The sequence below is a fragment of the Terriglobales bacterium genome, from assembly GCA_035651655.1.
GTDB lineage: Bacteria > Acidobacteriota > Terriglobia > Terriglobales > Acidobacteriaceae > DASRFG01.
The window spans coordinates 1-57,671 of the sequence record DASRFG010000005.1; the positions used below are offsets into that span (position 1 = coordinate 1).

Annotated in this window: 54 protein-coding genes (1 of these 54 running past the window's edge); 28 read left to right on the forward strand and 26 right to left on the reverse strand. The window is 57.0% G+C overall.

The genetic code is table 11. The annotated features are described in order from the left end of the window. Window positions 1-635 (forward strand): NAD-dependent epimerase/dehydratase family protein (locus tag VFA76_02660; GenBank protein HZR30741.1); only part of this gene is annotated, 635 nt, incomplete at its 5' end. 250 nt (window positions 636-885) lie between these two features. Then, window positions 886-4,410: a hypothetical protein gene (locus VFA76_02665; GenBank protein ID HZR30742.1), complete on the forward strand. Its 3,525-nt coding sequence runs from the start codon at window positions 886-888 to the stop codon at window positions 4,408-4,410. A 10-nt stretch (window positions 4,411-4,420) separates the two neighbouring features. Here the strand turns inward: VFA76_02665 and VFA76_02670 are convergent, their stop codons facing one another. After that, entirely contained in the window at window positions 4,421-5,014 is a 594-nt protein-coding gene (locus tag VFA76_02670) for a hypothetical protein (protein HZR30743.1), read from the reverse strand. A gap of 105 nt (window positions 5,015-5,119) precedes the next feature. On the opposite strand from VFA76_02670, the gene VFA76_02675 reads away from it, so the two are divergent. The 4 genes from VFA76_02675 (at window position 5,120) to VFA76_02690 (ending at window position 9,569) form a co-directional block, all read left to right on the forward strand. Then, the gene (locus VFA76_02675; GenBank protein ID HZR30744.1) at window positions 5,120-5,884 is read left to right on the forward strand and encodes an SDR family oxidoreductase; all 765 of its coding nucleotides are present in this window, start codon (window positions 5,120-5,122) and stop codon (window positions 5,882-5,884) included. Window positions 5,885-6,146: 262 nt separating this feature from the next. After that, window positions 6,147-6,899, forward strand: a complete 753-nt coding sequence (locus VFA76_02680; protein ID HZR30745.1) for a TlyA family RNA methyltransferase — start codon at window positions 6,147-6,149, stop codon at window positions 6,897-6,899. 124 nt (window positions 6,900-7,023) lie between these two features. Then, window positions 7,024-7,875 carry an NAD(+)/NADH kinase gene (locus tag VFA76_02685; protein ID HZR30746.1) on the forward strand — a complete coding sequence of 284 codons (852 nt, stop codon included), beginning with the start codon at window positions 7,024-7,026 and terminating at the stop codon, window positions 7,873-7,875. After that, window positions 7,872-9,569: an amidohydrolase gene (locus tag VFA76_02690; GenBank protein ID HZR30747.1), complete on the forward strand. Its 1,698-nt coding sequence runs from the start codon at window positions 7,872-7,874 to the stop codon at window positions 9,567-9,569. The genes VFA76_02685 and VFA76_02690 overlap by 4 nt, the downstream gene beginning before the upstream one ends. A gap of 287 nt (window positions 9,570-9,856) precedes the next feature. On the opposite strand, the gene lysA is transcribed toward VFA76_02690, so the two are convergent. The 4 genes from lysA to hpt form a co-directional block, all read right to left on the reverse strand. Then, window positions 9,857-11,077, reverse strand: a complete 1,221-nt coding sequence (gene lysA, locus VFA76_02695; GenBank protein ID HZR30748.1) for a diaminopimelate decarboxylase — start codon at window positions 11,075-11,077, stop codon at window positions 9,857-9,859. Window positions 11,078-11,211: 134 nt separating this feature from the next. After that, a complete protein-coding gene (locus tag VFA76_02700; GenBank protein HZR30749.1) occupies window positions 11,212-12,978 on the reverse strand; it encodes a SpoIIE family protein phosphatase in 1,767 nt (588 codons plus the stop codon). 90 nt (window positions 12,979-13,068) lie between these two features. After that, the gene (deoC, locus tag VFA76_02705; protein ID HZR30750.1) at window positions 13,069-13,782 is read right to left on the reverse strand and encodes a deoxyribose-phosphate aldolase; all 714 of its coding nucleotides are present in this window, start codon (window positions 13,780-13,782) and stop codon (window positions 13,069-13,071) included. A 38-nt stretch (window positions 13,783-13,820) separates the two neighbouring features. Beyond that, complete coding sequence (gene hpt, locus VFA76_02710) at window positions 13,821-14,399, reverse strand: hypoxanthine phosphoribosyltransferase (GenBank protein ID HZR30751.1); 579 nt, start codon at window positions 14,397-14,399, stop codon at window positions 13,821-13,823. A 48-nt stretch (window positions 14,400-14,447) separates the two neighbouring features. Here hpt and VFA76_02715 point away from each other — a divergent pair, with 48 nt between their 5' ends. Genes VFA76_02715 through VFA76_02725 form a run of 3 tightly spaced genes read left to right on the forward strand, consistent with a single transcriptional unit; the run spans window position 14,448 to window position 16,227 of the window. Next, window positions 14,448-14,816, forward strand: a complete 369-nt coding sequence (locus tag VFA76_02715) for a rhodanese-like domain-containing protein (protein HZR30752.1) — start codon at window positions 14,448-14,450, stop codon at window positions 14,814-14,816. Between the two features lie 23 nt (window positions 14,817-14,839). Continuing rightward, window positions 14,840-15,541 carry a metal-dependent hydrolase gene (locus VFA76_02720; protein HZR30753.1) on the forward strand — a complete coding sequence of 234 codons (702 nt, stop codon included), beginning with the start codon at window positions 14,840-14,842 and terminating at the stop codon, window positions 15,539-15,541. A 14-nt stretch (window positions 15,542-15,555) separates the two neighbouring features. Continuing rightward, a complete protein-coding gene (locus VFA76_02725; protein ID HZR30754.1) occupies window positions 15,556-16,227 on the forward strand; it encodes an O-methyltransferase in 672 nt (223 codons plus the stop codon). Between the two features lie 163 nt (window positions 16,228-16,390). Here the strand turns inward: VFA76_02725 and bshB1 are convergent, their stop codons facing one another. Then, window positions 16,391-17,110, reverse strand: coding sequence for a bacillithiol biosynthesis deacetylase BshB1 (gene bshB1 / locus VFA76_02730; GenBank protein ID HZR30755.1), 720 nt, complete (start codon window positions 17,108-17,110; stop codon window positions 16,391-16,393). Then, the gene (locus VFA76_02735; protein HZR30756.1) at window positions 17,107-18,003 is read right to left on the reverse strand and encodes a farnesyl diphosphate synthase; all 897 of its coding nucleotides are present in this window, start codon (window positions 18,001-18,003) and stop codon (window positions 17,107-17,109) included. The genes bshB1 and VFA76_02735 overlap by 4 nt, the downstream gene beginning before the upstream one ends. 212 nt (window positions 18,004-18,215) lie before the next feature. On the opposite strand from VFA76_02735, the gene VFA76_02740 reads away from it, so the two are divergent. Next, on the forward strand, window positions 18,216-19,379 hold the full coding sequence (locus tag VFA76_02740) for an ATP-dependent DNA ligase (GenBank protein HZR30757.1): 1,164 nt from the start codon (window positions 18,216-18,218) through the stop codon (window positions 19,377-19,379). Window positions 19,380-19,452: 73 nt separating this feature from the next. Here the strand turns inward: VFA76_02740 and VFA76_02745 are convergent, their stop codons facing one another. The 4 genes from VFA76_02745 to VFA76_02760 form a co-directional block, all read right to left on the reverse strand. Then, window positions 19,453-19,956, reverse strand: coding sequence for a prepilin-type N-terminal cleavage/methylation domain-containing protein (locus VFA76_02745; protein ID HZR30758.1), 504 nt, complete (start codon window positions 19,954-19,956; stop codon window positions 19,453-19,455). 223 nt (window positions 19,957-20,179) lie between these two features. Continuing rightward, complete coding sequence (locus tag VFA76_02750; GenBank protein ID HZR30759.1) at window positions 20,180-20,554, reverse strand: hypothetical protein; 375 nt, start codon at window positions 20,552-20,554, stop codon at window positions 20,180-20,182. A gap of 22 nt (window positions 20,555-20,576) precedes the next feature. Further along, complete coding sequence (locus VFA76_02755) at window positions 20,577-20,816, reverse strand: exodeoxyribonuclease VII small subunit (GenBank protein ID HZR30760.1); 240 nt, start codon at window positions 20,814-20,816, stop codon at window positions 20,577-20,579. Between the two features lie 114 nt (window positions 20,817-20,930). Beyond that, the gene (locus tag VFA76_02760; GenBank protein ID HZR30761.1) at window positions 20,931-22,796 is read right to left on the reverse strand and encodes a bifunctional homocysteine S-methyltransferase/methylenetetrahydrofolate reductase; all 1,866 of its coding nucleotides are present in this window, start codon (window positions 22,794-22,796) and stop codon (window positions 20,931-20,933) included. Between the two features lie 142 nt (window positions 22,797-22,938). On the opposite strand from VFA76_02760, the gene VFA76_02765 reads away from it, so the two are divergent. Further along, window positions 22,939-24,120, forward strand: a complete 1,182-nt coding sequence (locus VFA76_02765) for a hypothetical protein (protein ID HZR30762.1) — start codon at window positions 22,939-22,941, stop codon at window positions 24,118-24,120. Between the two features lie 106 nt (window positions 24,121-24,226). Here the strand turns inward: VFA76_02765 and VFA76_02770 are convergent, their stop codons facing one another. Continuing rightward, window positions 24,227-26,749, reverse strand: a complete 2,523-nt coding sequence (locus VFA76_02770) for a penicillin acylase family protein (GenBank protein HZR30763.1) — start codon at window positions 26,747-26,749, stop codon at window positions 24,227-24,229. A 217-nt stretch (window positions 26,750-26,966) separates the two neighbouring features. On the opposite strand from VFA76_02770, the gene VFA76_02775 reads away from it, so the two are divergent. The 6 genes from VFA76_02775 to VFA76_02800 all read left to right on the forward strand — a co-directional run bounded on the left by VFA76_02775 (window position 26,967) and on the right by VFA76_02800 (window position 32,400). Beyond that, on the forward strand, window positions 26,967-27,485 hold the full coding sequence (locus VFA76_02775) for a Fur family transcriptional regulator (GenBank protein HZR30764.1): 519 nt from the start codon (window positions 26,967-26,969) through the stop codon (window positions 27,483-27,485). 155 nt (window positions 27,486-27,640) lie between these two features. Further along, window positions 27,641-28,081: a DUF4870 domain-containing protein gene (locus tag VFA76_02780; GenBank protein HZR30765.1), complete on the forward strand. Its 441-nt coding sequence runs from the start codon at window positions 27,641-27,643 to the stop codon at window positions 28,079-28,081. A 162-nt stretch (window positions 28,082-28,243) separates the two neighbouring features. Next, window positions 28,244-29,239, forward strand: coding sequence for a phosphoesterase (locus VFA76_02785; GenBank protein HZR30766.1), 996 nt, complete (start codon window positions 28,244-28,246; stop codon window positions 29,237-29,239). 104 nt (window positions 29,240-29,343) lie between these two features. Further along, window positions 29,344-30,585 (forward strand): ABC transporter permease, encoded by a 1,242-nt coding sequence (locus VFA76_02790; GenBank protein ID HZR30767.1) that lies wholly within the window; start codon window positions 29,344-29,346, stop codon window positions 30,583-30,585. Window position 30,586: 1 nt separating this feature from the next. Further along, window positions 30,587-31,849, forward strand: a complete 1,263-nt coding sequence (locus VFA76_02795; GenBank protein HZR30768.1) for an ABC transporter permease — start codon at window positions 30,587-30,589, stop codon at window positions 31,847-31,849. A gap of 92 nt (window positions 31,850-31,941) precedes the next feature. Then, window positions 31,942-32,400, forward strand: a complete 459-nt coding sequence (locus VFA76_02800; GenBank protein ID HZR30769.1) for a RidA family protein — start codon at window positions 31,942-31,944, stop codon at window positions 32,398-32,400. A gap of 567 nt (window positions 32,401-32,967) precedes the next feature. Here the strand turns inward: VFA76_02800 and VFA76_02805 are convergent. Beyond that, window positions 32,968-33,243 (reverse strand): hypothetical protein, encoded by a 276-nt coding sequence (locus VFA76_02805; GenBank protein ID HZR30770.1) that lies wholly within the window; start codon window positions 33,241-33,243, stop codon window positions 32,968-32,970. Between the two features lie 466 nt (window positions 33,244-33,709). Here VFA76_02805 and VFA76_02810 point away from each other — a divergent pair, with 466 nt between their 5' ends. Next, complete coding sequence (locus VFA76_02810) at window positions 33,710-34,150, forward strand: response regulator (GenBank protein HZR30771.1); 441 nt, start codon at window positions 33,710-33,712, stop codon at window positions 34,148-34,150. A 27-nt stretch (window positions 34,151-34,177) separates the two neighbouring features. On the opposite strand, the gene VFA76_02815 is transcribed toward VFA76_02810, so the two are convergent. From VFA76_02815 to VFA76_02825, 3 genes are all read right to left on the reverse strand, one after another. Then, window positions 34,178-35,506 carry an alpha-L-fucosidase gene (locus tag VFA76_02815; GenBank protein HZR30772.1) on the reverse strand — a complete coding sequence of 443 codons (1,329 nt, stop codon included), beginning with the start codon at window positions 35,504-35,506 and terminating at the stop codon, window positions 34,178-34,180. Window positions 35,507-35,556: 50 nt separating this feature from the next. After that, window positions 35,557-36,051: a DinB family protein gene (locus VFA76_02820; GenBank protein HZR30773.1), complete on the reverse strand. Its 495-nt coding sequence runs from the start codon at window positions 36,049-36,051 to the stop codon at window positions 35,557-35,559. An 89-nt stretch (window positions 36,052-36,140) separates the two neighbouring features. Beyond that, window positions 36,141-37,238, reverse strand: a complete 1,098-nt coding sequence (locus VFA76_02825; protein ID HZR30774.1) for a hypothetical protein — start codon at window positions 37,236-37,238, stop codon at window positions 36,141-36,143. Window positions 37,239-37,538: 300 nt separating this feature from the next. Here VFA76_02825 and VFA76_02830 point away from each other — a divergent pair, with 300 nt between their 5' ends. Beyond that, window positions 37,539-37,916 carry a carboxypeptidase-like regulatory domain-containing protein gene (locus tag VFA76_02830; GenBank protein HZR30775.1) on the forward strand — a complete coding sequence of 126 codons (378 nt, stop codon included), beginning with the start codon at window positions 37,539-37,541 and terminating at the stop codon, window positions 37,914-37,916. Window positions 37,917-37,948: 32 nt separating this feature from the next. Here VFA76_02830 and metH read toward each other — a convergent pair whose 3' ends face one another. After that, a complete protein-coding gene (gene metH / locus VFA76_02835) occupies window positions 37,949-41,467 on the reverse strand; it encodes a methionine synthase (GenBank protein HZR30776.1) in 3,519 nt (1,172 codons plus the stop codon). Between the two features lie 128 nt (window positions 41,468-41,595). Next, entirely contained in the window at window positions 41,596-42,138 is a 543-nt protein-coding gene (nuoI, locus tag VFA76_02840; protein ID HZR30777.1) for an NADH-quinone oxidoreductase subunit NuoI, read from the reverse strand. Window positions 42,139-42,222: 84 nt separating this feature from the next. Here nuoI and VFA76_02845 point away from each other — a divergent pair, with 84 nt between their 5' ends. Next, window positions 42,223-42,456 (forward strand): type II toxin-antitoxin system Phd/YefM family antitoxin, encoded by a 234-nt coding sequence (locus VFA76_02845; protein HZR30778.1) that lies wholly within the window; start codon window positions 42,223-42,225, stop codon window positions 42,454-42,456. Further along, on the forward strand, window positions 42,453-42,848 hold the full coding sequence (locus VFA76_02850; GenBank protein ID HZR30779.1) for a type II toxin-antitoxin system VapC family toxin: 396 nt from the start codon (window positions 42,453-42,455) through the stop codon (window positions 42,846-42,848). Before VFA76_02845 ends, VFA76_02850 begins: the two co-directional genes overlap by 4 nt. Before the next feature lie 21 nt (window positions 42,849-42,869). Here VFA76_02850 and VFA76_02855 read toward each other — a convergent pair whose 3' ends face one another. Beyond that, window positions 42,870-44,444, reverse strand: a complete 1,575-nt coding sequence (locus VFA76_02855) for a UbiD family decarboxylase (protein ID HZR30780.1) — start codon at window positions 44,442-44,444, stop codon at window positions 42,870-42,872. Between the two features lie 86 nt (window positions 44,445-44,530). Here VFA76_02855 and VFA76_02860 point away from each other — a divergent pair, with 86 nt between their 5' ends. Further along, complete coding sequence (locus tag VFA76_02860; GenBank protein HZR30781.1) at window positions 44,531-45,625, forward strand: hypothetical protein; 1,095 nt, start codon at window positions 44,531-44,533, stop codon at window positions 45,623-45,625. A gap of 54 nt (window positions 45,626-45,679) precedes the next feature. Beyond that, entirely contained in the window at window positions 45,680-46,930 is a 1,251-nt protein-coding gene (locus VFA76_02865; protein HZR30782.1) for a beta-ketoacyl-[acyl-carrier-protein] synthase family protein, read from the forward strand. 74 nt (window positions 46,931-47,004) lie between these two features. Here VFA76_02865 and rdgB read toward each other — a convergent pair whose 3' ends face one another. Next, on the reverse strand, window positions 47,005-47,643 hold the full coding sequence (gene rdgB / locus VFA76_02870) for an RdgB/HAM1 family non-canonical purine NTP pyrophosphatase (GenBank protein ID HZR30783.1): 639 nt from the start codon (window positions 47,641-47,643) through the stop codon (window positions 47,005-47,007). 129 nt (window positions 47,644-47,772) lie between these two features. Between rdgB and VFA76_02875 the strand changes: the two genes are divergently transcribed. Beyond that, window positions 47,773-48,246: a hypothetical protein gene (locus VFA76_02875; GenBank protein HZR30784.1), complete on the forward strand. Its 474-nt coding sequence runs from the start codon at window positions 47,773-47,775 to the stop codon at window positions 48,244-48,246. A gap of 192 nt (window positions 48,247-48,438) precedes the next feature. Next, window positions 48,439-49,383, forward strand: a complete 945-nt coding sequence (locus VFA76_02880; protein HZR30785.1) for a hypothetical protein — start codon at window positions 48,439-48,441, stop codon at window positions 49,381-49,383. A 70-nt stretch (window positions 49,384-49,453) separates the two neighbouring features. Here VFA76_02880 and VFA76_02885 read toward each other — a convergent pair whose 3' ends face one another. From VFA76_02885 to VFA76_02910, 6 genes are all read right to left on the reverse strand, one after another. Further along, a complete protein-coding gene (locus tag VFA76_02885; GenBank protein HZR30786.1) occupies window positions 49,454-49,660 on the reverse strand; it encodes a DUF1059 domain-containing protein in 207 nt (68 codons plus the stop codon). A gap of 136 nt (window positions 49,661-49,796) precedes the next feature. Beyond that, window positions 49,797-51,248, reverse strand: a complete 1,452-nt coding sequence (gene glmU, locus VFA76_02890; protein ID HZR30787.1) for a bifunctional UDP-N-acetylglucosamine diphosphorylase/glucosamine-1-phosphate N-acetyltransferase GlmU — start codon at window positions 51,246-51,248, stop codon at window positions 49,797-49,799. A gap of 610 nt (window positions 51,249-51,858) precedes the next feature. Further along, window positions 51,859-52,908 carry a uridine diphosphate-N-acetylglucosamine-binding protein YvcK gene (gene yvcK / locus VFA76_02895; protein HZR30788.1) on the reverse strand — a complete coding sequence of 350 codons (1,050 nt, stop codon included), beginning with the start codon at window positions 52,906-52,908 and terminating at the stop codon, window positions 51,859-51,861. A gap of 12 nt (window positions 52,909-52,920) precedes the next feature. Beyond that, the gene (locus tag VFA76_02900) at window positions 52,921-53,574 is read right to left on the reverse strand and encodes a hypothetical protein (GenBank protein HZR30789.1); all 654 of its coding nucleotides are present in this window, start codon (window positions 53,572-53,574) and stop codon (window positions 52,921-52,923) included. Window positions 53,575-53,849: 275 nt separating this feature from the next. Further along, window positions 53,850-54,176, reverse strand: coding sequence for a hypothetical protein (locus tag VFA76_02905; GenBank protein ID HZR30790.1), 327 nt, complete (start codon window positions 54,174-54,176; stop codon window positions 53,850-53,852). A 36-nt stretch (window positions 54,177-54,212) separates the two neighbouring features. Continuing rightward, window positions 54,213-54,680, reverse strand: coding sequence for a hypothetical protein (locus tag VFA76_02910; GenBank protein ID HZR30791.1), 468 nt, complete (start codon window positions 54,678-54,680; stop codon window positions 54,213-54,215). A gap of 81 nt (window positions 54,681-54,761) precedes the next feature. Between VFA76_02910 and lepB the strand changes: the two genes are divergently transcribed. From lepB to carB, 3 genes are all read left to right on the forward strand, one after another. Further along, window positions 54,762-55,355 carry a signal peptidase I gene (gene lepB / locus VFA76_02915; GenBank protein HZR30792.1) on the forward strand — a complete coding sequence of 198 codons (594 nt, stop codon included), beginning with the start codon at window positions 54,762-54,764 and terminating at the stop codon, window positions 55,353-55,355. A 121-nt stretch (window positions 55,356-55,476) separates the two neighbouring features. After that, the gene (gene carA / locus VFA76_02920) at window positions 55,477-56,619 is read left to right on the forward strand and encodes a glutamine-hydrolyzing carbamoyl-phosphate synthase small subunit (protein ID HZR30793.1); all 1,143 of its coding nucleotides are present in this window, start codon (window positions 55,477-55,479) and stop codon (window positions 56,617-56,619) included. Between the two features lie 528 nt (window positions 56,620-57,147). Beyond that, on the forward strand, window positions 57,148-57,671 hold part of the coding region annotated (gene carB / locus VFA76_02925) for a carbamoyl-phosphate synthase large subunit (protein HZR30794.1) (this coding region is incomplete at its 3' end). The annotated region continues 2,479 nt past the right edge of the window; 524 of 3,003 annotated nt are visible.

A 57,671-nucleotide genomic window follows, 5' to 3' on the forward strand; every position in this document is an offset into this window, starting at 1 on the left:
GTGCCGGCTTGAAAGAAGAAGATGCTTATCCAGCCGCCCCGCAGGACGCGTACGGTTGGGAAAAGCTTCTTGCCGAAATCCGCTGCACTCATTATCGCGAAGAATATGGCCTTCAAACCCGCGTCGTTCGCTTCCACAACATTTTCGGACCCAAAGGTACCTGGCAGGGAGGACGTGAAAAAGTCCCTGCCGCTTTGTGCCGGAAAATCGCCACTGCCAAACTGTCGGGCTCGAACGAAATTGCAATTTGGGGGGACGGTGAGCAGACCAGATCCTTCTGCTACGTAGACGATTGCATCCTCGGACTCTACAAATTAATGCGCTCCGATTACCCGTATCCGCTTAACCTTGGGCAGGACCGCATGGTTTCCATCAATCAGCTGGCTGACCTCATCGCAGGCATTGCTGGAGTCGCAATAGAGAAGACGCACGTCTCAGGCCCGATAGGCGTGCGTGGCCGCAACTCTGATAACACTCGCGTTCAGCAGATATTAGGTTGGGAACCGAAGGTCTCGCTGGAGGAGGGGTTAGCCCGTACCTACCACTGGATCGAGGAGCAGGTCAGGACCAGTCTCGCTGTTTCACGGATAGGTGCAAACCCGGCACTCAACATAGGCGGTGCTGTCGCACGCTGACGAAGCTTCGGCGCAGCCCACCTGCGCTCCGCCGGCTCTTGAATTCCCGCTTACCAGTTACTTTGGTGCCCAAAGTGCGCCAATTCCTTCCGCTTTTCGCATCGAGTTACTTTAGTGACTTTCTCCCGTTTTCCTATTGAAAATACAATCCTCTTGCGGATGGCCATCCTCCCGACCATGCCACCAATTTGTCGAAAAGTAACCACATCCGCTAGGGAAGCAAAAAAACGGTTTGCCTGAATTCACCATAATGCGGCGTTCCACCCGGATCCGGTGGGAGATTCCTGTCCGCATTAGTACGGTAGATTCCGCCGCTTTTTCGGAAACCTGTGAGACCGTCTCCGTAAATGCCCACGGCTGTGGCCTCATCTCGACCACGCCTCTCGATCGCGGCACCCGCGTCAAGTTGACCGGACTCCCTGAAAACGGGGAAGCGCCGGCGCATGTGGCTGATGTCGTGCCCTTGGGCGAAGAACGCTCCTGGCTACTCGGCATTCAGCTGGAACGGCCGGCCAATATTTGGGGTGTAAAAGATCCGCCAGAAGATTGGAAAATTGCCATCGCCGACTTTCAAGTTTCGCCGGCTGGTAATGGTGCGAATCAATCAGCTCCTGCCGCATTCGCCGCCGCCGCCGCAGCAACCAGCCCGACTAATGCCAGTCGCACACCCGCCTTATCGGGTTCCTTGACCATCGTCGAACCTGAAGCTCCAGAACTGGCCATCGCCCCGGGTCTGGGCTTTTCTCAGGGCGCGCAGCGCCAAGCGGACGCCGCGTTTACCTCCGATCGCGAGGCCAATCCTGTTCTGACAGAATTCGAATTGAAGATGCGGCAGCGCGCCAGCTCCCTCTTGCAGGAGTTCGAGCAGGCTTGTCGCAAACTCGAAGGCGATAAGAAGTCCTCTGGCGAACCGGTTCGCCAACTACGCGGACGTGATTGGGAGGAGCTCCGGCAACAAGCCCAGGCGCAGCTCAAGGGGGTGATCGCTCAGCTCGAAGCTGAGATGGACGTCAAAGTCGAGAGCTGGCGTCAGGAAATGGCCGCTTCCGAGGCTAAGCTCAAAACCATCACTCAACTTCAACAGGACTTGCAGGCCAAACTGGATGACTTTGCGCAACAGGCGCAGAAACAGGCCGCCCATCCCGATGAGCCGCTGGCAGATCTTTTGGAACCTGATCAGCCAAGCGCGTCCTCAGCAGCCACCACACAGGCTTTGGCCGCTCAGGCAGAAGAAATCAAGCAATTGCAGCAATGGATGCACTCCTTGGTTGAGCTCGTCCCCAAGACGATGGAACAACAAGTCCGGGACTTCGGGATCGCCGCGGAAGAACGCCTGCGCAGCCACACCGACGAGCAGGTCGTTCGTATCGAGGACCAATTGCGGCGCTTCCAGGGGCAGTTGGAGGACGTTGCTTCTCAACAGAATCAGCCTAAAGCTCCCGAGCCTCTGCCAGGACTGCCTCAATTATCGCCCGAAGAGGTTACCAGGCTTAAGGAGCAGCAAGGCCTGGTTTCTGCCCAGCTCGAAGAACTGAAGCAAACCTGCGATTGGGTGCAGTCGGTGATGCAAACCCTCCCGCAAACTGTGCAGCAGCAGGTTGAGAAAGCAGCCGTTGCCGCCCAGGAAGCTCTCCACGGTCAGGCTGATCAAGAGGTCGCCCGCGTTCAACAGGCCCTTGTCCAGCTTGAGGAACTAAAGCAAACCCGCGAGTGGGTGCAGTCGGTGATGCAAACCCTTCCGCAAACTGTGCAGCAGCAGGTTGAGAAAGCAGCCGTTGCCGCCCAGGAAGCTCTCCACGGTCAGGCTGATCAAGAGGTCGCCCGCGTTCAACAGGCCCTTATCCAGCTTGAGGAACTGAAGCAAACCCGTGAGTGGATGCAGTCGGTGGTCCAATCCCTTCCCCAGACCGTGCAGCAGCAGGTTGAGAAGGCTGCCGTTGCCGCCCAGGAAGCCCTCCACAACCACGGAGATCAGGAGATCGCCCGCGTACAAAAGGAAATCGCTGAATTTCCCGAGCAACTCCAGGGAGTCTTGGCCCAACATGAAGAGCGCTGGACAGCAAATCTCGAGCAACGCAGCCAAAAAGTCTCCCAGATGGTTGAGAGCAAGCTGCAGGAGATTGGCAACCAGACCTTCGGATCAGTCCAGCAACAGCTGCAATCCACGGTTGAAGGCTACCAAAAGCAACTGGAAGCGGCACGCCAGACGCTCAATGCGGAGGTAACTCGTGTCGGACATTTGGCCGGCGACCTGACCACAAAACTAAATCAGTTGAAGCTGGCACGCGAAGGACTCGAGATGCTTATCAGCGCTCCCGAAGCGTTTGATAAGCGTATCGAGCAGGGATTGGCCGGCGCACTCGAGCGCTTGCACAAGAGTGCCGCTGCGGAAATCGCTATCGTGAAGCAAGCGGTCATCAACCTGCAAACGCGCGTTCAGGAATTGCAGGCCACCCAAAGTCAACAACCTGCCTTGGATGTTGAGCAAGCAACCGAGGATTTAAAACAGCGGGTGGATGTCATGCTCCGCGAGGCCGGGGAGAATGTTTCCAGCTCGCTCCGCGAGCAACTCCGTCTGCATTTCGAGAGCCAGCGCAGCGAACTGCTGAGCGCCAAGAATTCGGTGGAATCCCAAGTGGTCGAGTTGGAGCGGCGGGCAGCTGAATTGTCTGCCCAGGTGGCGGAAGTGAATCGCTCACGGGATTCAGTAGCTTCGCTCGTCGGGGCGCTCTCCCAGGCCGCCAATGAGCGTTTACAAGACGGCGCCACCGCCGCCCTGGATCGCATGCATAAGCGCTCCGAAGACGAGATCGGCCGTATCAGCGAAGCCAGCGATCGCTTCCAAAAGAATGTAGACGAGTCGCTGGCCCGCGGTCAGCGCCAGTTTGACGAGGCGGTCGTCCGCAGCCAGCAGCAATTCGACAGCAGCCTGCAGCACCGGTTCCAGGAGTTACAGCGCGCGTCCGAAGGCATTCTTCGGGAGGCTGGCGATCAGCTTTGCGACACCATACGCCGGAAGCTGCAATCCGACCTCGAGCAGCAGCGCCAAAAAGCCGAACGCGCCTCAGAAGAACTCTCAGCCCATGTTGACCGTTTCGAGGCCCACGGTCACGAGCTTACTGCTCGTTGGGAAAGCAAGCTCGAAGAATACATCGGAAAGGCCATCGTCGAAGTAACCGAGCGCGTCCACGAGCGTCTGGAGAGCGCTGCTGCCGCAGCTGTTAACTCCAAGATTGCTGAAATGAAGGCGCGCTTCGAGCGCTCGTTGACACCCTTGGTCGATCGCGCTGACGCGGCCACTGTTGGTCTGCAACAACTGCTGCTGAGTACTCAACAGCAAAAGCAACAGTTTGACGCTCGGGACGGCGCATTCCAAAAACAGGTGGAGGAAGCCAAAGCTTGGCTCAATGAGGAGACCGCCCGCTTCCGTCAGGCCGTACACGATTCCCTGATTGAGGCCAGCGGCGAAATCAAGGGGCGTATCCACATGGCCGTCGAACTTACCAAGGAACCCATTGAGCGCCGCGGTCGTGAGGCCCAATCCGAGATCGAGCAGCTTGCCGCCAGTAAAGGCAAGGAACTTGGCCAGCACTTCGCTGAATTGGAAAAAACCATCGACCCGCTATTAAAGGAGCGCTTGGCCCAGGCCCTGGAGAAGTTTCAGAAAGATACCGAGCAGACGGCCGAGACTGCCATTGAAAAATCCCAGGGCGAACTCGCCGAAAAGCTGGAGTCCATGCTCCACCTGCTGCGCAAACAAGCGAAGCATTCCTGAAGGTTCTACCCTATTCTGTCATCACCAACTCGCCTTGCTTCACCCGCAAATCCTTGACGAAAGTTGGGAGCTTTAGCTTTTCATGCTGGTCAGGATCAGCGAGCTTCTTTTGCAGAGCCGGATCAACCATCCCTACCGGCACACTCAGGTCACCGATCTTGAACGCAGTCGGCGCGAAGGTGACGTATCCATCCTTGCTGCCCAGGCGTCCGGCTATGGTGACATACACTTCTCGTCCGTAAACTACCGTCAGAAATTGTCCTTTGACTTGATCGCCGTCGAAGGTCACTTGCGCGCTCTTCACTGTGGCCGGTGCGTCGGCTGGTGCATTGGCCCCGGCCGGCGTGCCTGCTTCTTGCGCCGAATTGCCCGTCACTAATGCGGCGTTCACTTCCGGAGCAGTGAAGTGCACCTCGGTCCCGGTTGCACCGCTCTCTTGTGCGCTCTGCAGCTCACCGAGCTTTTCTTGGAACGAGTCCGCATTCAGCTTGGCCGTGGCGGGATCCACTTGTGGTGCAATGGGTGCCGGACTCTTAAGCATGAGAACGATAGAAATTATCAGCCCCGCCAACATCATCCAGCGCACGACGCGATAAATCTTCATTCCCATATTGCGAAAAGTAACTGAGTAACGGATCGCTTGAAAGTGATCAGTGGGATGACGACGGCGGCACCTCGAAGAATCAGGCCCAGAGTACAATCCCTGTTCATGGCCGTTTCCAAAGACAAGCGCGCCCCTGATGGGGATTTGCATGGCAAGGTGGCGCTGGTCACCGGAGCCGCGCGCCGCATTGGACGCGAAATTGCCCTCACCCTGGCTTCACGGGGCGCCGATGTTGCCATAACCTATCTCACCTCTTCCCGCGAGGCGCAAGACACTTTCGCCGAAATTCAACACCTCGGTGTGCGTTCTCTTGCTCTCTGCTGCGATGTCACCGACCCAAAGGACGTCCAAGCCACCATCAAACAGGTGGTGAAAGAGTTCGGCGGCCTGGATATTCTGGTCAACAACGCCGCGATCTACGAAACCGTAAATTTCGAAGACATCACGCCCCAGCAATGGGATGCGGTCTTCGCCACCAATGTGCGTGGCCCATTTCTGGTCTCCCAAGCCGCCTTGCCCGCGCTGCGCAAACGTAAAGGACGAATTATCAATCTCGGTTCGCTGGGCGGAATCCGTCCCTGGGCCACACATGCACACTATTGCTCATCGAAAGCAGCCCTTACGATGCTCACCCAGGTAATGGCCAAGGCGCTCGCGCCCGACATCGCGGTGAATTGCGTAGCGCCCGGCATGATTGACATGCACGAACCCAAGAGCGCAGCTTTCTTTCGAAAAACCGCCGCGCATACTCCCATGAAGCGCAACGGCACCGCGGCTGAGGTCGCCGCCGCCGTAGCCTTCTTTGCCACGGCTCCGCAATTCATTACCGGACAACTTTTGGTTGTGGATGGCGGACTTAGTCTGGACTGAGCATGCACATTCTTGTCTGCACGGTCGGCGACGCGTTGTTGGCGATGATCTCTATCCGGTTGCAATCTCGTGACCGGAGGCCCTTGGGACTTTTCAACACGCCTGTGGAAAATTATGTGGAAAACTGTGTAAGTACTCTGGTAACTCCATCAACTCATGTGACTTCTACTACTTGCACACACCCAAGTGCGGTTTAATGCAAACAATAATCACAGTTCTTCTTATCCAGTGAAAATTTAACCGCCTGCTCCATACTAGTGTGGTGAAACAACGGCTCGATAAGCTGCTCGTGGATCGCGGCCTCGCCGCCTCCCGTGAACGCGCCCAAGCCCTGGTGCTGGCCGGCCGCGTACTCGTCAACGGCCAAAAGGTGGAGAAGCCCGGCACTGCAATTCACGGAGCCGCCGAACTACGCCTCTTGGGCAGCGATTTGCGGTATGTGAGCCGGGGCGGACTCAAGCTCGAAAAGGCACTTGAGCATTGGAGAATCAAAGTTGAAGGCCTCTCCTGCCTCGATGTGGGCGCTTCCACGGGTGGCTTCACCGATTGCCTTCTGCAACACGGCGCAGCGAGAGTGATCGCGGTGGATACCGGTTACGGTCAGATCCACCTCAGTCTTCGTGAGGACCCTCGGGTGCGCCTGCTGGAGAAGACGAACGCCCGCTACCTCCGCGCGGAGGATGTCCTCGAGCCGATCTCTCTCGTGGTGATGGATGTCTCTTTCATTTCTGCGACCTTGGTCCTTCCCGCCGTGGTTCAGGCCGCTTTCTCGAGAACACACACCGAGGCAGCGCAGAACAAGCACATCATCGTTCTTGTGAAGCCGCAATTCGAAGTGGGTCGAACCCAGGTAGGGAAGAGAGGCATCGTGCGCGATCCTGCGGCACAGTTGGCCGCCGTCGAAAAAGTCAGGCAAAAAGTGGTCGAATTGGGTGCAACGAGCACCGACTTTATCGAGTCACCCATCCTCGGCGCAGAAGGCAACCGCGAATTCTTGCTTTACGCAATTTTCTGAATCGCTCAATCACTGCCTTCTCTCGTCGCCAGCATGACGCTCCCAAATACCGTTGCAGACAGTAGTGACACTCACCTTGCAGGCTGTACAATCACGCTTCCGGTATGCTGGACAGTGTTCTCCAATGAAGTCAGTCGCGATTTTTTCGAAACCCGCCAAGCCAGAAGTGGCACGCATTCTGCCGGACCTGCTTGCCTGGTTGCGGGCTCACGACTACCAGGTCGTTGTGGACCCCGTGACCGCCGGCTACGCTCCCGGCGAGGAGACTCTCGAGCGCTCGGAGGTCGCCAGCCGAAAACCAAACTTTGTAATCGTACTTGGGGGTGACGGCACATTGCTGGCAGCGGCGCGCTCTGTGGCCAAAGCCGGAATCCCCGTGCTCGGGGTCAACCTTGGCTCGTTGGGATTTCTCACTGAAGTCCCGCTCCCCGAGCTCTATGCCACGCTCGAGGCTATTGAGAAGAAGTGTTGTCACACTGAAACTCGCACCTTGTTACATTGCCAGCTCCTGCGCAACCAAAAATACATCGCTGATTACGTAGCTCTCAATGACGTGGTCGTCAACAAGACCGCCATTGCCCGCCTTGGAAGTTTTGATGTCTACGTTGACCAGGTATTTGTTTCCAACTACAAGGCTGACGGGCTGATTGTGGCTACGCCCACCGGCTCCACCGCTTATTCCCTTGCCGCGGGTGGTCCCGTGCTTGCTCCCTCGGTGGAAGCGTTCGTGGTCACCCCGGTGTCGCCGCATGCTCTCACTCACCGCCCTTTAGTAGTGCGCGACACCTCTGAAATTTTAATTCTGGTTACCGACGAAGAGGACGCCTACCTCAGTGTTGATGGGCAAGAGGGCATGCCGCTAAAAGATGGCGACCGCGTCAGCTGCCGAAAATCCGAACACAAGGTGCAATTGCTGCGCATGGAAAAGTCCTTCTTCGACGTGCTGCGCGCCAAACTGAAATGGGGACAACGGTGAAGGTTTCTGGCGCAATCTTCTTTTTTTTGATTTTTGCCTCAGGTGCGGTATTCGCCCAAAATCGTCCCGCCGCCGACCTCATCATCACCAACGCCAATATTTACACCGTAGACAAAGAGCGCACCTCCGCCGAAGCCGTCGCCGTGCTCAACGGCCGCATCGTCGCCGTCGGCGCCAGCTCTGAGATTGACGCCTGGCGCGGCTCGTCAACCAACGTGATTGACGCGGGCGGTAAGTTGGTCCTGCCCGGTTTCAACGACGCCCACGTTCATTTCGTTTCTGCCGGTCAAGCCTTGGCGAGTGTGCATTTGAAGGATGCCTCCTCTCCGCAGGAGCTTGTGCAGCGCCTCGCGACCTTTGCGCGCTCTCGGCCCAAAGGTGAATGGATCACCGGCGGCACCTGGGATGAACAAAATTGGAATCCCGCGACCCTGCCCACCAAAGACTTAATTGACCCGAGTACACCGGACAATCCTGTCGCAATAAACCGTTATGACGGCCACATGTACCTGGCGAATTCTCTTGCCTTGAAACTTGCTGGCATCACTGCCGGAACCCCCGACCCGCCAGGCGGCGCCATCGGACGCGACGCGCATGGAAATCCCAACGGCATTCTGAAAGATGCGGCCCTGCAGTTGCTCGACCGGGCAATTCCGCCCCTGACCCACGATCAGCGCATGCGCGCGGCACAGCGCGCTCTGGAACACGCCCGTAGTTTGGGCGTCACCAGCCTCCAGGAAATGGGCTATCCCGGAGATGACCTCGCCGCTAACATTCGCGTCTATAAAAAACTCGAAGAAGAGGGCGGCCTCACCTCACGTCTGTACGTCGCTCCGCTGATCGAAACTTGGCAAAGCCAGGCGAAAATTGGAGCGCGTCACGGCTTCGGGTCTCCGCTGCTGCGCATCGGGGCGGTGAAGGGATATGCCGACGGTTCTCTCGGTTCAACCACTGCCTACTTTTTCCAACCCTACAGCGACGCACCCAATACACGTGGTCTGCTGACCGACGAAATGCAGCCGGTCTCTAAAATGCGAGACCGCATGATCGGTGCCGATAAATCCGGCTTGCAGCTCTGCATTCACGCTATCGGCGATCAAGGCATTTCCCTGATTCTGGATCTTTTCGAAAAAGTCGTCAAAGCCAACGGCCCAAGTGACCGCCGAATGCGTATCGAGCACGCCCAGCATATGTCCCCGAAGGATTTCGATCGTTTTGCGCGCCTCGACGTCATCGCTTCGGTGCAGCCTTACCACGCGATTGATGATGGCCGCTGGGCAGAAAAACGCATTGGTCCGGAGCGCATCAAGACTACGTACGCGTTCCGGACTTTCCTCGACCACAGAGTCCGCCTTGCCCTCGGCACTGACTGGAACGTCGCTCCCCTAAACCCGCTGCTCACCATCTACGCAGCCGTGACCCGCGCCACCCTCGATGGTAAAAATCCCAACGGCTGGATTCCGGAGCAAAAGCTGACCGTGGCTGAAGCGGTTGAGGCCTACACCATGGGTTCGGCCTATGCCGAATTTCAGGAGAGAGAAAAAGGCTCAATCACTCCCGGAAAGCTCGCTGACATGGTTATCCTCAGCGACGATATTTTCACCATTGAGCCCAAAACCATTCGCGACGTGCAGGTCGATACCACAATTCTCGGCGGCAAAGTGGTATGGCAAAAAGAGAAGACAGCTCCCTGATGTATTAATCGAACACTGGATCTCTGCCACCGCCTCGCCTTCCGGGCATACTTCGCCGATCAAGTCGGCACACCCACGTGGGCACAGGCGCCCTCGCCTGTGTGTGTTCTTTGTCTCGGCTTTCGGGTAAGGTTCGCCGATCAAGTCGGCACACCCACGTGGGCACAGGCGCCCTCGCCTGTGTGTGTTCTTTGTCTCGGCTTCCGGGTAAGGTTCGCCGATCAAGTCGGCACACCCACGTGGGCACAGGCGCCCTCGCCTGTGCAGATCCGACTCAAATAACCCCCCTATTTCTCCCCCCGCATCAATTCCGCCACTGTCTCACGCTTGCGGATCATCCGCGCCTTACTTCCTTCCACTAATATCTCTGCCGGACGTGGCCGCGTGTTGTAATTCGACGCTAACACCATTCCATATGCTCCCACATCCAGGATTGCCAATAATTCGCCCTCTTTCACGGCTGGTAAATTGCGGTCTCGCGCCAGGAAGTCTCCCGTCTCGCACACCGGCCCCACCACATCCACCAATTCCTGCTTCGCCGCTCTGCTCTGTATTGGCACAATTTCGTGAAATGCGCTGTACAGCGCTGGCCGCAGCAAATCGTTCATCGCCGCGTCTACTACTACGAAAGACTTGCTGGCGTTACTTTTCCTGTACAAAACACGGGTTAGCAGTACACCTGCCGGTCCAACAATCGCGCGCCCAGGTTCAAGTAACACATGAACTTTCAACCCGCGTAGCGGCTGGCTTACGGCTTCCGCATATTGGCTGGCGTATTCCGAGAAGCTGTTGGGCTGCGGCTTTTCATACGCGATTCCCAGACCTCCGCCTGCATCCACGTACTGGATCGTGTGCCCATCATTCCGCAATTGACGAACCAGCTCTGCCACCCTCTCCATCGCTGCCGCAAACGGGTCTATCGAGGTGATCTGCGAACCGATGTGCACGCTGACGCCAGCAACCTCCAGGAAGAGACTGTCGGCAGCGCGCGCATAGAGGCGGCGCGCTTCACCAATCGGAATTCCAAATTTATGCTGCTGCAGTCCGGTTGAAATATAGGGATGCGTTTCTGCCGGCACGTCCGGGTTCACTCGCAGCGCCACCCGGGCAAGCTTTTTTAAGCGTTCGGCGCGTGCCGCGAGCAGCTCGAGTTCCGCCTCGCTTTCCACATTGAAGAGCAGGATGTCGGCTCGCAGGGCGCGGTCCAGTTCGTCAACCTGCTTGCCCACTCCAGAGAAAACGACGTTTCGCGCCGCTTTACGGCTCACTTTCAATACCCGCTCCAGTTCGCCGCCTGAGATCACATCGAAGCCGCAGCCCAGCGAAGACAGCAGCCGCAGGATCCCCAGGTTGGAGTTCGCCTTTACTGAATAGCAGACGGTATGCGGAGTCTTAAACACCCGATCAAAAGTGCGGTACCGCTCGCGAATCATGCTGCCGGAATAAACGTAAAGAGGAGTGCCGAACTTGTCCGCCAGCCGGGACAGCGATACAGCCTCGCAGTGCAAAACTGCACGGTGCGGTTCTGCGCTGGATGGTTGAGAGGACCTTTCAGGTTTATAGCAGAATGCTGGTGGCCGGACGCATTCGGCGTCCGCACGCTGGCGAGCCGAGCTCCCCTTAGCAGCGTCCTTTCGCCGGCTCACTTTGTTTTTGCCGTTTTGCTTTTAACTTTGAGCGCCACAACGGTAGCGTCATCGAAGGCTTCAACCCCAGCTGCGTGTTCTCCCATCGCCGAAAAGATTGCGTCCACAACTTCCTGCGCGGATCCGCTAGCCACTTTGGAGACAACTTTTTCCAGGCGCTCCCGGCCAAAAAGCTCGCCGTCACGGTTGCGAGCATCGAGTATCCCATCGCTAAATAGCACGAACAGATCGCCCGGACGCGGATTGAAGCTCAGCTCCTCGAAATCCGCCTCCGCAAAGAGTCCCAGCGGCAGCCCCGTAGCCTCCACTCGCTCCAGTTTCCCGTCGTGGCAGTAAATGGGACGCGGCAATCCAGAACTTGCGATTTGCAGGTTGCGTTGCACATCGTCCCACAAGGCATAAATGATGGAAACGAACTGCGCCTCTATCGGCCGCTCACCCAAGGACAGGTTTACCGCGGAAAGCATCTCGGCCGGCGAAGGTTCCGCCGCACAATGTGACCGCAAAATCCCGCTGACTAGTGCGGCATAGATGGCAGCCGGGGCTCCTTTGCCGCTCACGTCGCCTACCACAATCGCGGTGCGTGAAAGTGAATATGAAAGAAAATCGTACAGATCGCCGCCGATCGCCCGTGCTGGCACAAACCGCGCCGCCACTTCCAAATTGTTCAGCCTCGGCAACGTCTGTGGAAGCAGCCTCAGTTGCAGCGCGTGCGCCAGTGCAAGGTCGCGTTCCAGCCGTCTTTCCTGCCGCGCAATCTCCTCATACAGCCGTGCATTTTCAATCGCAATCGCCACCTGCGCCGCCAGCGTTGTCAGCGTACGCATATGGTCTTCGGTGAAGTAGCCCACGCGGGTGTGTTCGAGATCAAGCACACCAATCACTTTGTCCTTATAGATCAACGGAACACAAAGCTCCGACCTGGTCTCCGGATTCAGTTCGATATATCGAGGATCTTTCTTGACGTCCGGAACCAGCACCCCGGTACGATGGCGCGCCGCGTACCCCACCAGTCCCCGATCGAGAGGGATGTCCTGCTTCAGATGCACATTCGTCTTAAACCTCAGTGAGAACCGGTGTTGCAGGATGCTCTCGGTGGAGTCCAGCAGCAAAACGCTGAACATCTGATAGTCGATCAGCCGGCTCAGAAGTTCCCCGATGCGCTTCAATAACTGGTCGAGGTTGAGGATTGATGTCAGCTCGCGGCTGATCTCATTCAGCACTAGCAACGTTCGCGCCTGGCGGTTGGTGCGAGTGTACAAACGAGCATTCTCGATCCCGATTGCTATACGCGATGCGATCAGGGTCAGTAAACGTTTATGTTCTTCGGTGAAGTAATTGCGTTGCGGCGCTTCCAGATCAATCACGCCAATGACCTTGTCCTTAACGATCAGCGGCACGGCAAGTTCCGAGCGCACGAGCGGAATGGCGCTAATGTAGTGCTGGTCCTCCAGAACATTCCCCACCAGCACGGCTTCACGCCGCTGCGCCGCCTGGCCGGTGACCCCTTCACCCATTTTCACCCGCATCTGCTCTGCAATTTCCTTGGGATAGCCAATCTGGAAGCGGGCGCGCAGCTCTTGGGTTTTCTCGTTCAGGAGCAGGATCGCAAAAATCTCGTAATCAATTACCCGGCGCACTAATTCCGCCACGCGCTGGAGCGTAGTATCCAGGTCAAGTGTGGTATTGACCACGTCCGCTACTTCGAGCAGTAACGGCTCGACGACCGGTACCGGAGCGAGTTGGGCCTCAGCACTTTCCACTGTGCTTATGATACCAGCCGACTGACGGGGTCCCGCGAAGCGCCTACAGATGTGGCTCGCCTGTGAAGAGACAAGTTAGGAGAGGGGAAATTATTCGGGAGCGCCGAGCTCGCGCACGATGCTGACCCCTGAGCTGGTTCCAATACGGGTGGCGCCGGCAGCGACCATCTTCGCCATATCGGCGGCGTTGCGAACTCCGCCAGAAGCTTTTATTCCGGCGCGCTCTCCGACCACCGAACGCATCAGACGAACATCCTCTTCCGTCGCGCCGCCCACCAGCCCGGTAGACGTCTTTACAAAATCTGCGCCAGCAGCCAGTGACAACTCGCAGGCCAGCCGCTTCTCGTCTGGGGTGAGAAGCGTCATTTCAAGTATTACTTTAAGTATAGCGTTGCCGTCGTGTGCTCGTTCAGCCACCGCGCGGATGTCGTTCTCCACAAATTTGCTCTCTCCAGATTTAAGCGCGCCGATGTTGAGCACCATGTCAATTTCGCCCGCGCCCAGCTTCAATACCTCGGCAGCCTCAAAACGCTTCACCGTGGTCAGCATGGCGCCCTGTGGGAAACCGATGGGTACATCCACTTTGATTCCGCTGCCGTTCAGTTCTGAAACTGCCTGCGCCACCCAACACTGCTGCACGCAAACGGTTGCAAACCGGTAACGCTGCGCTTCCTTGCACAGCTTCACGATCTCTTGTCGCGTCGTATCGGGCCGCAGTAAGCTGTGATCAATAAGCCGGGCTGCCGATTGCCAATCCTTGAATGTCGTTTGAGCCGGCGGAGTGACCAGCGAAGTCTGTGACATAAAAAGAATTCTAACAGTTTGGCCGCAACCCGGACCCGCTACGATGCCCCCTCACCCATAACGCAAATATCTGGCAGGTTGCGATATCGTTCGGCAAAGTCCATCCCATAGCCCACCACAAACTGGTCAGGAATCGTGAAGCCCACATAGTCGGCTTGCAAGGGCTTAATTCGCCGCGACGGCTTGTCCAACAACGTCACCATCCTTAGCGACTTCGGCTGGTGTGCCGCCAGCATGTTTTTGATATACGTAAGCGTCAGTCCTGTGTCCAGAATGTCTTCCACCAGCAGCACGTTTTTGCCGCCCATTGAGTGCTCCACATCTTTGGTTAGGCGCACTTCTCCGCTGGAATCCCAAGTCCGCGACCTCTCCCTTGGATTGCCCTCTCCCGGTCGCCCCTTTTGATCGCCGTAACTGCTCACCCCGATAAAGTCGAAACTGGCATCGAGCTGCACCTGCCGGGCCAGATCGCTCAGAAAAATTGCCGCTCCTTTAAGTACCCCGATAAAAATGACCGACTGCCCGGCGTAGTCCGCGGTAATCTGCGCCGCCAGCTCGGCCACTCTACGCGCGATCTGCTCCCGACTGAGAAGGACCTTGAGCTCTGACACGCGCATAGCATAAACGATAGAATGCTTGCTTCGTGAATTTCTTCGATCTCTGCCATGCCACTGCCTGAATTTCAGCAACTGGTTCAAGAAGCCAAGAGTCATATCTGCGAGATCACCGCGGCCGATCTACAGGCTATGCAACAGGCGGGTGAGGATTTTGCTCTTATTGACGTACGCGAAAAAGATGATGCGGCCAAGGGCACAATTCCCGGTGCAACCAATATCTCCCGCGGTGTGTTGGAGTACAGCATTGATCAGGTAACTACCGACAAGAACAGAAAAATCGTGCTCTACTGCGGTGGTGGCAGCCGGTCCGCTCTGGCCGCCTGGAACCTCAAAAAGATGGGCTTCAAGAACGTTCTCTCCCTGGCGGGCGGTTATCGCGGATGGGACCAATCGCAAAAGAGGCAGACCGAAAAGTAACTACCATTACCAAGAGGAGAGAAATGGAACTGAATGGCGTGAAGCTGACGTGGCTGGGGCATTCTACTTTTCGCATTGAAACTCCCGGCGGCAAGACTCTACTTATTGACCCTTGGGTCATGGGCAATCCCATGTGCCCGGAAAAAGAGAAGACCATCAAGAAGCTCGACGTCATGCTCTGTACTCACGGTCATTTCGACCACATCGGTGACGCGGTACAGATTTGCAAGCGCCATAATCCCACCGTGGTGGGCATCTTCGAGCTATGCAACTGGCTGGAGAAAAAAGGCGCCAAGATGATTTCTCCTATGAACAAAGGCGGAAGCCAGGCGGTGGACGACATTCGCGTCACCATGGTTCACGCTGACCACTCCTGCGGCATTCTCGATGGCGACCAGATCATTTATGGCGGCGAGCCTTGTGGCTACGTGATCGAATTTAAGAACGGAATCAAGATCTACCACGCTGGCGATACCAACGTCTTCGGTGATATGCAGATCATCCGCGAACTCTATGCCCCCGACATTGTCATGCTGCCCATCGGCGATCTCTACACCATGTCACCGCGCGAGGCTGCCTACGCCTGCAAACTGCTCCAGCCAAAATTTGTTGTCCCCATGCACTTTGGTACCTTCCCGCCGCTTACCGGAAAGCCGAGCGAACTCAGGCGGCTGGCCAAAGATGTCGAAATAATTGAAATGCAACCTGGGCAAACCCTAACTTAGCAAAGGACTGCTAAATGCCAAGCGAAGCGGAAGTGCGCGCCTACTGGCGTATGGGTGGCATCACCCACGGCGCTGTCGAGGATTACCTTTATTCAATCCTTCCTGAGCGCGACCCTGCGTTGCGCGACATGGAAGCCGATGCCGCAGCGCGCAGTGTTCCTATCGTCGGTCCCGCCGTCGGTCGTCTGCTCTATCAGCTTGGAAAAATGATCAACGCTCGCACCGTCTTTGAGATGGGTTCAGCCATCGGCTACTCCACAGTTTGGTGGGCGCGCGCGGTCGGAGAGGGCGGTCGCGTGATCTACACCGATGGCAGCCAGAAGAATGCCGATCTCGCCCGCCGCAACCTGGAACGCGCAGGAGTGCTCGACCGCGTGACCATCAAGGTCGGAGACGCGATCGAAATTCTCTCCGAGCAGAAGGAAGCGTTCGACATCGTCTTTAACGACATAGATAAAGACGACTATCCACGCGCCTTTCGTGTAGCCGCGCCTCGCGTCCGCAAGGGCGGTCTTTTTGTTGCGGATAACGTGCTGTGGAGCGGCAAGGTTGCCCAGCCCGAGGGCCGGGCCGATGCGCCTACCAAAGCGATTCTGGAATTTAATCGGCTCTTATACAGCTCACCAGAATTTTTCACCACCATTATTCCTCTTCGCGACGGCGTAGCTGTAGCGCTGAAGGCATAGCTGCGGTTCTGTAGTTACAAGAGAGCGCCGACCCGAGCAAAGCGCGGCCGAATTCATTCCGAGCGGGCTTTAGCCCCGAGGAATCCTAAGCTCGTCTGCAAAGATGGTTGCGTGGCCATCGCTTCGTTCGGAATGGCGCGAGGGACCTAGGTTTAACTTGCGTTCATATTGACTTCACCGGCACCGCCGTCAAATCCTCCACCAAGCCCACTTCCTTCTGCAGAAACGGCTCAGCGTACTTCACACCAGCAAACATGCCGTAGTATCGGGCCATAGCTGCCACTCGTTCCCGGATGTCGGCATGGGCAGGGAAGTCGCCCGCCCCTGCCGCCTGATCGGAAAACTGCGACTTATACGCATAAATTGATTGCAGCCGTGCCTCAAACTGCTCGGTGATGTCCACCACAAAGCTCGGTCGAATGTCGTAATAGAGCGTTGCGTACACGATCTTGAACGGACGATGTGGCGCCGCTCCCAGCTCCAACTTCCCCAGCCCCGCCAGGAAGCAAGCTTCATATCCCAGCACCGAACAAATGTAGTGGTCCGGATGCCGCCCTTTCCAATAGGGCAGGACCACGACCCGCGGGCGCTGCTGCCTTACCACTCGCGCAACTTTCAGCCGATTGTCCCAAGTGTTCTCTACCCGCCCATCGGGAATGTCCAGCGCCTCTCGCCACGCAACCTGCAAAACTCTGGCTGCCTGTTGCGCTTCCTGCGCCCGATCTTCGGCCGTTCCCCGTGTTCCCATCTCGCCACGTGTCAGATCAAGAATTCCCGTGCGATGTCCAAGCTGTGCCATCTTCAGCAGCGTGCCCCCACAAGTCTGTTCCACGTCGTCGCGGTGCGCCGCAATGGCGAGAACGTCGAGCGAAGGCGCGGTCATTTCTTCCTTTCCACCAAAAACTTCGCCAACCCCTTCAACGTCTTCGCCGGTTCGCCGAAGCTGTCCAGCGCGGCGCAACCCGACTGCACCAACTCATCCGCGCGCCGCTGCGACTCCTCAACTCCGAACAGGGCCGGATACGTGGCCTTTTCTGTGGCCGTGTCTTTACCGGCGGTTTTACCTAATTGCTCCGATGACTGGGTCACGTCCAGAATGTCGTCCACAATTTGGAATGCCAGGCCAATCGCACGCCCAAACGCCCGCAACTGCCCTACGCTATTCTTGTTGGCTCCAGCATAAAGACCGCCAGTCACGACAGAGGCGGTAATCAGCGCCGCGGTCTTTGAGCGATGAATGTACTCCAGTGTCTTCGCGTCAGGCCGGGTGTGCTGGGCCTCGAGGTCCATTACCTGGCCGCCAATCATGCCGTCCACCGTCCCCGTAGCATGCGCCACCTCCTCAATGATCTGCACTCTCCGCTCCGCGGGACAACGCAGCCGTGCCAACACCTCATAGGCATATGTCTGCAGCGCATCGCCGGCCAGAATCGCCGTGGCCTCGCCGAAAACTTTATGCGATGTCGGGCGCCCTCGCCGCAGGTCATCGTTGTCGAGTGCCGGGAGGTCGTCGTGGATCAGTGAGTAGGTGTGTAGCATCTCCAGCGCGGCCCCAAGCTCGTCCACGCCATCAGGCAACTTGCTGCCGCTATTTCTTTCACCGATCATCCGCGCCGCTTCCATGCACAAGATGGGGCGTAGTCGCTTGCCCCCCGCCATCACGCTGTGACGCATCGCCTCATGGATAGATGGTGGATACTGTGTTGCTGGCGGCAGCAGGCGTTCAAGCGCCGCATCCGCCAGACGGCGTCCCTTTTCAAGTGTCTGCTGGAGCATGAGCATCCGAGTATAGGAGATGAAGCCCGAGAACGAAAAATGCCATTCTCAAGTCCGATCCGATAGGATTGCAGCAAGTCTTTACCCCTCACACCGACAAGCTGACTTTGCTCTGGGTGCAGCAGGGCTTTAGCCCTGCAGACAAGCCACTTAATGAAGGCGGCTTTAGCCGCTGAGGTATCTGCCGAACTCACCTTCTACATCCAATGAATATGCCCCGAAAGAAACTCACAAACCACAAAAGCCGCGACCGGATCGGTGCCGGCGCTCTTCCAGAAGAAGCTCTGGAAGCCGATTTCCCAGATATCGACCTTCCAATCAAACCTCCTTATCCGCCCATGGAGGCCAAATCCGTCTCTGAAATCCCCTCTGGTCCCGGCTGGCTCTATGAGCCCAAGTGGGACGGCTTCCGCTGCCTCGCATTCCGCAGCGCAGATCAGGTTCTGCTGCAGTCCAAAGCCGGGCAGCCGCTCGGCCGCTACTTTCCCGAACTGGTTGCTGCGCTCAGCCAACTGCCCGCACCAAGATTCGTATTCGATGGCGAGATTGTCATTTTTTCGGACGGACACCTGTCCTTCGACGAGCTGCTCATGCGCATTCATCCGGCTGAGTCCCGCATCCGCAAGCTGGCCGCCGAAACTCCTGTAACCCTAATGTGCTTTGATCTCCTGGTGGACAGGAAGGGAAAGTCGCTGGTCGAGCTTCCGTTGGCTGATCGCCGACCCAGGCTGGAGGATTTCTTCCATCAACTCGAAGGCGACCACTCATTCAAGAAGCTGAAAAAGTTAATTCAACTTTCTCCCGCCACCCCCAAGCGCCAAAAAGCTGAAACATGGATGGATCAACTCGCAGCTACGGGCCTGGACGGCATCGTTGCCAAGCAGCTCGATCAGCCTTACCGCTCCGGTGAACGCACTTCGATGGTCAAGATCAAGCGTATTCGCACCGCTGACTGTGTGGTCGGCGGTTTTCGATACGCGGAAAAGGGAGGCGGAGTGGGTTCGCTGCTGCTCGGCCTGTACAACGACCAGAAATTACTTGATCACGTGGGGTTTACTTCCAGCTTCAATAAAGAACAGCGCAAAAAATTAAAAGGAATCCTCGAGCCGCTTATCGGCCCGCCCGGGTTTACCGGTCGGGCTCCTGGAGGCCCAAGCCGCTGGAGCACCAAACGCTCTACCGAATGGCAGCCTCTCCAGCCTAAATTGGTTTGCGAAGTTCAGTACGACCACTTCTCCGGCGGACGCTTCCGGCATGGCACCAAGTTTTTACGTTGGCGTCCGGACAAGAAACCGCGCCAGTGCACTTTCGACCAGCTGAAATCGCGCACAATCGAGGGCACCGCCGCGCCCAATTTACTTGAGTCTGCGGTATGAAGTAGATTTCGTGCCCGACTACGGGCAAAAAGAAAGGGCGCGGTTTCAGCCGCGCCCCCACATCTCAAGATCGCTATTGCAGTGAGGTAAATCCTTGGCACTGCGCCGCGCTCGGCGGAGAAGTGCTCTTGCCGGTATTCGCATCCCAGCGGATCACGTTGTCCTCGCTGGAGCAGAACTGGCGCACTCCGGACTGGTTGTAGCTGGTAGGCGCAGCCCCGGCGACGTAGGTCGTATTGACGCCGTTTACCGGATTTCCTCCCACCGCGGCAAAGTTATATCCACTCTTCATGCCGATCGCCAGGGTGTTGTCAATCAGGCAGGCGCTGGCGGGCGATGGATTACACGGATTCGCTCCTCCCAGGCTGCTCAAATTTGGCGCATAACCGGTTGTCGGATATGCCGTCTGGTAGGAGAGTTCAGCTGTGTTGATGGCTTTGATAGAGGCGACTGCCGAGGCTTCGTCAGCCGAAATTTTTGCCCGCAGCAGGTTGGGAATGGCAATAGCAGCGATGATCAATATGATAGCTACTACAATTAGCAGCTCAATTAAGGAAAAACCCTTTTTCCGTTTCATTTGTGGTCTCAATTCCTAGCGATATTTCAAGGTGTGTGTCGCGGCCGTCAAATCAGCCGGGAAAGCCCGTCTGCTGGCTGTATTCCAGTATTGCACATCTGCTGCCAGCTTTGCCCAGGCTCACCTGAGCCCTAAGCCAAAGCCAACAAACGAGGAACGGCCACCCACAGATAATTTGCACGAGAAAAGTGAGCGGGGAATTGCGCGCTAACTGCAAAACATTTCACGCCGCGGCTGAGTGGGTCGCCGCCCCCGTGCTACGAAGCACAGCGCTTACAATTCCTTGAGTGTCGCCTGAACCGCAAAGGTCGTTCCCCCCTGCAGCTATGATCTCCGTCCACATGTCCTCATCTGCCAGCCGGTGGGTACAAACCAGGCTTAGCTGTGGAAACTCCCGCCGCAGTCTGGTCACTGCCGCCAGGGAAGATGCTTCCATGTCCAGAATGATCACCTGCGCCCGGTACTTCGGAATCGCTTGCCAGAGCTCTTCGGGAGCGCGGACGGCATGGATGGAATTGAACTGCTTCTCCAACGTCGCCAGCAGTTGCTCGGTGGTCCGCGGATCGCTCTGCAGAACTACTACATTTAAAGGCTGCATAGATCCCCCTGAGGGCGGCTTCTTACTTTCTCGTCTCCGCTTTCTCTATTGCGGGCTCGAAGGGTTCGGCCTGTAATTTTCCGTTTTGCTTTAACAGGATCTCGACTTTACCTTCCGCCTGTTCCAGCTCCTTGCGGCAGGTGGTCGAAAGTTGCATTCCTTCTTCAAAAAGCGCAAGCGACTTCTCTAGCGGAATATCGCCCTTTTCCAGCTCACCCACTATTTTTTCCAACCGTTGCAGGCACTCTTCAAACTTCGGCAAGGAATGCTCCAGGGGATATTTTAATGCACTTCACTGCAGTTGTTGCGCAAGAATTTTCTTCTTTTCGGCTGATTCTTACTCCCAGTTTGGGGTTGCTGAATCAATGGGGGACCCCTATACCGCAGTCGTAGATCGAGACGTACCTAATGCTTCCAGCACATCCACGGCAGCGCTGTATTTACCAAATGGCGCGCTGATCTGAGCGCCCTGTACCAAGTCGCGGATGGCCAGCAGCATCTCCCGGGCAATCTGTACGCCTTCCGCCCGAGCCGCCTCGGCATTAGGGGCGGCAGCCATGCGGGTAAATATTGAATCTGGGACCGACACGCGTAATTCGTTCTTCATAAACTCGGCGTTGCGCACGCTCACTAGCGGCCAAATGCCGGCGATCACTGGGATGTGGCAATGCTCGATGCGCCGCAAGAAGTTCTCCAGCAGTGCCACGTCGAAAACCGGCTGCGTGACGGCGTACTCTCCACCAGCTTCCACCTTGTACTCGAAGCGGCGAATCTCTTCGTCGAGATTCGAAATTCCTGGGTTCGCCCCGACCCCGATTACGAACGACGTCCCGCTGCCAATCGGATTACCGCCAATGTCCAGTCCGCGATTTAGATTATGGACAATATTGATCAATCCGATCGCATCCACATCGAACACTGCTGTTGCGTCGGGGTAATTGCCAAGTTTCGGAGGATCGCCGGTAATGCAAATCAAGTTGCGGATCCCAATCGCCGCCGCCCCCAGCAAATCAGACTGAATGCTGAGCACATTACGGTCGCGGCAGGTATAGTGCAGCACTGCCTCGATCCCGACCTGCTGCTGAGTAAGAATCGAAAGCGCCTGATTGCTCATCCGAGCCGACGCTCGCGGGCTATCAGGAATGTTGATCGCGTCCACCCCCACGGATTTCAGAAAGCGAGCGCCTTCAAGTTCCTTGTTCACATCAGTGCCCTTGGGAGGCACCACTTCCACCATGGTCACAAACTCGCCACGCGCGATCTTCGCTCCCATACGGGAACGCTTTTCCAGTGGCGCCACTTCCATCTCCGAAGGCGATGGCGGTGCGCTGCTCACCGGAAACGTGCTGGTACGGCTGCGCGCTTCGCCTGCTCGCAGGTTTGATTTCATAGTGCGGGTGTGGTCAGGAGTGGTTCCGCAGCAGCCACCCACCAGCTTTACGCCGGCCGCGACAAACTTGCGCGCGTAGCTAGCCATGTACTCAGGCGATGCCAGGTAAATATTTCGGCCTTCCACATTTCGCGGCATGCCGGCGTTTGGTTGTGCGGCAAGAGGACGATCCGTCACCCGCCGCACCCGCTCGATGGCGCTCAACATGGCGACCGGCCCCACACTACAGTTGCACCCCACCACGTCAACTCCCCACTCGGTCAACCGCGTTCCAAACGTCTCCGGACTGGAACCGTCCAGGCAATTGCCATCGTCGTCAATCGTGACCTGCGCCACCACTGGGATCTTCGGATTGATCTCCCGCGCCGCCAGGATCGCCTGGTGAAGTTCATCCATGTAGCCGAAGGTCTCGAGTATCAGCAGGTCAACTCCGCCTTCTACAAGGGCGGCAATCTGCTCTGCAAAAATCCCCCGGGCTTCCTCCCGCGAAGTTTTGCCGAGCGGCTCGATGCGGATCCCCATGGGACCGACAGAGCCTGCCACCCAGGCATCGAAGCTCTTCGCCGCTTCCTTCGCCAGCCTTGCGCCCGCCAGGTTAATGTCACCTACTCGTTCGGCTAATCCGTGCCGGGCAAGGCGGATTGCGTTGCCGCCGAAAGTATTGGTCTCGATTACTTCCGCACCGGCTTGCAGGTATTCATGATGGATGCCACGAATCAGGTCGGGCTGCGAGCAGTTAAGCTCGTCGTAGCATCGGTTGATGAAAATTCCTTTGGAGTACAGAAGGGTCCCCATGGCGCCGTCACACAGCACCGGGCCCTTCTGCAAGCGTTCGATAAAGTCAGCAGGCATTCACAACAAGAATACAGGAGCCTTGCTTCATTTGCAGCCAGGAGCGCCAGAGCACCGCCGGGAAAGCTCGCCGTTCCGCTCTGTTATAATCACCGTTTTCACCAGAGAAATTAATCCTCGTGTGCCTCGTGGAGCCTTTAGTTTGAAGCTCGGCGCTATTGCAGCCCTTGTGCCTGCCGCATTAATTCTTACCTCCTGCAGCGGCAATACCAGCAACCCCAATAAACCGGTTGTCAGTGGCGTCAAGCCTCGCGCTTTTGTTTCCAACGCCGTCGCTGGTGTGCTGCAAATCGTGAATGCCGGTAAGGATAGCCTGGTTACCACCAAAAGCATCTCGGCTGGCTCGCAGCCCGGACCGATGGTGCTTTCGGCAGACAAGCGTTTCACCTACGTGTTCGACGCCGGTACCAACAGCATCGCTGTGATCAACAATTCCACAGAAGCTCAAAGCGCCAGCATATCGCTCCCTGGAGCCACGGAGAGCTTCGTGATCTCGCCCAAGGGGAATCGCGGGTTCGCTGCTATTCCTACCGCGACAGTCCTGGGCCAGGCCGCTGGTGTTGTCCAGGTGATGAACTTAATTACCAACACTGCCACCTTTGTGCTCGACATACCTCAGGCTCGTCGTGTTGTCATCAACCACAGCGGCAGTCGTGCCCTGGTTTTCAGTGATAGCGCCGACTTCTTTACCGTCATTGATGCTTCTCTTGTGGGCGTACCAGGAGCACAGCCTCTCACTACCATCAATAGCAATCCCGGAGATCGCCCGGTGGGCGCCGTATTCAGCGATGACGACAACACTGCTTACATCTTGAACTGCGGCTCCGAATGTGGCGGCGGCACGCCCAGCGTGACCGCATTCAATATGCAAAACAATACTTTGGGAGCGACGGTCGGGCTCTCAGGCGCTACCGTCGGGCTGCTGAACAACGGCAATTTATACGTCGCCGGTGGCGCATCTGGAGTCGGAACCTTGCAGGTGGTTAAAATCCCCGCTCTGACCGCCTCTGTCCCCTTCCATATCGGCGACGGCTTTCACAACCGCATGGAGCTCGCTAGTGACAACAAGCTTTTCGTTGGCGCCCACGGCTGCAACCTGGTCACAACTGGCTGCCTTTCCATTTTCGACGTGAGCGCCAATACAGCAGTAGTTGACCCCCCGAATGGTGACGTCACTGGCATCGCACCCGTTTCTAAAAGAAGTATCGCCTACGTTTGTGAAGGGGGAGAGCTGCGGATCTTAGATACCACAACCAGCGCTCCCTCCAAGAATGCGTTCATTGACATCATTGGCCAGGCTTTCGACGTCAAGGAAGTGGATTAGCCCTCCGAAGGCCGTGAGAAGCGCCACATCCCTGGGTGGAGCAGCGCTTCAGCGCTGCATCTTTTTCCGAACGGCGACCCGGCGTTAGCCGCTGAGGAACTCCCAATTACTTTGCCGGTTCCAGCACCAGCTCATGAGTCCGCGCCGCCTGAACTGCCTCGGCAGAGAAGGGAACAGCAAACGTCTTACCTTCATACCAGGCCGGCCACTGGTCCAGATAATAAGGACTGAATAGATTTCCCGATTGCCCAAGCACGATATTCAGGGTGGAATTATCCAGGTTTGAAAGGTCCTCCGTACTCCGTTCCGACGCTCCGAAATGCAGCCCAGCCGCTTTCACCGTCAGGGAGCCGTGGCCAGACTGCTCGTTTAAACCCGGTCCTGTCCAGCGTTTCAATATTGGGATCCAACCAAAAAGCGGATGCTGAATCTCCACCGGTGAGATCTGTCCCCAGCGCCAGCTAGCCAGGTCTTCCGCTGAACTTCCGCCAACCACTCTCTCCACCGCCGTGGCAAGCAGATCGTCATAATTGTTGTATCCCGGTGGCAGCCAGCGCTTGGGCTGATGCAGAAGCACATTTTCCATCCACACTGGCCACATAGACCAGTCGTATGTCTTCCAGCTCACGGTAGCATTCTCGTTCTTATCGTCGGCCGGTACTGGGCCCAGCTTGGCTTCGAGCAGCATCCGAAAAAGTTCGCGCTGGGCCAATACCTCGATTGCCGCGGCAGCCGAGTCGGCGCGCATCTGTCCATCCCAGTCGCGCATCATGTCTCGCGCCCGCCGGGCCTGCTCTGATAGCCGCTTCACATGATCCAGCGCATACACGAAATGCTCAGCGCAGAAGCGGTCAAATTCCGAGTGCACGTCCATCTGCAGCGCCAGCATGTCCTCCGGCCTGAATTTCTTTCCCGCCTGCAAAACCTTGTAGATTCGCTCCGTTCGGTATGGAGCTCCCCATTCCACACTGATCGAATGCGGATATCCATCCGGCGTGATCCGCCCATTGGCCGTGGCCAGAATTCCGGAAGGTGGATCAAACACACTTGGCAGCTGCTCAAACGGAATGAAGCCCGTCCATTCGTGCATATTGTCCGAACCCGATGCGGGCAGGCTGCCATCTCCGGCGCGGATCGGAAACTTTCCCGTCGCCTGGTAACCGATGTGCCCATCTACGTCTGCATAAACCACGTTCTGTCCCGGTGCTACCCAGTTCGACAGCGCCTTGCGAACCTCCGCCCAGTTTTGCGCCGCATCCAGATCGAAGAATGGCGAATACAGCGCGCCTGGCGTGTAGAGCGTCCACTGCAGCGCCAGCTGACGCTTCTCGCCCGGAAACAGTCCGCTGATAATCGGGCCGTGCCGAGTGATGACCACATCCACGGCAACGTTTGACCCACCCCGCACCTGAATGACTTCGCGCTTGTGATCGGGTTGGCGCCAGCCATCCGGCGTACGATACTGGCCGCTGGCGTTGAATTCCTCAACAAAGACGTCCTCTACTGTGGCCTCAACATTGGTGAATCCCCATGCGATCCGCTGATTGTGCCCCAGAATGATTGCTGGAACTCCCGGCAGGCTTACCCCAACCACGTCAAAATTCCCCGATCGCAAGTGCGTCTCGTACCAAACGCCCGGCAATTGGTGTCCCAGGTGCGGATCGTTGGAGAGCAGCGGCTTCCCGGAATATGTGTGCGCTCCCGAAATCACCCAGTTGTTCGATCCCAACTGAATTTGCCCCGGATCCGTTGTTTGTATCGGCCAGAGTTGCGAAAGCGCGCCGCTTTTAGCAGCACCCTCCTGCCACCGCTCCCGATCCGCTTGCTTTGAAAGGGTGCGGCTTTTAGCCGCGCCATCTAGCGCGCTACGAGATGCGGCTTTAGCCGCTGAGGCAACATCTCCTTGAGCGCCATCTCCCGGCGGATGGTCGCGCCAGGAAACATTCGTATAGAGATCGGACGCCAGCTCGGCCCCAATCCTCTCGGTTACTTTCTCGCGCCGCAGCGCTGCCGCCGCCGCTGCATGGTTGAGTTCCTTCACCATATTGGCAGCGATCACCAGGGAATCAGCCGACGTCCATGCTCGTGGTGCGTAGCGAAGCGCTCGAAATTCCAGCGGCAGCCGGTTTCTATGGCTCTTGATGAACGCATTTACGCCTTGTGCGTAGGCATCCATGTAACTGCGGTCCCGCTGCGAGAGCTCATCCGCGCTCCGCTCCGCCCGGGCCCGTAGCGACAATGTGCGCTGTTCGACATCGTGTTTTACCCAATCCGAGCCCAGTACCTCCGCCATTTCGCCGCCAGCAAAGCGTCGCGACATGTCCATTTGCCATAGGCGGTCCTGGGCTGTCACATAGCCCTGCGCAAAGAAAAGAGCTTCCATAGACGCGGCCACGATCGTCGGCACGCCATGACCGTCGCGTGTGACTGTCACCCGCGCTATCAAGCCGGCAACCTCGATTCTTCCGTCCAGTTGTGGCAGGGCCACGTGTCCAGCGCGATAAAACCACATTCCAGTCGCCAGGCCGGCCAACAGAACTATGCCCAACGCCGTTATCAGGACCACCAACGCCTTGCGCTTATTCTTCAGGAATTCCCGGGTAGGAATTGCAACTTTGGGAGCAGCCATAAGGCATCACGATTGTAGGTTTGCTGCCCGATGTACACAATGGGGGATTCCCCTTGGAAATTGTCATTCCGAGCATAGCGAGGAATCCCTACACAACGAACCGCAACTTCGCGGCCACAGACCGCCCTGGCTTTGTCGTCCCGAGCGCCGGCGAAACCCGCTTCTGCCTGAGCATTTTGAAATTGAAATTCATTTTCAATTTGCCTCGGCCGATGCTATGTTGTCGTCGTCCATGTTGCAGAAGCGCATTGACGACCAACCCACCATATCGCGCGAGATGGTGCGCGAGGCCGAGGAGATCCTGCATCGTCATTTGAAACAGGTTGGCTTAAAACACACCGAGCAGCGCGACACCATCCTGCGCGCTTTCCTTGAAACACGCGAGCACCTTTCCACCGACCAGCTTCACCGTCTGGTGCAGAAGAGGGATTCGCGCATCGGATTCACTACGGTTTATCGCACACTGAAGTTGCTCGCCGAATGCGGCCTTGCCAGCGAAGTCGCGTTTCACGATGGCATTGCCCGCTACGAACACCAGTACAACCGTCGCAGCCACCATCACATGGTCTGCACTCAGTGCGGCAGTTCGGTGGAGTTCTTTTCTCCGGAGGTCGGCCGCCTGGAGCAGGAAATCGGACGCAAGCACCACTACCTCACCACCCGCCACACTTTTCAGATTTATGGTTTGTGCGAGACCTGCCGCAAGCACCCGGGTTCCGGCCGTGGGGTTGCGTGATGCAGAACTGACAGCAGTAGCCCGAGTCTTAGGGGAAACCACATCTGTCAAATTCCATTGTTTTCCGCCCGCCCTTCTGCTAATGTCCGCCCAACATTGCTCTGGTAAGTGGAGGAGGCACTATGCCGCGTTTCTGTGCATCTTGTGGAGCAGCGATGGCCGAAGGGTCCCTTACTTGTAGTGCCTGCGGAAAAGCTAACGCGCAATCTGTAGGAGGAGGCACGGCAGTCGCACCCGCTCCTAGCGCGCCGGCCACTGGCCTCACCGATAACGTTGCTGGCCTTCTCGCCTATGTCACCATCATTCCGGCGATCATTTTCCTCGTGATGGAGCCCTACAACCGCAACCGTTTTGTGCGTTTCCACTCCTTTCAATCGCTGTTCTTCTGCGTGGCTTGCGTCATCCTGGGGATTGCTCTTTCTGTGGTCTCCGCGATCCCCTTTGTCGCTCTGCTCGGCTTGTTTATTTGGCCGCTGGTCGCGATCGCGGAACTCGCGGTCTGGTTGCTCCTCGTTATCAAGGCGTATCAAGGACAAATGTTCAAATTACCTGTGATCGGCGACATCGCGGAAAAACAAGCAAGCGGCACGGCGTAGCCGTCCCCGTTCGCGCCGTCTGTTCTCAGAATATTCACAACAACTCCGCGCCCACCTGCGCATCTCAACTTGACAGATGCGCGGCGAGATGTCATTTCTATTGGCTTTTGTTTATTGCAGGGCGGAGCTAATTAGCTATACGGCTGAGGGGTAGGGAAGCGATTGAAGGTTCGGGTTTTTTATCACGACCGATGTTTCGACGGCGCGTGTTCCGCCGCCCTGTTCACTCGCTTCTACCGCGAACGCATTCGCGACGACGCCAAGTTTGAGTACAGCGGTCTACTGCACCGCGCCGGCGCCCTCTTCGATGAAGAAAAATTCAACGGCGACGAAAATGCCATCGTGGACTTTAAATACTCCACGTCGCCCCGCCTGACCTGGTGGTTCGACCATCACGAGAGCGCGTTTCTTACTCCTGACGACGCCGCCCACTTCGAGCGCGACCAGAGCAATCGCAAATTCTACGATCCGGACTTCAAGTCTTGCACTCGTTTTATTGCCACCATCAGCGAAGAACGCTTTGGTTTCAATCCCCTGCCGGTGGCTGACACTATCGAGTGGGCCGACATCATTGATGGCGCTCTTTATTCCGACTCCAAATCTGCGGTTGAGATGCGCGAGCCCGCCATGAAGCTAACCATGGTGATTGAGGCCAACCAGGAGCACGGCTTCGTTCCTCGCCTCATCCCATTGCTCGCCGAGCAGCCTCTAGCCAGTATTTTGCAGGAACCGTTCGTGGCGCGCCTGGTGCCTCCGCTGCTCGAGCGCCACCAGAAATCAATCGAAGTTCTGCGCCAGCGAACCGAATTTCGCGATGGCACCGTATTCTTCGACGTTAGCGACCAGGACCTTGAGGGCTACAACAAGTTCATTCCTTATTATCTGAACCCCGACTGCGTTTACAGTGTTGGGCTCAGCAAAAGCAACTTCCGAACCAAAGTCTCGGTGGGCTCTAATCCCTGGAGCTCCGCCGATCGTGTGGTTAACCTGGCCAAGATTTGCGAGCGCTACGGCGGCGGCGGTCACGCCCGCGTCGGCGCCATCTCCTTCGCCACGAATCAGACCGAGCAGGCAAAGAAAGCCGCGCAGGAAATCGTCGCCGAACTGCGTGCCAGCTATCGCGAGTCGCGCGTCCTGCCCATTAAACCCGCCTCGTAATCGGCCTCACATAATCCCCATCTCGCTCCGTGTTTTTCAATTACCGATTTCCGATCACCCGATTTCGCAATTTCACCGGCTCTGCGCGTTACACTGTCTGCAGCATGGCTTCCCGCAGCATCTTCTTCCTCCGTGAACCCGCCGTTATGGCCCTGGAGAACATCCGTTCGCATAAGCTGCGGTCGGCGCTCATGCTGCTCGGCATCATCCTTTCGGTTTCTACGCTCATCATTGTGGTTTCGCTTATCTCCGGTATTAACCTCTACATTGCCGAGCGGGTCGCTAACATGGGATCCAATGTGTTTCTGGTTCGCCAGTTTGGCTTCATCACCGATGTCGAGGATTTTGCCCGCGCAGTGCGTCGGAATCGCAAAATGGATTGGGAAGACTACCAATTCCTGCATGCGAACATGCGCCTCGCCAAAGACGTAGGCGTCGAGGTCCGCACTCTAGGTTCCGTCAAGTACGGCCGTCAGAGTCTGGACGACATCAGCATTCGCGGCGTCACCGCCAACATCAGCGAGATGGATGTCGCCGAGCCCGACCTCGGTCGTTACATTTCAAGCGGCGACAATGACCATCGCACCTCAGTTGCATTCGTCGGATCTGAGGTCGCCAGCAAACTTTTTCCCAACCAGGATCCCATCAACAAGAATATTCAAATAAGTGGACGATGGTTCCAGGTAGTCGGCCGCTCCAAGCCGCTGGGCACCGTCCTCGGGCAATCGCAGGATGACTTCATTTACATTCCTATTGAGACCTTCCAGAAGATGTACGGTCATGACAAAAGCCTCAGCATCAATGTGCAGTGCCGCAGCGCGGAGTGGATGGGCCGTACGGAAGACGAAGCGCGCATGCTGATGCGTGCCCGCCGCCACTTGCGGCCGGGCGACGACGACAATTTTGGCATCCTTACGTCCGCCAATGTTCTCAACCTCTGGCACAGTCTTACCGCTGTGATCGCAGATTCCATGGTCGGTATTGTCTCTGTCTTTCTGGTGATCGGCGGTGTAGTCATTATGAATGTGATGCTCGCCAGCGTCACCGAACGCACCCGCGAGATCGGCGTGCGCAAGTCTATTGGGGCGCGCCGCGGCGACATTCTGATCCAGTTCTTGGTGGAATCTTCGGTGATGGCCGCTGTTGGCGGCGCAATCGGCATCGTGGTCGCATATCTGATTGCACTGCTGGTTCGCGGCACCACTTCTATTCCCATGGCCGTACCCATCACGGCTGTGATCGCGTCACTCTTGATTTCAACCGCAGTTGGCCTGTTTTTTGGTATTTATCCCGCACGCAAGGCCGCGCTTCTGAACCCCATTGAAGCGCTACGCTACGAGACCTGATATGCCCCTTGAGTTCGGCAACAACGCGAAGATGGCGCTGGACACCCTGCGCGGCCACAAGACGCGTTCATTTCTTACCGTGCTGGGCGTCGTAATCGGCATTATCGCGCTCATGGGTGTGGCCTCCATCATGGTTGGCATGGATCGGCAGGTGCGGGACTACCTCAACGACTACGGCGCCAACACTCTCTTCATTTTCAAGTGGAATCCTGGCATCCATACCAATGGCCGGCTTTCGCCGGAGGAGCGCAGCCGCAGACCGCTCACGCCGGAGGATGCAGAGGCCATTCTGGCCGAGTGTCCTGCCATCAAAAACGTCACCGCCGAAATATTCCCCCGTATTAAAGACTTCGGCCCGCAGCGGTTGGTGAGCGCCCGCTACGGTCACCACGAGTCCTTCAACATTCAGTACACCGGCGAGTGGCCGTCATATGAAGAAGTATTCAACGCCCACCCTTACAAGGGCCGCTTCTTTACCGACGCCGAGAATAACCACCGCTCAGACGTGGTGGTCATCGGATACGACCTGGGCGAAGCGTTCTTCGGTCAGGAAGACCCGATCGGCAAGAACATCGTCGTGGATGGCACGTCTTACCGCGTGGTCGGCGTGCTGCAGCGCCGGAAGAGCCTCTTCATCCGCGACGATTCTGCCGACCGCCTGGTGCTGGTTCCGTTCCGTACCTATCAGCGCCACAATCCCGGAGACGACGAGATCTTCATCGGCGCTGAGGCCTATCCCGGCCAGAAAGCCGCCGCCCAGGACGAGGTCCGGGGTTTGCTCCGCCGTCGCCGCCGCGTGCCATTCGATAAGCCGGATAGCTTCGGCATCTCCAGCGCGGAGGAGATTGCGAACCAGTTGCGCCAGATCACCGGCGCAATCGCCTTGGTGACTGTGGTGGTGAGCTCCATCGGACTGCTGGTAGGCGGCGTGGGCGTGATGAACATCATGTTGATGTCGGTCACTGAACGTACCCGCGAGATCGGCGTGCGCAAGGCCATTGGCGCGCGCCGCGCCGACATCGTCCGCCAGTTCCTCACCGAAGCCGTCGTGCTTACCGGCAGCGGCGGCATCATCGGAGTGCTCATCGGCGCTGGCCTCAGCCTGACGCTCAACCGCTTGCTGCCCAATATTCCATCCAGCATTCCTGCCTGGGGCGTCTTCGGGGGCGTGTTCATGTCCATGAGTGTGGGCCTGATCTTCGGCATCTACCCCGCGTGGCAGGCCGCGCGCCTCGATCCGGTGGACGCGCTGCGTTACGAGTAGAGAGGCGGGATTGTATTGCGGTGCACCAACGCGGTATCCTCGGCGGCTGTCTCGCAATTGAATATTCAACCCCAAACGAGGTGGATGACTTCATGAATCAGAACCGACGCAACTTGATCAAGGGTAGCGCTGCCGCAGTCGCCGCCGCGGCAGTTGTGGGCGCGAGCAAAGCCGAAGCCAAATCAAAGGGCAAAAAGAAAGTTTATTTTCACGGAGAAAAGCCCGCCCAAACGCCGCTGTTCTCCGGGGCCGTCTCCTTCGGCGACTTGCTGTTCATCGCCGGCAAGGGAGCGCATTTTCCCGGCGACATCAAGTCCCACACCAAACATGTTCTCGACGAGATCGAGAAAGAACTGACCAATGCTGGCTCCTCCATGGACAAGGTGCTCAAAGTCAACGTCTATCTCAACGACCTCAAAGACTACGATGGCATGAACGAAACCTATAAAGGCCGCTTCGGCGAGAATCCGCCGGTGCGGACTACCATCGCCGCCGCGGGCGGAATCCCGGGCAATTCGCTGGTCGAGATAGATTGCATCGCGTACATCTAGAAATCGAGTTGTAGCGTCGGCGTCCCGCAGGATTATTGCCGCCGAGACGACGGCGTTACTTAAACCAGCAGGCGAGCGCAGCTCGCCCAGGGCAGCCGAGGGCGGCTGGCCAAGTACGCAACGCCGCGAATTACTACTTTGTAAACTTTGGCAATTCGCGTGCCGGCCTATCCCCCCTCCCATTCTTCAAAATCATAGAGTTGCAAGGAATTTTCCCGCAGGTCTATGAATCGGGAACGCTTACAACGATGATCTTTTATATGAGTCACTTAGCTGAATACTTTTTTCCATTCATTCGGCCGCTGTTCCACAAACGGAGCACAAACCAAGTGTTGAAAATGTTGGGTGTATTGGTCAAGAGAAAAGAGTGGTCGGGCAAATCACAGTTCCTGGTTGTGAACGTCACGCTCGGCGTACCTCTTCGGCTTCGGCGCGGGTTTCTGGATTCTTAGCGGGCGCGCACGGGCTTAGCTTGTGATTTAAAGCCCCACCCTTCGCTAGCGCGAAAGGGTGGGCCACCCGGCTTCCCGGTTGTTAAAGCAGCTCGCCTGAGGTCGACGCTAAGCCCTAGTCATTCCAAACGTACAGAAACTCCTCATCGCATGCCGTGGCCACCGAGCGATCCAGCTTACGTGTAGCGCGGTTCAGCGCGGAGCGGACGTTGACTTTAGTATCGGGCAGCTCGGAGAGAGGTATTTTCAACGATTGCCCTCTATCGAGCTCCTCCAAATCACTCAAGATCGCCGTAACGATGGACTTGTGCTTGCCGTTTCGCCCGATTGGCACATTCGCGCGCTCAGTGGTATTGAAACGACGCCGCGACTTTGGTTTGGCACTTGCCATGGAATTCAACCTCCATACCCGGTTGTGAACGCTTCGTTATCGCTTCACTAACGTATCGTAAAACGCAAGTAATCTTACATTAATAAAAAGCAATTTTACAAGCACAATCTTAAACATCACGCTCCTCCCCCTAAGCTATTGGGACACAATGGGTTAGTTAAGGGTCTTGCAAAGAAAAAGTCCCCGTATCGAGTCTTTCCAGCTAGAGTCTTTGGAAGGGGTGGAATGTGAAGAAGCAAAACAGGAGATTTGAAGCAGTGTCACTGTCGGAAGTTTTCAAAAGCGCCACCGATGTTGACGCCAAGGCACAGGCACACAGACTGGCGGTTAAAGAAGAACCCTATGCTGTTTCGGGTCGCGCTTCCGAGAGCGAAAACCAGCCTTCTCCGCGCCAAAGGTGCAGCACTCCAGCACCTCACCGATAACTGCTATCGCGCCCAGGCTCCGCAGCTGTGCAAGGAGAGTTATGAGCAAGAGAATTTTGATCGTGGACGATGAGCGAGTCATTGCAGATACATTGGCTGCAATACTGCGCAGGTCCGGCTACGAAGCCACGGCTTGTTACGACGCCAAAAGCGGTATCGCGCACTGCGCCTCGGTAATGCCTGATCTAGTCATCACCGACGTGATGATGCCGGGCATGAATGGTGTGGAGCTGGCAGTCTTTCTCGCCGAGCAACATCCCGGTTGTAAGGTCCTGCTCTTTTCCGGAATGGCGAACGCGGCTGACCTCTTGGAGGGAGCCAGAGTGCGGGGGCACAACTTTACGCTCCTCGCGAAACCGATCCATCCTTCAGAATTGCTGGCCGTGCTGGCTGACGAAGAGACCTTTTCCTCAGCCCGCAATGCAGGAAGCTGGTTACAGCGGCGGCCCCACAAAGCAAAGGACGACACCGCAGCAGCGTAGCGTTCGGCTGAAGGTCTGCGAGACCGGTCACGCTTCCAGCCTTACTCTTTCCCGCCGCACTAATTCAGTGTCCTGGACTGGTTCGCCTTCGCACTCAATGGCTAAAGTTGTTACCGGCTGGTCGGGAGCATCATCGGGCAGCCCGGTGAGGCGCAGGCGAAATCGGTCCTGCTGAAAATCCACCGCATGGTTTGTGGCGAACAGCCGCGCAGACTTCACTCGGGTGGTCAGGCCGGAGACGGCGACCGTCGCGCCCGGCCAGAAATACACGTGCATGAAGAGCGTGTTCCCTTTGCACGTGAAGTCGGCATAATTTGAGGTATCAGCGCGGCAGCGCTCGGATGCGTAAATGGTCTCGCCATTCCGTTTCATCCAGTCGCCCACGGTCTGAAGCACGCGTACCGATTCTTCAGGAATCGAGCCATCCGCCCGCGGTCCGATGTTCAAGAGATAGTTGCCACCCTGACCCGCACAGTAAACCACATTTCGCACGATAGCCTTCGCGCTCTTCCAGGCGTCGTCGGCGCGTTGGTAACCCCAACTGTCGTTCAACGTCATGCAAGACTCCCAGGCGCGGCCGCTCTTCTCGGGAGTGATTTCCTGCTCCGGAGTGGAGAAGTCCCCGGGCAAGAGATTTCGGTTGTTCACGATGATGTCTGGCTGGAGCTCGAACACCATGCGGTTCATGCGCTCAGACTCCCAGCCCTGAGCGGTAAGCGGCCACGCGACGTCGTACCAGAGGACGTCCACTTTTCCGTAGTTGGTCATGAGCTCGCGAATCTGGCCGTGAATATAGGCAACAAATCGCTTGCGCGCCGCCTCGTCTGTGGCGCAGCGTGCACCATCGGGATGGTGCCAATCCATCAGCGAATAATAGAAACCCACGCGCAATCCTTCGGCACGCGCCGCGTCAACATATTCTTTCACCAAGTCGCGTCCGGGGCCTTGTTTGGGCGCGCAGTAATTCGTGAGCTGGGTGTTGAACTGGCAGAAGCCCTCGTGATGTTTGGTGGTCATCACCATGTAGCGCGTGCCAGCCTCGCGAGCGAGCCGCGCCCAGGCGCGGGCGGCATTGGGCACAGGCTGAAAGCGCTTAGCGAGGGGCTCGTATTCGGAGACGGGGATGCCTTCATTCTCCATCACCCACTCATGCCGGCCAAGGACGCTATAGAGTCCCCAGTGCACGAACATTCCGAATTTGGCTTCGTGCCACCACTTCATGCGGCGGGCGCGATCGGCATCTCCTGAGGGCGCAGTTTGAGCGCTCCACTCCGGAACCCGAATCGCACTGGCGGTCAGCACGGCGCCCGTTCCGGCAAGCCAATTTCGGCGAGTGATGGGATTGTTAGGCAACACCAAGAATCCTCCTGACGATGGTGAGAACGGCCGTGCCAAGAAGGCAGCTACTAATCAGGCTGGCCTGCGATCTTTTCCAGCTGCTGGATGTGGTTGGTATCGTGACCGGCCATAGTCTCCAAAATAGTTTTAAAGGTCATTTGGCCGCGTTCGGGGTGGCTGGCGGTCTTGGCCATGGCGCTTTCCGGCAGCTTCTTCAATAGTGCGAGGTTCCAGCGTCGCACCGAAGAGAAAACTTCGAGCGCATTGTCCGCAGTGTAGTTGGAATAAGTTCGCGCCCAATCGTCCTGGTCAAATGGCTGCATCACGTGATTTGGCTGAGCGAGAGTTTGGCGCAAGCGGAAAGCAAACACCAGCTCGCAATCGGCGAGGTGACAAAGAATCCCGCGCGCCGGCCACTTGCCGGGAGCCAGGCTTCGCTCCAGCCCTTTGGGACCGAGTTTCTTTGTTAGATCGCTGAGCCGATTGGGAGTGGCCGCGATTACTTCGACCGCGTCGCGGCCAGCTAGAAACTTCGCATAAGGGTTAGCAGTTTCAGAGATCATGCCGCTGATATTACGACAAGACGCGGTGATGTGTCAGAGGTGGGACGAAGGAAAGGATGAGGGCAGTGAAGGAACCGATCTCTTCCTGACTACTGGCATTTGCCGGGCACGCTGGCGAGCGAGCCGGTAAAAGAATATTTTCCATTTTGCTGCATCGAAGGCACTTGGTGAGCGAACCAGGAGATGCCGGCCACATCCTGCAAATGATAAGTGACGCCATTGGCCGGTACGGGGAAGCTCAGGTCTTTCAGCACGGCAATGGGATCGCCCACTTCCAGCAAGTTTGAAAAACATTTGTTGGTTCCTGGGTTCGCCCAGATCGGCACTTGATTGCTGAGAAACGGGTTGTTGGCCCACTCTGCGACCTCGTGGCTCAAGGCCGTTATGTCTTCCATCAGGAAAAGGCCGGGGTCGCTATAAGCGGCAAAGGCAAAGGTATTGATGCGCGTGCGGCTGGACGCATATGCGCCGTGGAATCCAAGAACGCAGCATTCCCGGACGTCATGATTCGCGTAGAAGAAAACGTTGTAATCCACCAGCATTGCCAAGCTGGTGGGGCTGAGAGGCGCGGTACGAAAAATTCGGCTTAGCTGAGCGCTGAACCAATCCAAGTCAACCAGTCCCACCTGCTGGCCACCCGCCGCAGTGAATTGGACGCCCATGTTCGAGGGCACCATAACGGTTCTGGCCGGCAGTATGTCGGGTTCCCGCAGCAGCAGGTGATAGTTGGGACTCTTCGAATTCACCACCGTCCAGAACTCAGCCCGTTGTACGGCGTCAACATATTGCGTTGTGCCGCTGCTGAAAGTTGTGGCCATGAACAAAGGCGAGTTTTTTACCGCGTTGATCTTGAGGCTGCCATCCAATTCGGTGCCGTTGGCGAACAGAAATCGCAAAGGCACAAGCTGCACCGGGACGGTGGTTGTCGCCGATCCCGAAAATGGGCTGGTACCGACCATCCGATAGTTGTAGGTGACATCCTTGACCTTGAAGCTATTGGTCCAATGCGGCACGGTAACAACGCTGTCAAGCGGGGCGAGCGATTTGACCGCCGGATCAAGCGGCCACACGCCATACATAGGCTTGCCGATTGTAGGCTCGTTAGCGGCTTGCGCCGGCAATACCAATGCCGAGGCGGCCAGCACCAGCAGGCCAATCGCTGTTCGAACTTTGTTACCTGGTCTCATGCTGGGTTGCTGGCTTCGATGCCGTTGTGCTCTGGAGGCGGCTTTGGGCAAAACTCGTTGCAGGAGCACAGGCTATCCTACTTCGAAAGCCACCAGTCTCTAAGTGAAAAAGTGATGAAATCTCATCCTGACGAACATGAACTGCTGGGCATCTCGCAGGTTACTCTGGACGGCGCGAACGGCATATCCGAACACCGGATCCACGCAGCGAGAATTCCTCCCGTTCTAAGATGCCTGTTCGGGCGTGAAACGCCGCCTGTGCGGTGACAAGCGCGGGCTGACTGCATAAAATAGGCAGGTATGAGGAAACTATCCGGATTAATTGCCATTCTCCTGATTTTTACGGCAGTTTTGGCTGCCAAAGACCAGAAGCAAAATCGGTCGGCGATCCTGAATTTTGTTGTCTTAAAGGACGACAATGGCAAGCCCGTCCGCAATGCTTCAGTTGTGATGCATGAGGTCAATAAAAAGGGCAAGCAGTCCAGGGGTGGCTATCAACTAAAAACCGACTCGGAAGGGAAGACCTCGTTTGAAGGCGCCCCTTACGGCATGTTGCGCATACAGGTGCTGGCGCCCGGATTCCAGACTTTCGGCGAGGACTACCACATCAACCAGCCGGTCCACGAAATTACCATCAAGCTGAAGCGGCCAGAAGGCCAGTACTCGATCTACAAATAGTCGTCATCTGAAGCTTTTCCCTGATTTTCTGCCTAGGCCACGAAATACTTTGCCGCCGGGTGGTGGACCACAATTGCGGACGTAGACTGTTCCGGTTCCAGCAGAAACCCGGTGGTGAGGCGGACGCCGATCGCTTCCTCGGGATGAAGCAGCGCGAAGAGCTTGGTCTGGTCTTCTAGGTTCGGGCACGCAGGATAGCCGAACGAATACCGCGATCCGCGATATTTCTGGTGGAAGAGATCGCGAATTTCCGGCGAGTCCTCGCCCGCAATGCCTAACTCCTGCCGCATGCGCTTGTGATGCAGCTCGGCCAGGGCCTCCGCGGTCTCCACGCTGAGCCCATGCAGGTAAAGATATTTGGTGTACTCGCCGGACTCGAAGAGCTTCTTGGTTTCCTCGGAAGCTTTGGAGCCGATGGTCACCAGAGTCAATCCTAAGACATCAAGCTTGCCCGAAGAGCGCGGCGCGAAGAAATCAGAGATGCAGAGCCGGCGACCTTCCTTTTGTCGTGGAAATGTAAACCGCAGCAGTTCTTTGCCAAGTTGCGTGGACCCCGCCCGTTCGGCTGAGCCGAGTTCAGCAGAGGGTTCGTACACCACCACATCGTTTCCCTCGCCCTGAGCAGGGAAGTAGCCATATACGGCACGCGGTTCAAATACGCCGCTGGCGATGACCTCTTCTTCCAGCTCTTTCAGAATCGGCCGGAATTTTTCTTCAACCAGACGAACATAATCCTGCTGGGATGCGGTCTTGAGCTGCCACTGGTTTTTAAACAGGGCGGTCTCATTGATGTATTGGAAAACCTCGCGCAAATCGTAGTCGCGGGCCACGCGCACGCCCCAGAACGGCGGCGTAGGAATATTGGGCGCATCGGTTACGACCGGACTCCGCTCAGTGCTGAGTTGCGAGAGCTGTGTCGTCGCTGCTCCTGCAGCGACAGCCTTGGCAAATTGCTTTACCGTCCGTCCCTCAGTTAGGCGCTGCTCACGGGCGCCGTTCTCCGCCACCAGGTCTTGCATGATGTGCAGGCCCCCGAAAGCGTCATCGGCGTAAAACACAGCATTCGAGTATTCGCGCCGCAGATCATCTTCCACGTATTTGCGGGTCAGGGCGGCGCCACCGCAGATGACCGGATAAGCGAGCTTCTGCCGCTCGAGGTCCTGGATGACGTACTTCATCTCCAGCGTGGACTTCACCAGCAACCCGCTCAGCCCGATGGCATCGGCGTTGTGCTCCTGCGCCGACTTAATGATGTGGTCCGCGGCCTGCTTGATCCCCAGGTTCACCACGCGATAGCCGTTATTGCTGAGGATGATGTCCACCAGGTTTTTGCCAATATCGTGGACGTCGCCCTTCACGGTAGCCAGCACGATCGTACCCTTCTGCGAGCCCGCGGCTTTCTTCTCCATCTTGGGCTCCAAGTAGGCCACGGCCTGCTTCATCACCGAGGCTGAATCCAGCACCGACGGCAGCTGCATCTTGCGTGCGCCGAACAGCTCGCCCACGGTGCGCATTCCATCGAGCAGCACGTTATTGATCAGGTCCAGAGGCGTGTAGCTCTGCAACGCGTCTTCGAGAAGTTGTTCAAGGGTCCGCTTCGCTGCGCCCTCGCCGATCGCCTTTTCGCCGCGAATGATGGAGAACTTCAACTTATCTTCAAGGGAAAGCGTCTCGACCTTGGTCTCGTCCTCTTCTTCCTTTGCCCCGCCGCGCTGCGCAAAATGCGTCATGAAGTTGGCCAGAGGGTCGCCATTGGACGCGTCGCGGAAAATCAGCTTGCGCGCGAGTTCAATCTCTGCTTCCGGAATTTTGTACAGGGGATAGATTTTCGAATAATTAACTATGGCCATGTCGAGGCCATTGTTGACCGCCTCGTGCATGAAGACGCTGTTCAGCACCCGCCTTGCGAAGACGTCCAGGCCGAACGAAATGTTGCTGACCCCAAGAATGGTCTTTACTTCGGGCAGCTCCTGCTTAATTCGGTTCACCGCATTCAGCGTCTCGATGCCCGCGGTGCGATATTCCTCCTGGCCGGTGGAGATGGGCAGAGTAAGGGCGTCGAAAATCAGGTCCACCGGACGAATGCCATATTTCTTGGTCGCTAATTCGAAGATGCGCTTGGCGATAGCGACTTTTTTGTCCGCAGTCAGCGCCATGCCATCTTCGTCAATCGTGAGCGCGATTACCGCCGCGCCGTAGCGCTTGGCCATGGGCAGCACTTTGGATGTGCGCTTCTCGCCATCTTCCAGGTTGATGGAATTGATGATGGGCTTGCCGGGTACGCGTTTGAGCGCCTCTTCCACCACGTCCGCTTCCGTGCTGTCGATCAAAATGGGCGCCGGCACACGGGTAGCGACCTTCTCCAGGATGGTGGTGATGTAGCCCTTTTCGTCTTCGCCGACGATCGCGCAGCACAGGTCGAGCATGTGCGAACCCTCGCTGGCCAACTTCTTCGCCAGCGCGAGAATGTCGTCGTATTTTTCGCCGCGAACCAGATTGCGGAAAGTCTCCACCCGGGTGGTGGTGTTCATCTCTTCCGCAACAATGAGCGGCTTGGGATCGAGGTCCAGCGGCACCATGGTGTAGGCGCTGGCCGCAGCGGCCGTGGGCTTTGCCTCGCGTTTGGCCGGCTCCGCACCGGAGACCGCGTCCACTACCGCCTTCAAGTGCTCGGGCGTAGTGCCGCAGCAGCCGCCCACGATGCGCACCCCGTAATCGGTAACGAAGTGCTTATGGAACTCCGCCAGCTCTTCCGGCTTCAGCACGTACACCGCGTGTCCGCCCACGTTCTGCGGCAGGCCGGCATTGGGCAGCACCGATATGTGCTTGGGCGCGTTAACGCTCAGATAGCGCACCGCGTCGTTCATCTCGCGCGGCCCGGTGGCGCAATTCAACCCAATGGCATCCACATCAAAGGGCTCAAGGGTGGTGAGCGCGGCGCCGATTTCGGTGCCCAGCAGCATGGTGCCCGTCGCTTCAAGTGTTACTTGAACTGTGACCGGGAGCTTTTTGCCCGACTGCCGCAGCGCCTCGAACACTCCATAAAGCGCCGCTTTGGCCTGGAGCAAGTCCTGGCAGGTTTCCACCAGCAACACGTCCACGCCGCCCGCGATCAACGCGGCGGCTTGCTCGGCGTAGCCAGCGGCCATATCGTCAAAACGGATGTGGCCCAGTGATGGCAACTTAGTAGTCGGCCCTATCGAACCGGCTACGAAGCGCGGCTTGCCTTTTGATGAAAAGTCGGTTGCCACTTCGCGGGCGAGTCTGGCGGCGGTTTCGTTGATCTCGCGGACCTTGTCCTGCAGGTCATATTCCGCCAGCACGACGCGGGTCGCGCCGAATGTATTGGTCTCGACCACATCGCAACCCACGGCGAAGAAGCTGGCATGAATGTCGCGAATAATGTCCGGCCGGCTGAGGACGAGCAGTTCGTTGCAGCCTTCTTTTCCCCAAAAATCGTCCACCGACGGCTGGCGCACCTGGATATTGGTGCCCATGGCGCCGTCATAGACGACCACGCGTTCGCGCACGGTTTGGAGAAAATCTGCCATTTCTCAGAGCACCAATTCTGGTGCAACCACTAGAGTAGCCGAAAAGCCTTACCGCTGAGTACGCCGAGAACGCTAATCCAGCGGGTGATTTTGACCCCGCTTTCTCTGCGCCCTCTGCGTTGAAGATTTTAGATGATCACGTCCGGCTGTTCGCTTCGCATGGGAGGTGCGCCGGCTTCCACCTCCGCCTCGTTGAATATGGCGTTCGCGCCCATATGGGCGGGGAGGGGAGCCAGCATTTGCTCCTTGCGATACACCAGGCTGGTGGCGTTCAGGCTGGCGATCTGGAAGCCATGGCCGTGAGTGATGGCGTCGGTAGGACAGGCTTCCACGCAATAGCCGCAAAAAATGCAGCGGTTGTAATCAATGTTATAGACCTTGGCGTAGCGCTCGGCGCCGCTCACCCGATTGGTGGCAGTATTCTCGGCCGCTTCAATGTAAATACAGTTTGCCGGGCATGCGGCCGCGCACAAAAAACAGGCCACGCACTTCTCGAGCCCATTCTCATCGCGCTGCAGGACGTGCACGCCGCGATAGCGCTCCTGAAAAACCGCGCCCTTCAAGGGTCCGGGGCCATCGGGATAGTTTTCCACCAACGTGGGCGCGAACATCTCCCGCAGGGTGACGCTCATGCCCTTGGCAATAGCGGCGATGTCCTTAACGATGGCCATACAGGCAGTATAAATCTTACAGGAGTAACTTGCGCCCTCAGTACATGGTCACTATGATATGACCATAGTCATAACGGAGTAGTCATGAAGACGATGGGAGCGGCAGAATTTAAGGCGCGTTGCCTTAAAGTAATGGATGAAGTCCACAAAACTCAGGAGCCAGTCGTAATCACTAAGAAAGGTAGGCCGGTTGCAAAGTTAGTGCCCGCAAAGGTCGCACGTCGTGATGTTCTTGGCTCTCTTAAGGGCATAATTGAGATTGTCGGTGACATCGAAGCGCCTCTAGTACCGCCGGAAGATTGGAAGGCTCTGCGTTGATTCTTCTGGATACAAGTGTGCTAGTTTGGGCGGCAGCCGATCGGGAGCGCCTTTCCCGGTCAGCAGCAAGTGCGATCCGGCGGGCTCGAACCAGCGATGGGATAGCTATCTCGGCAATCAGCCTCTGGGAATTGGCTTTGCTATTTTCGCGCGGCCGGCTACGCCCGCGTGGCTCGATAGAAGATTCCGTGCAAATGGTGATCGATTCGGTAGGAGCGGTGGTGAAGCCGATAACGCCGGCGATTGCTGCTTTGGCCACTCAATTTGCGGAAGATTTTCCTCGTGATCCTCCAGATCGCATAATTGGAGCCACTGCCCGGGCGGAGGGACTCACCTTGATTACGCGAGACGAGAGGATCCGCTCCAGTTTACTGCTGAAGACACTTTGGTGACACAGGTGATGCAACCACACCCTATTCAATCCCGTACTCTTTCCACCGCTTCTCCACCATCGCCTTCGTCTGTTCGTCCATCAGGATCTCGTCTGGCCACGGACGCGTAAATCCTTCGCTGGCCCACTTGCGTGTGGCATCAATGCCCATTTTCGAGCCGTAGTTGGGCAGGCGGGAGGCGTGGTCAAGAGAGTCCACTGGCCCCAGCGTGAACTGAATATCGCGCTCCGGGTCGATGTGGTTTAACGCTTTCAGCACGACTTCGCGGGGATCCTGCACGTTGACGTCTTCGTCCACCACGATGATGCACTTAGTGAACATCGCCTGCCCGAGAGACCAGATGGCATGCATCACTTTGCGCGCCTGCCCCGGATAAGACTTGCGGATCGAGACAATCATCAGGTTGTGAAAAATCCCTTCGACTGGCAGGTTGATGTCCACCAGCTCGGGAATGGTCAGTCGCATGAGTGGCAGAAAAATTCGTTCCACGGCCTTGCCCATCCAGCCGTCTTCCATGGGCGGCTTGCCTACGATCGTGGTCGCGTAAATCGGGTCTTTGCGATGCGTGATGCAGGTGAGGTGAAAAACCGGGTACTCGTCTTCCAGGGAATAAAAACCGGTGTGGTCGCCGAACGGGCCCTCGGTGCGCAGCTCATCGAGATTCACGTAGCCTTCGAGAACATACTCCGCGGACGCGGGTACATCCAGATCAACAGTTTCGCATTTCACCAGCTCTACCGGTTTCTGCCGCAGAAACCCGGCAATCACAAACTCTTCCACCTCTGGTGGAGCAGGCACGATTGCCGAAAAAGTGAGCGCCGGCTCCGTGCCGATGGCCACGGCCACCTCCATCTTGCCCCGCGGCCGCTCGCCCTCTGGCAGCACTGAGCCGCCAGAAGATCGCGCCATGATGTCCACGGCTGCCGAGGATTTCGATTCTGGAGCTCCGGGAGTCGCGCCCGCAGCCGCCGCCCGCCGCAACGCCTGCCGGTAGTGCTCCGCGCCGATTTTCTGGCGCTGCCAGTGCATGCCCGCGGTGCGCTCGTCATAGACCTGCATGCGATACATGCCGACATTGCGCTTCCCGCTGACCGGGTCGCGGGTGATCACGCACGGTAGGGTAATAAAGCGCCCGGCGTCTTTGGGCCAGCACTTCAGCACCGGCAAGTCGAGCAGGGAAAACTTATCTTTAAGAAGTACTTCCTTGCAGGGACCGCTGGTGACAGTCTTGGGAAAAAATTTGCCCATGTCTGCCAGCATGGGCAGCATCTTTACTTTGTCGAGAAAACCCTGGGGTGTCTTTACGTCCATGAAGTGTCGAATGCGCTCCGCCACTTCATCGAGCGAGTCGACCCCCAGCGCCATGCACATGCGTCGTGCTGAGCCGAACTGGTTAATCAGCACCCGTGCCCCGGGATGGCCTTTGACGTTCTCGAACAGCAACGCGCGCCCTCCGGGCGCCGGCCGGGAGGCTTTGCTTACCCGGTCCGCAATCTCGGTGATTTCAAGAATAGGATCAACTTCGGCGCGAACCCGCTTCAACTCCCCGGCTTTGTCCAGGGTCGAAATCCAGTCACGTAGATCGTCAAGAGCCAAAAATCCTCCACGAAAGCGATTGATTATAAGCGAGCGGCAGCTCCGCCCAACTTTCGGTGCCCTATGCCGCATCCAAGCTCGTGAATATGGCAGATCCCAGGGAACAGTCGCATCTCCGCGCCCTCTCGCAGCTCACTCTTAACCGCCAGGAAGCTGGCTCTCCCGCTCTTACCCAGGCCTTTGAGCATGTTGCCAGATTGGATATGGCTGGCCGGGCCGAGTTGGTGTCTCTGGCAGATTCTCATCATGTATTGATCCGTGCGTTACAGACTTTGCAGGGCCTCGCCGCCGGTGCAGCCCATACCGAGCTCCTAAAGTGGGCCGCGGACTCGGTTGCCGCCGAGAATGCCCGTATTGACAACGCGTTACGGCATCTGGACGCCATCTGCCGCGAACTCGAGGCGGCACATTGCCAGGTCGTGGTGATGAAATCTCTCGATCACTGGCCGGATCTCGGCAATGACCTCGATCTTTTTACCTCAGCCAGCGAGCAGGCGGTTGTCGCCGTTATGCGCGAGAAGTTCAACGCCCACGTCGAGCCTCGCAGTTGGGGCGATCGTCTCGCCAACAAATGGAATTTCGCGGTGCCCGGTTTGCGAGAAGCCATTGAGGTGCATGCCCAGCGGCTCGGCCAGACTGGCGAACACACCGGGTTAGCCCAGCGCGTCATCGAACGCCGCACCAGTAAGCAGATCAATAGCTACCGTTTTCTGGTTCCCGCACCGGAAGAGCGGGTCATTATTGCCACTCTGCAGCGCATGTACCGGCACTTCTATTTCCGCATATGCGATGTGGTAGATACCGCTAACCTGGTGGAATCGGGAGCGCTCGACTATCCCGAACTGCGTCGTGCTTCTGAGATGGGCGGCATCTGGCCGGGCGTCGCAACCTTCCTGGTGATCGTCTCCGACTATGTGGAGGCGTATCGCGGCAAAGGCCTGCCACTTCCATCGGAAGTGCTGGCGTCGTCGAGATTCGGCGGAGACAAAATTACGGTGCGCAGCCGATTCCTGCGTTTTCCGCTGATGCCGGAGGGCGCCAGCTTATACACGCGACAAGTGACCAGTACCGCTCGCCGCGGGGACATTCCAGCGACATTGCGACTGAGTTTGCTACCACCATTGGCCTCCGCCGCCGCGCTCGCCTATCGGGTGACGGGCAGCGACAAAGGAATCTGGTAGCCCATCCCACAATAAATTCCCAAATCCTCGCACCGCTCTGGCACTCTATTAGGTATGCGACCGCGTGTCGTCATTACCGGAATGGGCGTGGTTAGCCCGAACGGAGTAGGGAAGCGAGCGTTCACAGCGGCCACTCTCGCCGGCACAAGCGGGGTGCGTCGCATATCGCGCTTTGATCCATCGGAAATCTCGGTGCACATCGCCGGCGAAGTAGCCGACTTTGACGAGCTCGCCTGGGTGGAAAAGCGCGAGCGCAAGCATGTGTCGCGGGTTTTGCCGCTGGCTCTCGCCGCCGCGACCGAGGCCGTTGCCGATGCTGGAATTGATCCGTCCGCTCTGACCACCTCCGAAAAGCGCCGTATTGCCGTGATTCTCGGCTCCGGCGGCGGGTCGCAGGAGTTTACCGAGGAACAGTACCGGCTCTTTCACAAGGGCGACTTCCGTCACATGAGCTTGTTCTGTGTTCCCACCGGAGTGATGGGAACGCTTTCCAGCGATGTCAGCATGCGTTTCGGCTTTCGCGGACCGAGCCACGTCATCACCACCGGCTGCACTTCTTCGACGGATGCTCTCGGTTACGCCATGCGGCAGATCCAATCAGGTGCCGCGCACACGGTACTCACAGGCGGAGCCGATGCTCCTATCGCGCTTGGCATTGTGAAAGGCTTCATCCTGATGCGCATTCTGACCTCGTCGTGGAACCACGAGCCGGAACGCGGGTCCCGGCCTTTCTCCGGCGATCGCGACGGATTCGTGCTGGCCGAAGGCGCGTGGATGTTCGTGCTCGAAGAATACGAGCACGCTTGCGCGCGGGGCGCTCACATCTATGCCGAGATCTCCGGATACGGCACCACCTGCGAGGCCTTCCACCGCGTGCGGCTTCAGGAATGCGGAGAAGAGCCGGCGCGAGCCATCGGAGTTGCCATGCGCGAAGCGGGCATAGGCGCGTCCGACATTCATTATGTGAACCTGCACGGGACTTCCACCGAACTGAATGATCGCGTGGAGACGCGAGCGCTGAAGTTGGCGCTCGGAGATCATGCAAGCTCAGTTCCGATGTCGTCGTTGAAATCGCAGATCGGGCACCCGCAGGGCGCAAGTGGCGCTGCAGGACTGGCGGCGACACTTGTTGCGATGGAAAGCGGCCGGCTACCGCCGACGATCAATCGCGAGCAACCTGATCCAGAATGCGATCTCGACTACGTGCCGGATGCCGGTCGCGCAGCAAACATCGAACACGCAATTTGCAACTGCATTGCCTTCGGGTCGAAGAACTCAGCGCTCATTGTGCGCAAAGTCGCGTAGAGCGGGGAACTACAACCACAGACCGATGGCATCGGCCATTTGTAAAGCTCACTAATTCTCTGTGTGCTCTGTGGTTATGATTGCGGTTCGCTGCGGCTTGCCTGCTGTTCGTACCACTGCAGAAATTTCCTGAACGCCTTCCCCCGGTGGCTGACTTTAGCCTTCTCCTCGGCTGAGAGTTCAGCGAAGGTCTTGCCCAATTCCACAAAATAAAACAGCGGATCGTAGCCAAACCCGCCCGAGCCGCGCAGCGCATGTAAGATCACACCCTCCGCCTCTCCTCGAAAAGTTGTCAGGGTAGAGCCATCGCGCGCTGCCGCAATCACGCAGACGAATCGTGCCTGGCGTTGGGCATCCGGTACAGGCGCCAACTCACGCAATAATCGGGCATTGTTCGCGGCATCGCTGCTATTTTCATCATTTTCACCGGCGGCGTACCGCGCCGAGCGCACACCGGGAGCACCTCCCAGCGCATCAACCTCGAGTCCAGAGTCATCCGCCAACACGATTTCTCGTGGAACAAGGCGGCTGTAGTGTTCGGCTTTCTTGCAGGCATTGGCCTGGAATGTGGTCCCATCTTCGACCACTTGGGGCAACGAGTCGAGACCGGGGACGGGTTGCACCTCGACACCATGCTCGGCAGCCGCCGCCGCAAAGTCGCGCAGCTTGCCGCAATTGGATGTAGCGATGAGAATGGGCTTACCTGTCGCCAAGAACTGATCATAATCGAACGCTGACTAAACAATTCGACTGCTCGCCGGAGACAGAATGCCCTTAACACCGTCTAATAGAACGCAACTCCGCGGAATTAGCAGGGTTGAAATTCGAAGGAGGAGAACATTATGTATCTGAAGTCGTTTATCCGCATGCTCCTGGCAATTGGGCTTCTCGCCCCCGCAATGGTATTGGCCCAAGAGGCCCCAGCTGAGAATTCCGAGTCTAACAACGCCCAAGCCATGCAGCATGAACATGGTGAAGGAAACTGCTTTAAGCAGGCTGGCATTTCCCAATCCACCATGGAACAGATCAAAGACCTGCACCAGAAAATGCATCAACAGGCGGTTGATGTCTGTCAGAACACCTCTCTTAGCGCGGACCAAAAGCGCGAGCAGCTTAAACAGCTCCACGAGCAGACCCACTCACAGACTATGTCGTTGTTGAGTCCTGAACAGCAGCAGAAAATCAAGCAGTGTCACGGCGGGAAAATGGAAGAACACGAAGGGAGAATGGCTGGCAAAGGGCATGGCATGCACGGTGATCCATGCGCCCACATCCTGGCCCATAAAGACAAAGACAAGGACCACGACCAGAAATAATCTCTAGACCTTAGGTGACCTTAACCGGCCTCCTATAGGGAGGCCGTTCCCTTTTACGGTCGAAAGTAACCAATCTAGTCAGCGTTTTGCGGGTTTGTTCTTCCTCTGATTCGCATACAATTAAGAGAGCTGCAGGTGGCCCAAGAGCGGGAACTCTGCATCTAAACCCCTGACGCTATCCAAGGAAGCAGCATGAATAAATTAGTGTTATGTGTGGCGCTGTTGAGTGCCACGGTTATTGGCGAGTCGAATGCTTGGGGCGCAGCCATGGGCTCCTCCACCCAGTCTGTGATCCCTGGCGAGGTGCAGCAGATCATTTCGGTTGACTATCGTGTCTTGCGCAATTCGCCTACAGCGCAAGCTCTCAAAGATCAGGTCCTTCCGCAGAACCTCAAACAGTTTGAAAGCTCGCTCAGAACCGTGGGCATCTACCCGGAGAAACAGTTGGAGAAGCTCACCTTTGCCTCGTTCCGCAGCGGAAAACAAGGCTTGAAGATGGTGGGCATCGCTGAAGGCCAGTTCACCGAGCGTGCGGTGCTGAAGAAATTCCGGCTGAAGAAAATCCGCCCCACAATGTACAACAGTTCTTCTCTGTATCCCATGGGTGAGGGCATGACCATGAGTTTCCTTGACCCCTCGACGTTGCTTTTCGGCGATAGCGTTGCTGTAAAGCAGGCCCTGGACTCGCGCGACGGTAATATCCCCAACCTGCAGAGCAATTCCGAAGTTGCGGACCTGATCGGGGGAGTTGAGTCAGAGCCGGTGTGGAGCGTGCTGGATTCCGCCGGTACGCAGACGATGATGCGATCCGCGCTCGGTCAGGCCGCACAACTGGCTGATTACAATGCGGTGAAGAAACGTCTCCTCGGTTCCCGCTACGTGATGAATTTTTCCAGCGGCGTGAACTTCGACCTCGACGTGCTTACTTCCGACTCCATGATGGCATCGACTCTCGCCAACGTCGTAAAGGCGGGCATGATGTACAGGAAAATGGGCGCCACCCCTACCGAGAAGCTGGCCATTGACAGTATGACGGTGGATTCCGACAGCTCCACCCTCAAGTTGCATTTCCGGACTGACGACAATCGCTTCCAGTCACTCCTGCATTCTGATTTGTTCGCCGCTGTATCGCGATAAAACCTACTAACTAAAAAGGACGGCCTGCAAGGGCCGTCCTTTCTGCTTGCCTGTTTCCGCTGCCGAAGGCTTACGCTGCCTTGTCGCGGATCGCACTCCGCACCTGGTTGCGGGTATCGTTATCAAAGTTTGTGAGGTTGTGTTTTTCACGTCCGTGACGCTCGATCTGAGGCATCAATTCGTCTTCCGACCGTCCGCTTACCTGCCAGTTGCATTCTTTATGTCCCAGGTCTGCGCAGCGAAACGACTTCTGGTTGCTCGTGCTCTCTTGTGCCATAAAAATACCTCCGGGTTTGAATTCCCTGTAATTGTCGCGTAAATCCAGAGCCGATTGGGCCGAAATCGAAAGCTGCTGCCTTCAGGTTAAAAACACGTCAACGGCGGGAGTTAAGGGCGCAGTGGGGGTACGAACTTCAGTGCTTCTCGCCGGCTGCACGGGACTTGCGGCGCTCCCGGACCCAGCCCGGCTTGGTGACCTGGCGCGCACGGCCGATAGCGAGAGCTTCGTCCGGAACATCGTCTGTGACACATGAAGCTGCGCCCACGTAAGCGCCTTTTCCGATTTTTACCGGCGCCACCAGCGTGGCGTCGCTGCCAATGAAAGCACCGTCTTCGATGATGGTTTCGTGTTTGTGCACGCCATCGTAGTTGCAGGTGATGGTGCCCGCACCTACGTTCACCCCATCACCAATTTGTGCGTCGCCCAAATAGGTGAGATGGTTGGCCTTCGAACCTTTGCCTAACCTGACTTTTTTTGTCTCTACAAAGTTTCCGACGTGCGCTCCCTCGCCAATTTCGCTGGCTGGCCGGAGATGAGAGTACGGGCCGATAATCGCGCTCGCCCCCACTCGAGCCTCGTCCATGATGCTTCCCGGACGGACCAGCACACGGTCACCAACTTCGGAGTTGTTGATCACGCTATACGAGCGGATCCGCGATTCTTCTCCAATGCGCGTCTTGCCGAGCAATTGGACGAAAGGCTCGATTATCGTGTCCGCTCCCACCGTCACGTCAGAATCAATGATGCAGGTCTCAGGGCGATAAATGGTCACACCCTCTACCATCAGCTCGATGCACTTACGACGCCGCAGCTCGGCATCTACATCGCTCAAGTAAACCCGGGTGTTGCAGCCCAGCACTTCGTGCGCATCCTCGGTTTTGACGGAGACTACTTTCTGCTTTGCCTGGGCGAGGATGGCGGCCATATCTGTGAGGTAGTACTCACGGTGGGCATTGTTGGTACTGAGCAAGCCGATATGCTGGAAGAGAGGCTTTACAGCAAACGCGTAGAACCCGGCATTGATTTCCTTGAGAGATTTCTGCTTCGCCTTAAGGGCTTTTTCCTCGACGATTGCTTGAACCTGCTTGCTTCCTTGCTTATAAATTATGCGGCCGTAGCCATACGGACGGTCCAATACCGCTGTCAAAATAGTCATCGCGGCGCGCTCTTGCAGATGCTGATCACGCAGTTTTTTGATGGTTGCTGCGGAAATCAGAGGCGCATCGCCGGAAAGTACGATTACATGGTCGTACCCGGCAAGCGCGCTCTTTGAAACTATCAACGCGTGACCGGTGCCACGTTGTTCGGCCTGCAAGATGAATCCGATGCCGCTGCCCTGCATGGCTTGCTTTACCCGCTCAGCTTCGTGTCCCACGATGGCGTAAACGTCTTTCGCGGGCACAACTTTGGTAGCAGCAGTCACCACGTGCGCCAGCAACGGCTTGCCGCCAACCTCATGCAGCACCTTCGGGTGTCGTGACTTGAGTCGCGTACCTTTGCCCGCCGCCATGATGACCACAGCAAAGGTGGCCGAGTGCGAACGGTCGGCAGCTCCTGTAGTGCTTCTCTTGAGCGATTTCGGCATTGCTGGGTTCAATATATCGTAAGTGCTTTGTAGCGATACCCCGGTTCGTGCGTGGGCCCAGGCGCCCTCGCCTGGCTGGGGAACCATAAACCACGTGGGCACAGGCGCCCCCGCCTGGCTGGGGAACCATAAATCACGTGGGCACAGGCGCCCTCGCCTGTGCGGCCGAGCGCCAGCTCGGCAAGGTAGGGATCTCTCACTCCGTTTGTCGTCGTCAGAAATATTGTGCTGAGCTTCGCTCAGCCGCCCAGCCGAGGGCGGCTGGGCCTACGCAAGCTGATTTCATGGGAGCTTCTCCTCAACTACCTGTTGAGGGACTCACGTGGGCACGGGCGCCCCCGCCTGGCTGGGGAACCATAAATCACGTGGGCACAGGCGCCCCCGCCTGTGCGGGCGAGCGCCAGCTCGGCAAGGTAGGGATTTCTCACTCCGTTTGTCGTCGTCAGAAATACTGTGCTGAGCTTCGCTCAGCTGCCCAGCCGAGGGCGGCTGGGCCTACGCAAGCTGATTTCGTGGGATCTTCTCCTCTGTGCTACTGAACGCATACGCTGCCGTAGGTACCGGACGAAAGTAGCCCGCCGCTTGAGCTATCCCAGTTATCGCGGACTCACTACGAGGCCGGCGCTGCCGTAGCGGTCTCGCTGGGTTTCAGGGCAAGTCTCAACAGGTCTTGTGTCACCCGCTCCGAGGCATGACGGGCGACACCGTCGGACTCTTCGAGGTAATCGCCCAGAATGACCTTTACTCCTTCAGCCTCCACTCTCTCCACATCGCATTCGATCTGGCAGGCACGCTCCTTGGCATAGTTGGCAGCTACATCAGCAGAGACTTGTGTCTGGTTGATCAGGGCGTAGTCAAAGATTCGAGCGTGGGCGTGGCTATGAAGTATACGAACGTGGTCCGCGGCAGTTAGGTCGAGACTCTCGTTGGCTTGCGTCATCAAATTGCAAATGAAAATCTTCACCGCGGCAGAAGCCGATACTGCCTCCGGAATCCCATGCACCAGCAGGTTGGGCACAAGGCTGGTGAAAAGGGAACCCGGACCTATGGTGATCAAATCAGCGGTGGCGATTGCTTCGAGCGTTTGTGGCAGGGGGCGCGCATCCGCAGGCAGGAGCTGGACCTCGACGATCCGCCCGGTGCTGGCGGTAATCTTGGTCTCGCCCAGCACTCTTCGTCCATCGGCCATGACGGCTTCGAGTTGCACGTCAGAGGTGGTGGCGGGATAGATATGGCCACGCGTCGCCAGAATTTCCGATGAGCGTTTTACCGCCTCGGCGAAATCACCGGTGACCTCAGTAAGTGCGGTGAGGAAAAGATTCCCAAAGCTGTGACCGTTGAGTCCGGAGCCCGCCTGGAAGCGGTGCTGGAAAAGTCGTGAGAGCAGGGCCTCGTCTTCCGAAAGCGCGGCAATACAATTGCGGATATCGCCAGGGGGTAGAACGTTAAATTCCTTGCGCAACCGACCGCTCGAGCCGCCGTCGTCGCTTACGGTCACTACCGCGCACAGTTCTGCAATGGCTGCGTGTTGGTCGTCTGATACATGCCGCTTCAGTCCTTTCAGTAACCTGGAAAGCCCGGTGCCCCCGCCCATGGCTACCACGCGAAGTCCTCGCCCGCGAGAAACGGGCTGCGCTGGGTCTGATGGGTTAGGGGTCATTCGGCTACTTCGTTACCGTTCTTCTGAGGTGCTCGGCGGTGGAATTTCGCTTTCGGTCTCGGGGTATAACAGCTCGGTGAATCGAGGATCTTCCGACAAGTTCTGGAAGTCAGAATCATTGCGGGCCTGGAACCGCAAGCTGGCATTCAGCCGGATGGCCTCGTCCAAGTGCCGCAGTGAATCCTCATAGCGCCCGGTTAGGCAGGCAAGCGCGGCCAAGCCATAGTGCACAAAATCTGCCTTGGGCACTTGCTTAGACAGCTTCTCGAGGTGCTCTCGCGCAGCAATGTAATCCCCCAGGTTCATCAGCGAAATGGCGTAATCGTAGTGTTCTTCTGGGGTTTTAAAGGCTGCAGCCGTGCGCTCCAGGTGCTGATTGCACGTGTTTAGGTGCACTCCAGCGCGGTCTATTAGTTCGCGTACTCCGCTGCCCACCACCTTCTGGAAGGCAGCTTTGGCCTTCTCGAACTTGCGTTCCTGCAAGGAGCGGAGCCCCGCCTCATAACTTTGGACCGCCTGTGCAAAACGAGGATCTTCGGACAAGGAGTTCTTCGGTTTCACCGGGTGTGCCATGTGGAGGATACGTCCAGACTTACCTGTAAGTGTGTTATTTTCCGAGCGGTTAGGAGATAAACTCTTAACCTTCGCTGCGGGCTTTTTCTTCATTCCTTACCACCCCCAGCCCACCCGCCTCACAGCGGGAGTGCCGCCCTACCAGTTGCAGCAGGTTACCCTCAATAGCACAAAGCGTCAACCAGGGGACACCGGCCGATTCTTAGCATAGTGACCGGTGCAATTGCCTTAATTGAGTCACTTGATGGTAGTCATTTGGGCGTACATGCACTTCCAATCTCCGCCTCGCTTTACCCAGATCTCACCGCCCGTTACTTTTGCTTGCACGGTCTGCCCTTCTGCGGTTCCGCTGTATTCCGCCTTGTACGTCACCAGGCTGGCGCCAGGGCGATTGCTCTCACATCAAAGTCGCTCAGGTTGTAGCTGGCAACGTTGAATTGATCAATTTCGCCGACTTCTAATTTCTTGTCCTTCATTCCCATTCCATCTTCCTCGACTTCCCGGAAATCATCGGTAAGCAGGGCGGCGAAACCTTCTTTGTTTTTGTTCTTGTAGTCCTCCCATGCCTCGCGGACTTTGGCTTCTATAACGGAAGACGTCCCTGCACCTCGTACTGCTCTGGTCTGCTTCTTTATCTGTGCCGAGCTGGTTGCGGCCAGTAGAAGACACAGGACTGCGACGAATCCGGTTTTCATGATTGCTCCTTGGATTGGGTTACAGACTCAGCTTCTTCAGTTAAGAGCTGCGGCTTTCTTGACGTCAATCTGCTTCCACTCGCCCTTGATAATACCGGCGCGTATCTGGCGCGCAGTTTTGTGTTGCTTCACCATTTTGTAGCTGTAGTAGAGCTCTTGCAGGCAGGCAGAACAGTGCGCAGCGTGCTCTGACTCATAACAGCTGTGCAAACTGTTATGTCCCATGCGGTCGCAATAGCAATAACAGGGTTGCTGATAAATGGTGGCTGGAATTCTAGACGCCAGTTCATAGGCCCGGGTCTGAAATGGATATTCGAAAGCCGGGCCCAAGAGCTGATCTTTGGCCAAAATGGATGGTAGCTTCTGGCCTTTTTTCGGCGGTGCAGCGTTATAAGCCGGGACCTGGCCGACCGGGCTCTCCTCAGAATTCGAGTCCGCCCATTGCGCTGAGGTGGTCATGGCTACCAGGAACACAAAAATTGATGTCCAAATGCGTTTGTACATGGTGTGCTCGCAGATTCTATCTGGTTTCGGCGGACATCCAAAACACTCTGACGCGACCCATACTAGAATAGAAGCTGAATCATGGCTACCGAGCCGAATCCCCTGAATCACGTCACCCCGGCAGATGCTACCGTCTTGCCGGTTAAGCCGGAGGGTGCTCGCCGCTATACGTTAGTATCGGCCTGGTTACGAGACCTGATCATCTCCCTTGCCATTTCCGCATTCATCATCATTTTTCTCTACCAGCCGGTAAAAGTTGAGGGCACCAGCATGATGCCCGGACTGTTCGACCAGGAGCGCATCTTCATCAACAAATTTGTCTATCGGCTGGAACCCATCGGCCGTGGGGACATAGTTGTCTTCCGGTACCCCCGGGACACTACCAAGAGCTATATCAAGCGGGTGATCGGGACCGCTGGGGACCGCGTGCTGATTGAGCAGGGCAGAGTGTACGTCAATGGGCAGCAATTAGACGAAGCATACGTGCCGACTTTTTATGCCGATACCCGCTCCTATCCCGAAATCGTAGTGCCGCCACACTGCTACTTCCTGTTGGGCGATCATCGCACCATGTCGGATGACAGCCGCGACTTCGGGCCAGTGGACCAGCGCTACATCTACGGCAAGGCGGTGTTTGGCTATTGGCCCATTGATCGGGTGGGAACATTGCGCTGATGCCTGCTCCACCGATTCGGAACGCTGGTTAACAAGGAAAAATAATATCCACAGCACATCTCTCTTGGTTCCTGCCGCTCACACCTGTTAAAATCTGTGAAATCCACCTCCCGGAGAATGAATGCAGGCGATCCTGGCGCTGGAAGATGGTCGCATCTTCCGCGGCAAAGGCTACGGCGCGAACGCCGAATGTTACGGCGAAGTTGTTTTTAATACTTCCATCACCGGCTATCAGGAAATTTTCACCGATCCCTCTTACGCCGGCCAGATTGTAGTTCTCACTAACCCTGAAATCGGCAACTACGGCACCAACTCCGACGATGTCGAGGCCAACCGTCCGTACATCGAAGGTTTGGTGGTGCGTGAGTTCTCGCGTGTCAGCTCCAATTGGCGATCGCAGGAAGTTGCCGAGCAATATCTGGAGCGCTTTAAGATCCCGGTGCTGGCGGAAATTGACACTCGTGCTCTCGTGCGTCACTTGCGGGATAACGGGGTAATGCGCGGCATTATCTCGTCACTTGAAACCGATACAGCGAAGTTGATCGCGAAAGCCCGGTCCATTCCAAAGATGGACGGAACCGACCTGGCGAGAGTAGTCAGCACCAAGCAGCGCTACGTGTGGGAGGTTGGCGAGCGATCACACGAGCCGACGGAAGTGGTCGGCGTAAAAGATGAGCCCCCGCGTTTCCACGTAGTAGCTTATGACTACGGCATCAAGCACAACATTCTGCGGAAGCTGCGTGCCGAGCGTTGCAGGGTCACCGTCGTCCCCGCGGAAACGCCTGCGGAAGACGTGCTCAGCCTAAAGCCGGACGGAATTTTTCTTTCAAACGGCCCCGGCGACCCCCAGCCCTGCACCTACGCGCACGAGAACATTCGTCGGCTGATGGGCAAAGTCCCCGTATTCGGCATCTGCCTTGGACATCAGCTGCTCGGGCTCGCGCTGGGTGGCAAGACCTACAAGCTCAAGTTCGGCCACCACGGCGGAAACCACCCGGTCAAGCAGCTTCATAGCGGCAAAGTCGAGATCACCGCGCACAACCACAATTTTGCCGTCGATCCCGACAGCCTGCCGCAAAGTGAGGTCGAGCTGACCCATATCGACCTGAACGACAACACGCTCGAGGGCATGCGTCACAGAAACCTGCCGGTGTTTAGTGTTCAATATCACCCGGAGGCTTCGCCCGGCCCGCACGATTCGCATTACCTGTTCAAGGATTTTGTGAAGATGATGGAGGAGTGGAACGGTCAGAGCAGTGTCTAACTTATGTGCTTATGGTCGAATATCTCGATTTCACAGACACTGGCGCTACTGGTGATGTGCACGACTGCATCTCTAGCACAACAATCCCCTCTATGTGGCGGGGTGGGGCTGGAGCCCTGCCCTTGTGACACTGAATCGGTTGAGCCGAATTTGAAAATCGACAAAGCAGTCCACCTATTTGGACGAATGAAGGATCAGAGCAAGGCTGATTTCAAAGACTCAAAGCTCGAGCTCCGGAAGCGGGAATCACGAGGCTATCGGACTCTTTCAACTACGCACACCGATGGTGAAGGACGTTTTGATTTCGGATTAGCTAGGGCGGGAACGTATCGCTTGTTAATAATGAGCAGGGCATGGCTCCAGCCGGAGCATATCGAGTGCGGCGAACCCGCGTGCGAACTAGATTTGATACTGACTGCTGCTCCGACCGATTTGCTATATGCGCATTGTCCGGTGCGGTGACGATCTTGAGAGGGTGCTTTTTGACGCGACTGAGAACTGAGAACTGCCAACTGAGAACTGCTCTTCATGCCTCGACGCAATGACATCTCGAAGATTCTGATTATCGGCTCCGGGCCGATCATCATCGGCCAATCGGCGGAGTTCGATTACTCGGGCACGCAGGCCTGCAAAGCGCTGAAGGCCGAAGGATACGAGGTGGTGCTGGCGAATTCGAATCCTGCCACCATCATGACCGATCCCGAGATTGCCGACCGCACGTACATCGAGCCGCTCAGTCGCACCTATCTGGAAGAGATCATCAGGGTCGAATCGGAAATGTGCGATGGTCGCGGCTTTGCGTTGTTGCCGACAGTTGGCGGTCAGACTGCTCTGAACCTGGCGGTCGAACTGGCGGATGCCGCGGTGCTCGAAAAATACAACGTGCAGCTCATCGGCGCAAAAATTGACGCCATTAAAAAGGCCGAAGACCGGCTGTTCTTCAAAGACGCCATGCAGCGCATCGGCCTCGATGTGCCCAAATCCAAGCTGGTCAATAATCTTAAAGACGGCCTCGATTTCGCCGGGCAGATCGGCTTTCCGGTGATTATCCG

Excerpts from the sequence above, each read along its gene's own strand:
- VFA76_02665 (HZR30742.1), top strand. The coding sequence starts at position 886 with ATGCGGCGTTCCACCCGGATCCGGTGGGAGATTCCTGTCCGCATTAGT.
- VFA76_02670 (HZR30743.1), bottom strand. The coding sequence starts at position 5,014 with ATGAAGATTTATCGCGTCGTGCGCTGGATGATGTTGGCGGGGCTGATA.
- VFA76_02675 (HZR30744.1), top strand. The coding sequence starts at position 5,120 with ATGGCCGTTTCCAAAGACAAGCGCGCCCCTGATGGGGATTTGCATGGC.
- VFA76_02685 (HZR30746.1), top strand. The coding sequence starts at position 7,024 with ATGAAGTCAGTCGCGATTTTTTCGAAACCCGCCAAGCCAGAAGTGGCA.
- deoC (HZR30750.1), bottom strand. The coding sequence starts at position 13,782 with ATGTCACAGACTTCGCTGGTCACTCCGCCGGCTCAAACGACATTCAAG.
- hpt (HZR30751.1), bottom strand. The coding sequence starts at position 14,399 with ATGCGCGTGTCAGAGCTCAAGGTCCTTCTCAGTCGGGAGCAGATCGCG.
- VFA76_02715 (HZR30752.1), top strand. The coding sequence starts at position 14,448 with ATGCCACTGCCTGAATTTCAGCAACTGGTTCAAGAAGCCAAGAGTCAT.
- VFA76_02720 (HZR30753.1), top strand. The coding sequence starts at position 14,840 with ATGGAACTGAATGGCGTGAAGCTGACGTGGCTGGGGCATTCTACTTTT.
- VFA76_02725 (HZR30754.1), top strand. The coding sequence starts at position 15,556 with ATGCCAAGCGAAGCGGAAGTGCGCGCCTACTGGCGTATGGGTGGCATC.
- bshB1 (HZR30755.1), bottom strand. The coding sequence starts at position 17,110 with ATGACCGCGCCTTCGCTCGACGTTCTCGCCATTGCGGCGCACCGCGAC.
- VFA76_02735 (HZR30756.1), bottom strand. The coding sequence starts at position 18,003 with ATGCTCCAGCAGACACTTGAAAAGGGACGCCGTCTGGCGGATGCGGCG.
- VFA76_02740 (HZR30757.1), top strand. The coding sequence starts at position 18,216 with ATGCCCCGAAAGAAACTCACAAACCACAAAAGCCGCGACCGGATCGGT.
- VFA76_02745 (HZR30758.1), bottom strand. The coding sequence starts at position 19,956 with ATGAAACGGAAAAAGGGTTTTTCCTTAATTGAGCTGCTAATTGTAGTA.
- VFA76_02750 (HZR30759.1), bottom strand. The coding sequence starts at position 20,554 with ATGCAGCCTTTAAATGTAGTAGTTCTGCAGAGCGATCCGCGGACCACC.
- VFA76_02760 (HZR30761.1), bottom strand. The coding sequence starts at position 22,796 with ATGCCTGCTGACTTTATCGAACGCTTGCAGAAGGGCCCGGTGCTGTGT.
- VFA76_02770 (HZR30763.1), bottom strand. The coding sequence starts at position 26,749 with ATGGCTGCTCCCAAAGTTGCAATTCCTACCCGGGAATTCCTGAAGAAT.
- VFA76_02775 (HZR30764.1), top strand. The coding sequence starts at position 26,967 with ATGTTGTCGTCGTCCATGTTGCAGAAGCGCATTGACGACCAACCCACC.
- VFA76_02780 (HZR30765.1), top strand. The coding sequence starts at position 27,641 with ATGGCCGAAGGGTCCCTTACTTGTAGTGCCTGCGGAAAAGCTAACGCG.
- VFA76_02790 (HZR30767.1), top strand. The coding sequence starts at position 29,344 with ATGGCTTCCCGCAGCATCTTCTTCCTCCGTGAACCCGCCGTTATGGCC.
- VFA76_02795 (HZR30768.1), top strand. The coding sequence starts at position 30,587 with ATGCCCCTTGAGTTCGGCAACAACGCGAAGATGGCGCTGGACACCCTG.
- VFA76_02800 (HZR30769.1), top strand. The coding sequence starts at position 31,942 with ATGAATCAGAACCGACGCAACTTGATCAAGGGTAGCGCTGCCGCAGTC.
- VFA76_02805 (HZR30770.1), bottom strand. The coding sequence starts at position 33,243 with ATGGCAAGTGCCAAACCAAAGTCGCGGCGTCGTTTCAATACCACTGAG.
- VFA76_02810 (HZR30771.1), top strand. The coding sequence starts at position 33,710 with ATGAGCAAGAGAATTTTGATCGTGGACGATGAGCGAGTCATTGCAGAT.
- VFA76_02820 (HZR30773.1), bottom strand. The coding sequence starts at position 36,051 with ATGATCTCTGAAACTGCTAACCCTTATGCGAAGTTTCTAGCTGGCCGC.
- VFA76_02825 (HZR30774.1), bottom strand. The coding sequence starts at position 37,238 with ATGAGACCAGGTAACAAAGTTCGAACAGCGATTGGCCTGCTGGTGCTG.
- VFA76_02830 (HZR30775.1), top strand. The coding sequence starts at position 37,539 with ATGAGGAAACTATCCGGATTAATTGCCATTCTCCTGATTTTTACGGCA.
- metH (HZR30776.1), bottom strand. The coding sequence starts at position 41,467 with ATGGCAGATTTTCTCCAAACCGTGCGCGAACGCGTGGTCGTCTATGAC.
- nuoI (HZR30777.1), bottom strand. The coding sequence starts at position 42,138 with ATGGCCATCGTTAAGGACATCGCCGCTATTGCCAAGGGCATGAGCGTC.
- VFA76_02845 (HZR30778.1), top strand. The coding sequence starts at position 42,223 with ATGAAGACGATGGGAGCGGCAGAATTTAAGGCGCGTTGCCTTAAAGTA.
- VFA76_02860 (HZR30781.1), top strand. The coding sequence starts at position 44,531 with ATGGCAGATCCCAGGGAACAGTCGCATCTCCGCGCCCTCTCGCAGCTC.
- VFA76_02865 (HZR30782.1), top strand. The coding sequence starts at position 45,680 with ATGCGACCGCGTGTCGTCATTACCGGAATGGGCGTGGTTAGCCCGAAC.
- VFA76_02875 (HZR30784.1), top strand. The coding sequence starts at position 47,773 with ATGTATCTGAAGTCGTTTATCCGCATGCTCCTGGCAATTGGGCTTCTC.
- VFA76_02880 (HZR30785.1), top strand. The coding sequence starts at position 48,439 with ATGAATAAATTAGTGTTATGTGTGGCGCTGTTGAGTGCCACGGTTATT.
- VFA76_02885 (HZR30786.1), bottom strand. The coding sequence starts at position 49,660 with ATGGCACAAGAGAGCACGAGCAACCAGAAGTCGTTTCGCTGCGCAGAC.
- glmU (HZR30787.1), bottom strand. The coding sequence starts at position 51,248 with ATGCCGAAATCGCTCAAGAGAAGCACTACAGGAGCTGCCGACCGTTCG.
- yvcK (HZR30788.1), bottom strand. The coding sequence starts at position 52,908 with ATGACCCCTAACCCATCAGACCCAGCGCAGCCCGTTTCTCGCGGGCGA.
- VFA76_02900 (HZR30789.1), bottom strand. The coding sequence starts at position 53,574 with ATGAAGAAAAAGCCCGCAGCGAAGGTTAAGAGTTTATCTCCTAACCGC.
- VFA76_02905 (HZR30790.1), bottom strand. The coding sequence starts at position 54,176 with ATGAAAACCGGATTCGTCGCAGTCCTGTGTCTTCTACTGGCCGCAACC.
- VFA76_02910 (HZR30791.1), bottom strand. The coding sequence starts at position 54,680 with ATGTACAAACGCATTTGGACATCAATTTTTGTGTTCCTGGTAGCCATG.
- lepB (HZR30792.1), top strand. The coding sequence starts at position 54,762 with ATGGCTACCGAGCCGAATCCCCTGAATCACGTCACCCCGGCAGATGCT.
- carA (HZR30793.1), top strand. The coding sequence starts at position 55,477 with ATGCAGGCGATCCTGGCGCTGGAAGATGGTCGCATCTTCCGCGGCAAA.